The 57,671-nt window shown below is 51.6% G+C and carries 44 protein-coding genes, 1 pseudogene and 1 riboswitch (1 of these 46 running past the window's edge); of the genes and pseudogenes, 27 read left to right on the plus strand and 18 right to left on the minus strand.

What is annotated here, in order from left to right:
• The first annotated feature begins 381 nt into the window (after window positions 1–381).
• The gene (locus AC5JPW_RS17965; RefSeq protein ID WP_494242491.1) at window positions 382–3,711 is read left to right on the plus strand and encodes a diguanylate cyclase; all 3,330 of its coding nucleotides are present in this window, start codon (window positions 382–384) and stop codon (window positions 3,709–3,711) included.
• Here AC5JPW_RS17965 and alkA read toward each other — a convergent pair.
• On the minus strand, window positions 3,704–4,549 hold the full coding sequence (gene alkA, locus AC5JPW_RS17970; RefSeq protein WP_494242492.1) for a DNA-3-methyladenine glycosylase 2: 846 nt from the start codon (window positions 4,547–4,549) through the stop codon (window positions 3,704–3,706). The two genes, AC5JPW_RS17965 and alkA, sit on opposite strands and share 8 nt — an antisense overlap.
• A gap of 133 nt (window positions 4,550–4,682) precedes the next feature.
• Here alkA and yegD point away from each other — a divergent pair, with 133 nt between their 5' ends.
• The 12 genes from yegD to yegS all read left to right on the plus strand — a co-directional run bounded on the left by yegD (window position 4,683) and on the right by yegS (window position 22,400).
• Window positions 4,683–6,035 carry a molecular chaperone gene (gene yegD, locus AC5JPW_RS17975; RefSeq protein ID WP_494242493.1) on the plus strand — a complete coding sequence of 451 codons (1,353 nt, stop codon included), beginning with the start codon at window positions 4,683–4,685 and terminating at the stop codon, window positions 6,033–6,035.
• 300 nt (window positions 6,036–6,335) lie between these two features.
• The gene (locus AC5JPW_RS17980) at window positions 6,336–7,586 is read left to right on the plus strand and encodes an MdtA/MuxA family multidrug efflux RND transporter periplasmic adaptor subunit (protein WP_494242494.1); all 1,251 of its coding nucleotides are present in this window, start codon (window positions 6,336–6,338) and stop codon (window positions 7,584–7,586) included.
• Window positions 7,586–10,708 (plus strand): MdtB/MuxB family multidrug efflux RND transporter permease subunit, encoded by a 3,123-nt coding sequence (locus AC5JPW_RS17985; RefSeq protein ID WP_494242495.1) that lies wholly within the window; start codon window positions 7,586–7,588, stop codon window positions 10,706–10,708. Before AC5JPW_RS17980 ends, AC5JPW_RS17985 begins: the two co-directional genes overlap by 1 nt.
• Entirely contained in the window at window positions 10,709–13,786 is a 3,078-nt protein-coding gene (gene mdtC, locus AC5JPW_RS17990; RefSeq protein ID WP_494242496.1) for a multidrug efflux RND transporter permease subunit MdtC, read from the plus strand.
• The gene (locus tag AC5JPW_RS17995; protein WP_494242497.1) at window positions 13,783–15,198 is read left to right on the plus strand and encodes an MFS transporter; all 1,416 of its coding nucleotides are present in this window, start codon (window positions 13,783–13,785) and stop codon (window positions 15,196–15,198) included. The genes mdtC and AC5JPW_RS17995 overlap by 4 nt, the downstream gene beginning before the upstream one ends.
• Window positions 15,195–16,649, plus strand: coding sequence for an envelope stress sensor histidine kinase BaeS (gene baeS, locus AC5JPW_RS18000; protein ID WP_494242498.1), 1,455 nt, complete (start codon window positions 15,195–15,197; stop codon window positions 16,647–16,649). Before AC5JPW_RS17995 ends, baeS begins: the two co-directional genes overlap by 4 nt.
• Window positions 16,646–17,368 carry an envelope stress response regulator BaeR gene (gene baeR, locus AC5JPW_RS18005; protein WP_494242499.1) on the plus strand — a complete coding sequence of 241 codons (723 nt, stop codon included), beginning with the start codon at window positions 16,646–16,648 and terminating at the stop codon, window positions 17,366–17,368. The genes baeS and baeR overlap by 4 nt, the downstream gene beginning before the upstream one ends.
• 122 nt (window positions 17,369–17,490) lie before the next feature.
• Window positions 17,491–18,831 carry a HEAT repeat domain-containing protein gene (locus AC5JPW_RS18010; protein ID WP_494242500.1) on the plus strand — a complete coding sequence of 447 codons (1,341 nt, stop codon included), beginning with the start codon at window positions 17,491–17,493 and terminating at the stop codon, window positions 18,829–18,831.
• Between the two features lie 122 nt (window positions 18,832–18,953).
• Window positions 18,954–19,220, plus strand: coding sequence for a type II toxin-antitoxin system TacA family antitoxin (locus AC5JPW_RS18015; protein WP_485889098.1), 267 nt, complete (start codon window positions 18,954–18,956; stop codon window positions 19,218–19,220).
• Window positions 19,208–19,699: a GNAT family N-acetyltransferase gene (locus AC5JPW_RS18020; protein ID WP_494242501.1), complete on the plus strand. Its 492-nt coding sequence runs from the start codon at window positions 19,208–19,210 to the stop codon at window positions 19,697–19,699. The genes AC5JPW_RS18015 and AC5JPW_RS18020 overlap by 13 nt, the downstream gene beginning before the upstream one ends.
• Before the next feature lie 185 nt (window positions 19,700–19,884).
• Entirely contained in the window at window positions 19,885–21,246 is a 1,362-nt protein-coding gene (gene trhP, locus AC5JPW_RS18025) for a prephenate-dependent tRNA uridine(34) hydroxylase TrhP (protein ID WP_494242502.1), read from the plus strand.
• A gap of 254 nt (window positions 21,247–21,500) precedes the next feature.
• Window positions 21,501–22,400, plus strand: coding sequence for a lipid kinase YegS (yegS, locus tag AC5JPW_RS18030; protein ID WP_494242503.1), 900 nt, complete (start codon window positions 21,501–21,503; stop codon window positions 22,398–22,400).
• Here yegS and AC5JPW_RS18035 read toward each other — a convergent pair.
• The 8 genes from AC5JPW_RS18035 to fbaB form a co-directional block, all read right to left on the minus strand.
• Window positions 22,397–22,759, minus strand: a complete 363-nt coding sequence (locus AC5JPW_RS18035) for a hypothetical protein (protein WP_494242504.1) — start codon at window positions 22,757–22,759, stop codon at window positions 22,397–22,399. The two genes, yegS and AC5JPW_RS18035, sit on opposite strands and share 4 nt — an antisense overlap.
• Before the next feature lie 97 nt (window positions 22,760–22,856).
• On the minus strand, window positions 22,857–23,609 hold the full coding sequence (locus AC5JPW_RS18040; protein WP_494242505.1) for a winged helix-turn-helix domain-containing protein: 753 nt from the start codon (window positions 23,607–23,609) through the stop codon (window positions 22,857–22,859).
• 58 nt (window positions 23,610–23,667) lie between these two features.
• Window positions 23,668–24,297: a fimbrial biogenesis chaperone gene (locus tag AC5JPW_RS18045; protein WP_494242506.1), complete on the minus strand. Its 630-nt coding sequence runs from the start codon at window positions 24,295–24,297 to the stop codon at window positions 23,668–23,670.
• Between the two features lie 34 nt (window positions 24,298–24,331).
• Window positions 24,332–25,675 carry a fimbrial protein gene (locus tag AC5JPW_RS18050; RefSeq protein ID WP_494242507.1) on the minus strand — a complete coding sequence of 448 codons (1,344 nt, stop codon included), beginning with the start codon at window positions 25,673–25,675 and terminating at the stop codon, window positions 24,332–24,334.
• A 4-nt stretch (window positions 25,676–25,679) separates the two neighbouring features.
• Complete coding sequence (locus AC5JPW_RS18055) at window positions 25,680–28,157, minus strand: fimbria/pilus outer membrane usher protein (RefSeq protein ID WP_494242508.1); 2,478 nt, start codon at window positions 28,155–28,157, stop codon at window positions 25,680–25,682.
• 5 nt (window positions 28,158–28,162) lie between these two features.
• The gene (locus AC5JPW_RS18060; RefSeq protein ID WP_494242509.1) at window positions 28,163–28,855 is read right to left on the minus strand and encodes a fimbrial biogenesis chaperone; all 693 of its coding nucleotides are present in this window, start codon (window positions 28,853–28,855) and stop codon (window positions 28,163–28,165) included.
• A gap of 14 nt (window positions 28,856–28,869) precedes the next feature.
• Window positions 28,870–29,421, minus strand: a complete 552-nt coding sequence (locus AC5JPW_RS18065) for a fimbrial protein (RefSeq protein WP_494242510.1) — start codon at window positions 29,419–29,421, stop codon at window positions 28,870–28,872.
• A 344-nt stretch (window positions 29,422–29,765) separates the two neighbouring features.
• On the minus strand, window positions 29,766–30,818 hold the full coding sequence (gene fbaB, locus AC5JPW_RS18070; RefSeq protein WP_494242511.1) for a class I fructose-bisphosphate aldolase: 1,053 nt from the start codon (window positions 30,816–30,818) through the stop codon (window positions 29,766–29,768).
• A gap of 581 nt (window positions 30,819–31,399) precedes the next feature.
• Here fbaB and AC5JPW_RS18075 point away from each other — a divergent pair.
• From AC5JPW_RS18075 to AC5JPW_RS18085, 3 genes are all read left to right on the plus strand, one after another.
• Window positions 31,400–31,960 (plus strand): fasciclin domain-containing protein, encoded by a 561-nt coding sequence (locus tag AC5JPW_RS18075; RefSeq protein ID WP_494242512.1) that lies wholly within the window; start codon window positions 31,400–31,402, stop codon window positions 31,958–31,960.
• A 61-nt stretch (window positions 31,961–32,021) separates the two neighbouring features.
• Entirely contained in the window at window positions 32,022–32,570 is a 549-nt protein-coding gene (locus tag AC5JPW_RS18080) for a sigma-70 family RNA polymerase sigma factor (protein WP_494242513.1), read from the plus strand.
• Window positions 32,567–33,244, plus strand: a complete 678-nt coding sequence (locus AC5JPW_RS18085; protein ID WP_494242514.1) for an anti-sigma factor — start codon at window positions 32,567–32,569, stop codon at window positions 33,242–33,244. Before AC5JPW_RS18080 ends, AC5JPW_RS18085 begins: the two co-directional genes overlap by 4 nt.
• Here the strand turns inward: AC5JPW_RS18085 and AC5JPW_RS18090 are convergent.
• Window positions 33,232–33,393 (minus strand): annotated as a pseudogene (locus AC5JPW_RS18090) (IS30 family transposase); the annotation flags it as partial. The gene AC5JPW_RS18085 and the pseudogene AC5JPW_RS18090 sit on opposite strands and share 13 nt — an antisense overlap.
• Before the next feature lie 203 nt (window positions 33,394–33,596).
• On the opposite strand from AC5JPW_RS18090, the gene AC5JPW_RS18095 reads away from it, so the two are divergent.
• The 4 genes from AC5JPW_RS18095 (at window position 33,597) to AC5JPW_RS18110 (ending at window position 38,873) form a co-directional block, all read left to right on the plus strand.
• Window positions 33,597–34,523 (plus strand): hypothetical protein, encoded by a 927-nt coding sequence (locus tag AC5JPW_RS18095; protein ID WP_494242515.1) that lies wholly within the window; start codon window positions 33,597–33,599, stop codon window positions 34,521–34,523.
• 173 nt (window positions 34,524–34,696) lie between these two features.
• Complete coding sequence (locus AC5JPW_RS18100) at window positions 34,697–35,392, plus strand: alpha/beta hydrolase family protein (protein ID WP_494242516.1); 696 nt, start codon at window positions 34,697–34,699, stop codon at window positions 35,390–35,392.
• A gap of 798 nt (window positions 35,393–36,190) precedes the next feature.
• Window positions 36,191–37,552 (plus strand): YncE family protein, encoded by a 1,362-nt coding sequence (locus AC5JPW_RS18105; protein WP_494242517.1) that lies wholly within the window; start codon window positions 36,191–36,193, stop codon window positions 37,550–37,552.
• Between the two features lie 574 nt (window positions 37,553–38,126).
• Window positions 38,127–38,873 carry an SDR family oxidoreductase gene (locus AC5JPW_RS18110; RefSeq protein WP_494242518.1) on the plus strand — a complete coding sequence of 249 codons (747 nt, stop codon included), beginning with the start codon at window positions 38,127–38,129 and terminating at the stop codon, window positions 38,871–38,873.
• A gap of 174 nt (window positions 38,874–39,047) precedes the next feature.
• Here the strand turns inward: AC5JPW_RS18110 and AC5JPW_RS18115 are convergent, their stop codons facing one another.
• The 3 genes from AC5JPW_RS18115 to AC5JPW_RS18125 all read right to left on the minus strand — a co-directional run bounded on the left by AC5JPW_RS18115 (window position 39,048) and on the right by AC5JPW_RS18125 (window position 42,233).
• On the minus strand, window positions 39,048–39,941 hold the full coding sequence (locus AC5JPW_RS18115) for a LysR family transcriptional regulator (protein ID WP_494242519.1): 894 nt from the start codon (window positions 39,939–39,941) through the stop codon (window positions 39,048–39,050).
• 241 nt (window positions 39,942–40,182) lie between these two features.
• Window positions 40,183–41,556: a sensor histidine kinase gene (locus AC5JPW_RS18120; protein ID WP_494242520.1), complete on the minus strand. Its 1,374-nt coding sequence runs from the start codon at window positions 41,554–41,556 to the stop codon at window positions 40,183–40,185.
• Window positions 41,556–42,233, minus strand: coding sequence for a response regulator (locus AC5JPW_RS18125; protein ID WP_494242521.1), 678 nt, complete (start codon window positions 42,231–42,233; stop codon window positions 41,556–41,558). Before AC5JPW_RS18125 ends, AC5JPW_RS18120 begins: the two co-directional genes overlap by 1 nt.
• A gap of 204 nt (window positions 42,234–42,437) precedes the next feature.
• Between AC5JPW_RS18125 and AC5JPW_RS18130 the strand changes: the two genes are divergently transcribed.
• The 4 genes from AC5JPW_RS18130 to AC5JPW_RS18145 all read left to right on the plus strand — a co-directional run bounded on the left by AC5JPW_RS18130 (window position 42,438) and on the right by AC5JPW_RS18145 (window position 46,259).
• Window positions 42,438–43,274: a MipA/OmpV family protein gene (locus tag AC5JPW_RS18130; protein ID WP_494242522.1), complete on the plus strand. Its 837-nt coding sequence runs from the start codon at window positions 42,438–42,440 to the stop codon at window positions 43,272–43,274.
• Window positions 43,275–43,760: 486 nt separating this feature from the next.
• Window positions 43,761–44,204 carry an acetyltransferase gene (locus AC5JPW_RS18135; protein ID WP_494242523.1) on the plus strand — a complete coding sequence of 148 codons (444 nt, stop codon included), beginning with the start codon at window positions 43,761–43,763 and terminating at the stop codon, window positions 44,202–44,204.
• Between the two features lie 284 nt (window positions 44,205–44,488).
• Entirely contained in the window at window positions 44,489–45,217 is a 729-nt protein-coding gene (locus AC5JPW_RS18140; protein ID WP_494242524.1) for a fimbrial biogenesis chaperone, read from the plus strand.
• 34 nt (window positions 45,218–45,251) lie between these two features.
• A complete protein-coding gene (locus AC5JPW_RS18145; RefSeq protein ID WP_494242525.1) occupies window positions 45,252–46,259 on the plus strand; it encodes a fimbrial protein in 1,008 nt (335 codons plus the stop codon).
• 323 nt (window positions 46,260–46,582) lie between these two features.
• Here the strand turns inward: AC5JPW_RS18145 and AC5JPW_RS18150 are convergent, their stop codons facing one another.
• From AC5JPW_RS18150 to thiM, 4 genes are all read right to left on the minus strand, one after another.
• Window positions 46,583–48,238, minus strand: coding sequence for a methyl-accepting chemotaxis protein (locus tag AC5JPW_RS18150; protein ID WP_494242526.1), 1,656 nt, complete (start codon window positions 48,236–48,238; stop codon window positions 46,583–46,585).
• Window positions 48,239–49,388: 1,150 nt separating this feature from the next.
• Window positions 49,389–51,917, minus strand: coding sequence for an autotransporter outer membrane beta-barrel domain-containing protein (locus AC5JPW_RS18155; RefSeq protein WP_494242527.1), 2,529 nt, complete (start codon window positions 51,915–51,917; stop codon window positions 49,389–49,391).
• 567 nt (window positions 51,918–52,484) lie between these two features.
• Window positions 52,485–53,285: a bifunctional hydroxymethylpyrimidine kinase/phosphomethylpyrimidine kinase gene (thiD, locus tag AC5JPW_RS18160; protein ID WP_494242528.1), complete on the minus strand. Its 801-nt coding sequence runs from the start codon at window positions 53,283–53,285 to the stop codon at window positions 52,485–52,487.
• Window positions 53,282–54,070 carry a hydroxyethylthiazole kinase gene (thiM, locus tag AC5JPW_RS18165; protein WP_494242529.1) on the minus strand — a complete coding sequence of 263 codons (789 nt, stop codon included), beginning with the start codon at window positions 54,068–54,070 and terminating at the stop codon, window positions 53,282–53,284. Before thiM ends, thiD begins: the two co-directional genes overlap by 4 nt.
• 33 nt (window positions 54,071–54,103) lie before the next feature.
• A riboswitch (TPP riboswitch) is annotated at window positions 54,104–54,200 on the minus strand.
• A 744-nt stretch (window positions 54,201–54,944) separates the two neighbouring features.
• Here thiM and AC5JPW_RS18170 point away from each other — a divergent pair.
• The 3 genes from AC5JPW_RS18170 to AC5JPW_RS18180 all read left to right on the plus strand — a co-directional run bounded on the left by AC5JPW_RS18170 (window position 54,945) and on the right by AC5JPW_RS18180 (window position 57,502).
• Window positions 54,945–55,382 (plus strand): hypothetical protein, encoded by a 438-nt coding sequence (locus AC5JPW_RS18170; RefSeq protein WP_494242530.1) that lies wholly within the window; start codon window positions 54,945–54,947, stop codon window positions 55,380–55,382.
• A 241-nt stretch (window positions 55,383–55,623) separates the two neighbouring features.
• Window positions 55,624–56,871 (plus strand): hypothetical protein, encoded by a 1,248-nt coding sequence (locus AC5JPW_RS18175; RefSeq protein WP_494242531.1) that lies wholly within the window; start codon window positions 55,624–55,626, stop codon window positions 56,869–56,871.
• Window positions 56,872–57,070: 199 nt separating this feature from the next.
• Window positions 57,071–57,502, plus strand: a complete 432-nt coding sequence (locus tag AC5JPW_RS18180) for a hypothetical protein (protein ID WP_494242532.1) — start codon at window positions 57,071–57,073, stop codon at window positions 57,500–57,502.
• Window positions 57,503–57,593: 91 nt separating this feature from the next.
• On the opposite strand, the gene manA is transcribed toward AC5JPW_RS18180, so the two are convergent.
• Window positions 57,594–57,671, minus strand: the final stretch of a protein-coding gene (gene manA, locus AC5JPW_RS18185; RefSeq protein ID WP_494242533.1) for a mannose-6-phosphate isomerase. The gene runs 1,143 nt beyond the window's last position; only the last 78 of its 1,221 coding nucleotides appear in the window; the start codon falls outside the window, past its right edge — the gene reads right to left on this strand; it ends in the stop codon at window positions 57,594–57,596.

The following is a 57,671-nucleotide window of genomic DNA, read 5'->3' on the forward strand; positions in this document are numbered from 1 at the left end:
GACGCACTGATGTGACTTATCAGTCATAAATTTAGCGACCTGATTAACCTGGATGTAAAGGAAGGAGACGCCGGAGCGTCAAACGCGGCAATTATAGGGATTTCACGGCCATGATACCAGTCGAATAGGATCAGGATGCCGCATAAGCTGAAAGTTGAACGCTTTCGGTACAGGTTGTGACTTTTCGCAAATTTAAGCGATTAAAATAACAGCGCCCGGGCGCTTTTTTTCGCAGACTAAGTAATTAATATCCTTATGATGTCAAATTCTGAGCAGACAGCATAGGAATTGTAAATTGTTTGTACTAGCATAACCCGAATTCATCTTTCACTCGTCCGGACACCGTTCCCGACGGATCAGGGGTCGGCGGATTAAGCGGTAATGAAGAAACAAGATCAGCGAGTTTTGATTACCACCCCATACCCTCTACTGCGTCTTATCAGTTTGGGGCTGCTGTCATTCATCTTTACATTGTTCTCGCTGGAATTAACCCGCTTCGGCACCGCCCTTGCACCGCTCTGGTTCCCCACTGCACTGATGATGGTGGCATTTTATCGCCATGCCGGCCGCATGTGGCCAGGTATTGCCGTGGCTTGTTCACTAGGCAGCCTTGTCGCAACAGGTTTTTTATTCAACGTCGCCAGTATTAATATCTGGTATACCGTCATTAACCTCATTGAGGCGGTGACGGGAGCCATTCTGCTGCGCAAATTATTGCCCTGGTATAACCCGCTACAAAACCTGAGCGACTGGGTGAAACTGGCGATTGGCAGCGCATTCATTCCCCCGCTGATCGGCGGGGTACTGGTCTGCCTGTTGGTCGGTTCTGATAATCTTCTGCGCACTTTCCTGGTGTGGGTGTTATCTGAATCGATTGGTGCACTGGCGCTGGTGCCGATTGGACTGTTATTTAAACCGCATTATCTTTTACGCCATCGTAAGCCGCAGCTACTGTTTGAAACGCTGGTAACCCTTGCCGTGACATTAGCGTTGAGCTGGCTGGCGCTGATTTTTCTGCCGTGGCCCTTTACCGCCGTGATTGTGCTGTTAATGTGGAGTGCCATTCGCCTTCCGCGTATGGAAGCTTTCCTGATCTTCCTGATCACGGTCATGATGGTGTCTCTGTATATGGCCACCAATCCACTCGTCGTTGTGACGCCGAAAACCGGCGCCATGCTTAACGCCCCCTGGCTCCCGTTTCTGTTGATTTTGCTGCCTGCAAACATCATGACCATGGTGATGTATGCCTTCAGAGCGGAGCGTAAACACATTAGTGAGAGCGAAGAGCGTTTCAGGAACGCGATGGAGTACTCCACCATCGGAATGGCGCTGGTCGGTACTCAGGGCCAGTGGCTTCAGGCCAACAAAGCACTATGTAATTTCCTCGGTTACAGTCAGGACGAACTGCGGTTAATGAACTTCCAGCAGCTCACCTGGCCGGAAGATTTAAACAAAGATCTGGATCAACTGGAACAGTTGGTTCGTGGCGAAATTAACAGTTACTCCATGGAGAAGCGCTATTACACCCGTAATGGCGACCTGGTGTGGGCTCTGCTCGCGGTCTCCGTTGTTCGTCATGCAGACGGTACTCCACTCTATTTTATTGCTCAGGTCGAAGATATTAACGATCTCAAGCAAACCGAATGGGTCAATAAGCGCCTGATGGAACGTATCACTCTGGCAAACGAAGCCGGGGGGATCGGTATCTGGGAGTGGGAGCTTGAACCCGATATCATCAGTTGGGACAAACGCATGTTCGAACTGTATGAAATCCCTTCACACATCAAGCCCACCTGGCAACTGTGGTATGAGCGCATTCTGCCGGAGGATCGTGAAGAGACCGAACGTATCATTCGTGATTCTCTGGTTTCACGTATCGCCTTCAAGCTCGAATTTCGCATCAACGTTAAAGAGGGCGTTCGTCACATCCGCACCCTGGCAAACCGCGTGCTGAACCGCAATGGCGAAGTTGAGCGTCTGCTGGGCGTCAATATGGATATGACCGAGGTTAAGCAACTGAACGAAGCGCTATTCCAGGAAAAAGAGCGCTTGCACATTACCCTCGACTCCATCGGCGAAGCGGTGCTCTGTACCGACGTGAACATGAACGTCAGCTTTATGAACCCGGTCGCGGAGAAGCTGAGCGGCTGGTCGCAGGATCAAGCAATAGGGCAGCCACTGCTGACTGTGCTTCGCATTACCTTTGGCGATCATGGTCCGGCAATGGAAAACATCCACAGCGGTGATATGTCGCGCTCAGCTATTGAACAGGACGTAGTTCTTCACTGTCGCACGGGTGGCAGCTATGACATCAATTACAGTGTGACACCACTGAGCACCCTTGACGGGCAAAACATTGGTTCAGTGCTGGTTATTCAGGACGTCACAGAATCACGCAAAATGTTGCGTCAACTCAGCTACAGCGCTTCTCACGATGCGTTGACCCACCTGGCAAACCGGGTGAATTTCGAAACTCATCTCAAACGTTTGCTGCACACTGTGCAGGAGCTGCATCAGCGTCACGCACTGGTCTTTATCGATCTTGACCGCTTTAAAGCAGTGAACGATACCGCCGGGCACGCCGCCGGCGATGCGTTACTCAGAGAGATCTCCTCCCTGATGCTGAGTATGCTGCGTTCTACGGATATTCTTGCCCGTCTTGGCGGCGACGAATTCGGCCTGTTGCTCCCGGATTGCAACATTGAAAGCGCGCGTTATATTGCCGGACGCATCGTTCAGGCGATTAATGACTACCACTTTATGTGGGAAGGTCGCATGCATCGTATCGGTGCCAGTGCAGGTATTACCATCATTGATGAGACCAATCATCAGGGTTCTGAGGTGATGTCTCAGGCCGATATAGCTTGTTATTCCTCGAAAAATAACGGACGCGGTATTGTCACGGTGTACGAACCACAGCAGGGTACTATGCATCACGGTCGCAGCATGATGTCGCTGGAAGAACAGTGGCTCATGATCAAAGACAATCACCTGCTGATGATCGCCCGTGGCGTAGCCTCCCCTCGCGTTCCGGAAGCCTGTAATTTCTGGATACTGACCTTGCGTCTGTGGACCAGCGAAGGTGAAGTGATGGAAGAAAATGCCTTCCGCGCCAGCCTGAATGAACCTGAACTGATTCGTGCGCTCGACCGCCGTGTTTTCAACGAATTCTTCCGTAATCATGCCGCAGCAGTGGCAGGCAAAGGACTGGGCGTTGCACTGCCGCTTTCCTCTGCCGGGTTATCCAGCACCCAACTGGTCGATGAAATCCTGAGTTTACTGGAGAATGGTCCGTTACCGGGACGTCTGCTGCATGTGATGATTCAGGCAGATGTGCTACTGCGCGAAGGTAAAGCCATCAGCGATAACATGAAGAAGTTGCGTCATGCGGGGTGTCGCATCATCCTGAGCCATATTGGTCATGACCTTGAAATCTTTAACCATCTTACGCCACACACGGCAGATTACATCTTGCTGGAGCAGGCTCTGGTGAACAATGTCCATGGCAACCTGATGGACGAAATGATGGTGACGATTATTCAGGGGCATGCTCAGCGCCTGGGGCTTAAGAGCATTGCCGGGCCGACCAATCAACCGCTGATGATGGATACATTATCGGGCATCGGTATCGATCTGATTTTCGGCGACACGATTTCGCAGCCGCAACCTCTGGATATGATGCTGAGCACCAGCTACTTCGCGATCAATTAACGCCTTCAGGCTGCCAGCCATCCGTATACCAGATGTGTAATAATGCATAGGAACGCCAGGGGTGCCAGCGTTCAGCGTAGCGGCGGGTTTGTGCGGGCGTCATACCGGCAAAGCGCTGCTTGATAAGATAATCGTCCGCGAGGAACACGTCTTTTGCCTGCCAGCCCCGTAATGCATAGTAATTTGCCGTCCAGCGCCCAATACCCGGAAAAGTAATCAACGTTTTCACGCCCTGCTCAACGTCATCAGGCGACGTGAGGGGAAAGGTGCCATCAAGAGCGGATTGTGCGAGGAAAATAAGCGACTCCGCACGTTTAACCGGCATACCCAGCGCTTTAAGTGCCATCGGGTCCACCTTCGCCAGCTGTGCCGGCGTTGGGAACAAAACAAAGTCGTCATCCAGTCGATCACCGCACAATTGCGCGACACGCGACGTTAATTTTGCCGCCATCGCCACACTCACCAGTTGACCTAAAATGGCACGAACGGCTTGTTCAAAGGGGTCCATGCAGCCAGGCAGGCGCAGCCCTGGCCGAACAGCGCCCAACTTCCCCAGCGCAGCAGTCACCTCATGCGGGTTACAGGTCAGATCAAACAGGTTACTCAGAAGTCGCAAACAATCATCCGCGACCGCTTGCAGCCCGTCGCTCAATGTCACCTTTAACACGCCGTTGACTTCATCAGGTTCAGCACAGATTGTGCCCCGATGCTCACCCAGGGCGAACGCGCGCATATAACGCGTCTCGCTGATGATTTCGACCCCCATCACCGCACGAGCACGCAAAAAGCCTAACATCCATGACCAGTCGTAAGGCGGTTGCCAGTGCAGTATGTACATATTGACTCCTGTTATGTCGACCCAAGAGCATATAACGGTTTGTGAATTTCTGCTTTGCTTTGATATTCCGGTTGTTCTGCTTTACGCATTCCGTTAAAGTCGCCCCCCTTCTTCACCGGCATGGGGATTAAACGTGTTTGTAGGCTTTGATTACGGTACCGCTAACTGTTCAATTGCGGTGATGCAGGACGGTAAACCGTCGCTGCTGAAAATGGAAAATAACAGCACTTTGCTGCCGTCGATGCTTTGCGCTCCGACGCGTGAAGCAGTCAGCGAATGGCTCTATCGTCACCATGAAGTGCCGGCTACGGGCGCGGAAACTCAAGCGCTATTACGTCGTGCCGTGAGCTTTAACCGCGAAGAAGACATTGATGTACAGGCCGCCAGCGTTCAGTTTGGTTTGAGCTCCTTACGTCAGTACGTTGACGATCCGGAAGAAGTTTATTTCGTTAAATCGCCAAAATCCTTCCTTGGTGCCAACGGGTTAAAACCGCAGCAGATTGCCCTGTTTGAAGACCTGGTGTGTGCCATGATGCTACACATCCGCAAGCAGTCAGAAACACAGTTGCCCGAAGCCATCGACCAGGCTGTCATCGGACGACCGATTAACTTCCAGGGACTCGGCGGCACCGATGCCAACGCCCAGGCGCAGGGGATCCTTGAACGTGCGGCTAAACGTGCCGGTTTTCGTGACGTGGTATTCCAGTACGAACCTGTTGCAGCAGGTCTGGACTTTGAGGCCACATTGCAGGAAGAAAAGCGGGTTCTGGTCGTCGACATCGGCGGTGGAACCACCGACTGCTCTTTACTGCTGATGGGGCCTAAATGGCACGATCGCCTGGATCGCGAAAACAGCCTGTTAGGTCACAGTGGCTGCCGCGTAGGCGGTAACGATCTGGATATCGCGTTGGCGTTTAAAAACCTGATGCCGCTTCTGGGCATGGGCGGACAAACGGAAAAAGGCATCGCCCTACCGGTTCTGCCGTGGTGGAATGCTATCGCCATTAACGACGTTCCAGCGCAGACCGACTTCTACAGTACCGCGAATGGTCGTCAGCTTAACGATATGCTGCGCGATGCACGCGACACTGACAAAGTGGCCCTGCTACTGAAAGTATGGAAGCAGCGTCTGGGTTACCGCCTGGTACGCAGCGCTGAAGAGAGCAAAATAGCCCTGTCCGAGCAGGTGCAAACACAGGCGCAACTGCCGTTCATCAGCGAAGCACTCACCACTGCCATCGACCAGATGGGCCTGGAAGCCGCCCTGGATCAACCGCTGCGTCGTATTCTGGAACAGGTACAACTGGCTCTGGACAGCAGCGATACCACGCCAGAGGTCATCTACCTCACTGGCGGTAGCGCGCGCTCACCGATCATCAAGAAAGCGCTGGCGCAGGCATTGCCGGGCATTCCGATTGCCGGTGGCGATGACTTTGGTTCCGTAACCGCCGGTTTGGCCCGTTGGGCACAGGTGGTATTTCGTTAACAGAGAGCATGACCAGCGAATGACGAAGTGAGCACCCTGCTTCATCGTCACCCGTTCCTTCTCTAAAGCCCCATTTTCAGGTGGGGCTTATTCTTTTTATCCCTCTCCCAAATCTCCCGACTGCGGCATTTTTACTGTTTTGCTGACTTTCTGTTCAATAAAGTACGGACCGCTGCGTGAAACGATTCACGTCCCAGACGTTTCCAGACAGTACTTCATATTCTCTCCATTTTTCTGACGGCTACGCTCACTAAACTAGTATTATTCAGGCATATGTTTCAGGACGAGATACGAATAGCGATGAAAGGCAGAAAGACTTCCCGCCTGGTGATAGCGGTAGCTGTAGTAGTGATTGCGGGTATCGCCGCCATTTGGTACGGGTTCGGCCATAAAACGGATACCTCAACGTCCACAGCCGCCAATGGACAAAATCAACGCCCTGGCCCTGGTGGCCCTCGTGGTGGTCGTCATGGTATGCGCGGCGCATTACCCCCCGTGCAGGCTGCCACCGCCACAAAAGAGTCGGTTCCTCGCTATCTTTCCGGCCTGGGTACCGTCACTGCTGCAAATACGGTTACTGTTCGCAGCCGCGTCGACGGGCAACTACTGGCGATTCATTTCCAGGAAGGCCAGCAGGTGAAGGCCGGCGATCTGCTGGCAGAAATCGACCCCAGCCAGTTTAAGGTCACCCTCGCCCAGGCTCAGGGCCAACTGGCGAAGGACAAAGCCACGCTGGCGAATGCCCGTCGCGATCTGACCCGTTATCAGCAACTGGTGAAAACCAATCTGGTTTCCCGCCAGGAGATGGACACTCAACAGGCGCTGGTCAGTGAAACCGAAGGTACTGTTAAAGCCGACGAAGCCTCCGTCGCCAGTGCGCAATTGCAGCTCAACTGGAGTCGCATCACGGCCCCCATTGATGGACGCGTGGGGTTAAAACAGGTGGATATTGGTAACCAAATCTCCAGTGGAGACACTACCGGGATTGTGGTGCTGACGCAAACACACCCTATTGACCTCGTCTTCACACTGCCAGAAAACGAGATCGCCACCGTGGTACAGGCGCAAAAAGCCGGGCAACCGTTAAACGTTGAAGCCTGGGATCGCACCAACAAACAGAAACTGAGTACCGGGGCGTTGTTAAGTCTCGATAACCAGATTGATGCCACCACTGGCACCATCAAACTCAAGGCGCGTTTTGATAATCAGGATGATGCCCTCTTCCCGAACCAGTTTGTGAATGCACGGATGTTAGTTTCCACGCAGCAGGATGCGGTGGTGATTCCAGCAGCGGCACTGCAAATGGGCAACGAAGGTAACTTCGTCTGGGTCCTCAACGACAAAGGTCAGGTCAGCAAACACACGGTGACAACCGGCATTCAGGACAGCCAGAAAGTGGTGATTGCCGCTGGGTTATCCGCAGGCGACCGCGTGGTCACTGACGGTATCGATCGTCTGACCGAAGGGGCCAAAGTAGAAGTTGTGGACGCAAAAAGCGCAGACCAGATGCCTGCCAAACGTGAGCACCCGGCAAAAGGAGCGCAATCCTGATGCAGTTGCTACCGCCAGGCAGAACAGGTGGGCCCTCACGCCTGTTTATCATGCGTCCGGTCGCCACCACCCTTTTGATGGTGGCGATTTTACTTGCCGGTATCATTGGTTATCGCTTTTTACCCGTCTCCGCACTGCCCGAGGTGGACTACCCGACAATTCAGGTCATCACCCTTTATCCGGGGGCCAGCCCGGATGTTGTGACCTCCGCCATTACCGCCCCGCTCGAACGTCAGTTTGGCCAGATGTCGGGCCTGAAACAGATGTCATCGCAGAGTTCCGGCGGGGCATCCGTGGTCACATTGCAATTCCAGTTGCCCCTGCCGCTGGATGTCGCCGAACAGGAAGTACAAGCCGCTATCAACGCAGCCAATAGCCTGCTGCCGTCTGATTTACCCAACCCGCCGGTCTACAGCAAAGTAAACCCCGCCGATCCACCGATCATGACGCTCGCCGTAACCTCCACCGCCATGCCGATGACGCAGGTGGAAGATATGGTTGAAACCCGTGTTGCGCAGAAAATCTCGCAGGTGTCCGGGGTCGGGCTGGTAACGCTTGCCGGTGGTCAGCGCCCTGCCGTGCGCGTAAAACTGAATGCGCAGGCCATTGCAGCCCTGGGGTTAACCAGCGAAACCATCCGCACCGCCATCAGTAACGCCAACGTTAACTCCGCGAAAGGGAGTCTTGATGGCCCGACCCGCGCCGTCACCCTTTCGGCAAACGATCAGATGCAGTCGGTTGATGAATATCGCAAACTGATTGTGGCTTACCAGAACGGTGCGCCGGTGCGACTGGGTGATGTCGCCACCATTGAACAAGGCGCTGAAAATAGCTGGCTGGGGGCATGGGCAAACCAGCAGCAAGCCATCGTAATGAACGTACAACGTCAGCCTGGCGCGAACATCATTGATACCGCCGACAGCATTCGCACGATGCTGCCTACACTCACCGAAAGCCTGCCAAAATCGGTTGAGGTGAAAGTGCTCTCGGACCGCACGACAAACATTCGCGCCTCGGTCACTGACACCCAGTTTGAGCTGATGCTGGCGATCGCGTTGGTCGTGATGATCATCTACCTGTTCCTGCGCAATATTCCGGCGACTATCATTCCGGGCGTTGCAGTACCGCTCTCACTGGTAGGTACCTTCGCGGTGATGGTGTTCCTCGACTTTTCGGTTAACAACCTGACCCTGATGGCCCTGACCATCGCCACCGGCTTTGTGGTGGATGATGCGATTGTGGTTATCGAGAACATCTCGCGCTACATCGAGAAAGGGGAAAAACCGTTAGCAGCCGCGCTGAAAGGGGCGGGTGAAATCGGCTTTACCATCATCTCCCTGACCTTCTCGCTGATTGCGGTACTGATCCCACTGCTGTTTATGGGCGATATCGTTGGTCGCTTGTTCCGCGAGTTTGCTGTCACTCTGGCGGTCGCGATATTAATCTCTGCGGTGGTCTCCCTGACGCTGACGCCGATGATGTGCGCCCGTATGCTGAGTGCGGAATCATTGCGTAAACAGAACCGCTTCTCCCGCGCATCTGAAAAGTTCATTGAGCGCGTTATTGCCGCTTACGGGCGGCTGCTCGCAAAAGTCTTGAACCACCCGTGGCTGACGCTCAGCGTTGCGATTGGCACCTTGCTGCTCTCAGTAATGCTGTGGGTCCTGATTCCCAAAGGCTTTTTCCCCGTTCAGGACAACGGCATCATTCAGGGCACCTTGCAGGCACCGCAGTCCGCATCCTTTGCCAGCATGGCCCAGCGTCAACAACAAATTGCCGGAATCATCATGAAAGACCCGGCGGTGCAGAGCCTGACGACCTTTGTCGGCGTGGACGGCACTAACCCGGCGCTGAACAGTGCACGGCTGCAAATCAACCTCAAATCGCTTTCCGATCGCGACGATCGCGTGCTGACGGTCATCGAGCGACTCCAGCAGGCCGCCGCAAGAGTCCCTGGCGCTGCACTTTACCTGCAACCGACCCAGGATCTGACTATCGATACGACGGTCAGCCGAACGCAGTACCAGTTCACGCTCCAGGCAACATCACTTGATGCGCTCAGCACCTGGGTTCCGCAGCTGGTTGAGAAATTACAAGCACTGCCGCAGCTTGCCGACGTCAGCAGCGACTGGCAGGACAAAGGGCTCACGGCTTACGTCAATGTGGACAGAGACAGCGCCAGCCGTCTTGGGATAAGCATGTCTGATGTCGACAACGCCCTGTATAACGCCTTTGGTCAGCGCCTGATTTCCACCATCTATACCCAGGCGAACCAGTATCGCGTGGTGCTCGAACATGACACCTCGCATACCTCCGGACTGGATGCACTCGACACCATCCGTTTGACCAGCACTGACGGTGGCATAGTGCCATTGAGCGCCATCGCGAAAGTTGAGCAGCGTTTCTCGCCGCTGTCGATTAACCACCTGGATCAGTTCCCCGCCACCACCATCTCCTTTAATGTGGCAAGCGGCTACTCGCTCGGCGAGGCGGTGCAGTCGATTCTCGACAGTGAAAAAGCGCTCAGTTTGCCCACTGACATCACCACCCAGTTCCAGGGCAGCACTCTGGCATTCCAGGCCGCGCTGGGCAGTACCGTTTGGCTGATTGTCGCCGCCGTGGTGGCGATGTACATCGTGCTCGGCGTGCTTTATGAGAGCTTTATTCACCCCATCACCATCCTCTCTACCCTGCCCACTGCGGGCGTTGGCGCGCTGATGGCGCTGCTGCTGGCGGGCAGTGAGCTGGATGTGATTGCCATCATCGGCATCATTTTGCTGATCGGTATTGTGAAGAAGAACGCCATCATGATGATCGACTTTGCCCTGGCCGCCGAGCGCGAACAGGGCATGTCGCCACGGGATGCCATTTACCAGGCGTGCCTGCTGCGTTTTCGCCCAATACTGATGACCACGCTGGCAGCACTACTCGGTGCGCTGCCGCTGATGCTCAGTACCGGAGTGGGTGCAGAACTGCGCCGCCCGCTGGGTATTGGTATGGTTGGCGGATTGATGGTCAGTCAGGTGCTGACTCTGTTTACCACGCCGGTTATCTACCTGCTCTTTGACCGCCTCGGCATCGCCATTCGTCGCCGTTTTCCGAAGCGTGAAGAGGAGGCGTAAGTGAAGTTTTTCGCCCTCTTCATTTACCGCCCGGTGGCGACGATCCTGATTTCGATCGCCATTACGCTTTGCGGCGTGCTCGGCTTTCGCCTGCTACCGGTCGCTCCGCTGCCGCAGGTGGATTTCCCGGTGATTATGATCAGCGCCTCGTTGCCGGGCGCATCGCCGGAAACCATGGCATCGTCCGTTGCCACGCCGCTTGAGCGTTCACTGGGGCGCATTGCCGGGGTCAGCGAAATGACCTCGTCCAGCTCGCTGGGCAGCACACGCATCATTCTGGAGTTCAATTTTAACCGTAATATCAACGGTGCCGCACGTGATGTGCAGGCAGCACTCAACGCGGCGCAAAGTTTGCTACCCAGTGGTATGCCGAGCCGCCCGACCTATCGTAAAGCGAACCCGTCAGATTCACCGATCATGATCCTGACGCTCACCTCGGACACCTACTCCCAGGGGCAACTTTATGATTTCGCCTCGACACAACTGGCCCAGACCATTGCCCAGATAGATGGCGTTGGCGATGTTGACGTCGGCGGCAGTTCACTGCCTGCCGTGCGTGTTGGGCTTAACCCACAGGCGTTGTTTAATCAGGGCGTCTCGCTCGATGCCGTTCGCACGGCCATCAGCGAAGCCAACGTACGCAAGCCACAAGGTGCCATTGAAGATGACGCGCATCGCTGGCAGGTACAAACCAACGACGCCCTGAAAACCGCCGCGGAATACCAACCGTTAATCATTCACTATAAGAACGGTTCTGCCGTACGCTTAAGCGATGTCGCCAGCGTGACGGACTCGGTGCAGGACATCCGCAACGCCGGGATGACCAACGCCAAACCGGCCATCTTGCTGATGATCCGTAAGCTGCCGGAAGCCAACATTATCCAGACAGTCGACAGCATTCGTGCAAGGCTGCCGGAATTACAGAAGACCATCCCTTCTGCCATTGATTTGCAGATTGCCCAGGATCGCTCCCCCACTATCCGCGCCTCGCTGGAAGAGGTGGAACAGACGCTGGTGATTTCGGTCGCTCTGGTGATTCTGGTGGTGTTCCTGTTTTTACGTTCCGGGCGCGCCACACTTATTCCCGCAGTCGCTGTACCGGTCTCGCTGATCGGCACCTTCGCAGCCATGTATCTGTGCGGGTTCAGTCTGAACAACCTTTCACTGATGGCACTCACCATCGCCACAGGCTTTGTGGTGGATGATGCCATCGTGGTGCTGGAGAACATCTCCCGCCATCTGGAAGCGGGAATGAAACCGCTACAGGCGGCGCTGCAAGGTACGCGAGAAGTCGGTTTCACCGTGCTATCGATGAGCATTTCACTGGTGGCGGTGTTCCTGCCGCTTCTGCTGATGGCCGGGCTGCCGGGGCGTCTGCTGCGTGAATTTGCCGTCACCCTCTCGGTGGCGATTGGCATTTCTCTGGTTATTTCGCTCACGCTCACGCCGATGATGTGTGGCTGGATGCTGAAGCGGCAAAAACCCCATGAGCCAACACGCAACAGAGGTATTGGTCGTCTGTTGGTGACAATGCAGCAAGCCTATGCCCGGTCACTAAAATGGGTCCTCAACCATGCCCGCATTGTGGGACTGGTGCTGGTGGGTACCATTGCGCTTAACGTCTGGATGTACATCACCATCCCAAAAACCTTCTTCCCGGAACAGGATACGGGTGTATTGATGGGCGGCATTCAGGCCGATCAAAGCATCTCCTTCCAGGCCATGCGCATTAAGTTGCAGGATTTCATGAAGATCATCCGCGACGATCCGGCGGTGGATAACGTGACCGGTTTTACCGGTGGCTCGCGGGTCAACAGCGGCATGATGTTTATCACCCTGAAATCCCGCGACGTACGCAACGAAACGGCACAACAGGTGATCGATCGCCTGCGCATTAAGCTTTCGAAAGAGCCGGGAGCCAGCCTCTTTTTAATGGCGGTACAGGACATCCGCGTCGGCGGACGTCAGGCCAATGCCAGCTACCAGTTTGCGCTGTTATCTGACGATCTGAGTGCCCTGCGGGAATGGGAACCTAAAATCCGTAAAGCGCTGGCTTCACTGCCAGAGCTGGCGGATGTGAACTCCGATCAGCAGGATAACGGTGCAGAAATGAACCTGGTTTATGACCGCGAAAGTATGTCGCGTCTTGGGATCAGCGTTCAGGAAGCCAACAGCCTGCTCAATAACGCTTTCGGACAGCGGCAGATTTCCACCATTTACCAACCGCTGAACCAGTACAAAGTAGTAATGGAAGTGGACAGGCGTTACACCCAGGACATCAGCGCGCTGGATAAAATGTTCGTCATTAACAGCGATAACAAACCGATTCCGCTGTCGTATTTTGCCCACTGGCTTCCTGCCAATGCACCACTCTCGGTGAATCACCAGGGGCTGTCTGCGGCATCGACCATCGCCTTCAACCTGCCGACCGGGGTGTCGCTCTCCGAAGCGAGCGATGCCATCAACCGCACCATGACGCAACTGGGTGTACCTTCAACGGTGCGCGGGAGTTTTGCCGGTACGGCGCAGGTCTTCCAGGAGACCATGAACTCACAGGTCATTCTGATTCTGGCGGCTATCGCCACGGTCTATATTGTGCTGGGGATCTTGTACGAGAGCTATGTCCACCCGCTGACCATTCTCTCCACCCTCCCCTCTGCAGGCGTCGGGGCGCTGCTGGCGCTGGAGCTTTTTGGCGCACCTTTCAGTCTGATCGCGCTAATTGGCATTATGCTATTGATAGGTATCGTGAAGAAAAACGCCATCATGATGGTGGATTTCGCTATTGAGGCTCAACGCAAAGGCAGTTTGAGTGCCGAAGAGGCCATTTTCCAGGCCTGCCTGTTGCGCTTCAGGCCCATCATGATGACCACTCTGGCCGCGCTCTTTGGCGCATTACCGCTGGTGATTTCCGGTGGGGATGGTTCAGAACTGCGCCAGCCGCTGGGGATTACCATCGTTGGCGGTCTGGTGATGAGTCAGTTGCTCACGCTCTACACCACGCCAGTCGTCTATTTGTTCTTTGATCGTCTGCGCGTTAAATTCGTGCGCCATCGCAGGGAGCCTTTAAGCGAGTGACAGAACTCCCCAACAACGTACGCTGGCAATTATGGATCGTCGCCTTCGGCTTCTTTATGCAGTCGTTGGACACCACCATCGTCAACACCGCCCTTCCCTCGATGGCACGAAGCCTCGGGGAAAGTCCGTTGCATATGCACATGGTGGTGGTCTCCTACGTGCTGACCGTCGCCGTGATGCTGCCCGCAAGTGGCTGGCTGGCGGATAGGGTCGGCGTGCGCAATATCTTCTTTACTGCCATCGTGCTTTTTACGCTGGGGTCGCTGTTCTGCGCCCGGGCCAACACCCTCGACGAACTGGTGATGGCACGTGTGTTACAGGGGATAGGCGGAGCGATGATGGTGCCGGTCGGCAGGCTCACGGTGATGAAAATCGTCCCTCGCACGCAGTATATGGCGGCGATGACCTTTGTCACCCTGCCCGGCCAGGTCGGGCCACTGCTGGGTCCGGCGCTGGGGGGAATCCTGGTAGAGTACGCCTCCTGGCACTGGATTTTCCTGATCAATCTGCCAGTTGGGATTGTTGGGGCGATGGCCACCCTCTGGTTGATGCCCAATTACAAGCTGCAAACGGGCCGTTTTGACATCCTTGGATTTGTGCTGCTGGCCTGCGGCATGGCGACATTGACCCTCGCACTGGATGGGCAAAAAGGGTTGGGGATCTCGCCGTTGATGTTGGGTGCGCTGGTGGCAGTCGGCGCCGTGGCGATTGTCTGTTATCTCCTGCACGCCAGAGGCAACAACGGCGCGCTGTTTAACCTGCGTCTTTTCCGCACCCCTACTTTCTCCCTTGGCCTGCTCGGCAGCTTTGCCGGGCGCGTCGGCAGCGGCATGTTGCCCTTTATGACCCCGGTATTTTTGCAAATTGGCATGGGCTTCTCCCCGTTCCATGCCGGGCTGATGATGATTCCGATGGTGCTTGGCAGCATGGGTATGAAGCGCATCGTGGTGCAGGTCGTTAACCGTTTTGGCTATCGCCGGGCACTGGTGTGTTCTACTCTGGGTCTGGCGCTGGTGTGCCTGCTGTTTATGGCGACGGCCCTCATGGGATGGTACTACCTGCTGCCACTGGTGCTTTTCTGCCAGGGCATGATCAACTCCATGCGCTTCTCTTCCATGAACACACTGACGTTGAAAGATTTACCTGATGAACTGGCCAGTGGCGGTAACAGCCTGCTGTCGATGGTGATGCAACTGTCGATGAGTATTGGCGTCACCGTCGCCGGTCTGCTGTTGGGAATGTTCGGCCAGGCACACCTGTCAGCCGACAGCGGCGTCGCTCATCATGTGTTTATTTATGCTTACTTGTGCATGGCAGTCATTATCGCACTGCCTGCGCTTATCTTTGCCCGAGTCCCGAATGATGTCAGTGAGAACGTAGTCATTTCCCGGCGCAACAGGAGTCACTCATGAAACTATGGCGTCCCGGAATCACCGCCAAACTCTTTCTGGCCATCTTCGCCACATGCATTGTGTTATTGGTAACCATGCACTGGGCAGTACGTATCAGCTTTGAACGTGGGTTTATCGACTACATCAAGCACGGTAACGAACAGCGTTTGCAACTGCTGAGCGATGCGCTGGGTGAGCAATATGCCCAACAAGGGAGCTGGCGCTTTTTACGTAATAACGACCGTTTTATTTTCCAGATCCTACGTTCGTTTGATCGTGAGAATGAACACAACGAAGACGGTTCCAGACATGAACCCCCACCCGGTCCGCCGGGTCCACCGCCTGAGCCGGGTAATGGCATGCCGCCGCACGGCTGGCGCACCCAGTTTTGGGTAACCGATACCAACGGCGATGTGTTGGTGGGACCGCGCAGCCCGGTGCCGCCGGACGGTACACGGCGCGCCGTCGCCGTCAATGGCGCGACGGTGGGCTGGGTGATTGCCTCACCAATAGAGCGATTGACGCGAAATACTGATATCAACTTCGATCGCCAGCAACGGCGCACCAGTTGGCTGATTGTCGGACTCGCCACTCTGCTTGCGGCGCTAGCGACATTGCCGCTGGCCCGCGGCCTGCTGGCCCCGGTTAAACGGTTGGTAGAAGGGACGCATAAACTGGCGGCCGGGGATTTTACTACCCGCGTTAGCACAGGCAGCGAAGATGAACTGGGCCGACTGGCGCAAGATTTTAACCAGCTCGCCAGTACGCTTGAACGCAACCAGCAAATGCGACGTGATTTTATGGCTGATATCTCCCACGAACTGCGTACGCCGCTGGCGGTGCTACGTGGCGAACTGGAAGCCATTCAGGACGGCGTCCGACAGTTTACACCGGAATCCGTCGCCTCGTTGCAGGCAGAAGTCGGCACGCTGACCAAGCTGGTCAACGATTTGCATCAGTTGTCGATGTCTGATGAAGGCGCTCTGGCGTACCAAAAGTATCCGGTAGATGTGGTCTCTCTGCTCGAAGTGGCAGCGGGAGCGTTTCGCGAGCGGTTTGCTGCGCGTCAATTGACGATAAATGTGGCCTTGCCTGAACGTGCAACCGTCTTTGGCGACCCGGACAGGCTGATGCAGCTTTTTAATAATCTGATGGAAAACAGCCTGCGCTACACCGACAGCGGTGGCGGTTTACATATCAGTGGACGCATTGAGTCCGACATGCTGGCGCTGGACTTTGCCGACAGCGCGCCGGGCGTGACCGAGCTCCAGCTTACCCGACTCTTTGAGCGTTTTTATCGCACCGAAGGGTCTCGTAACCGCGCCAGCGGAGGGTCCGGACTGGGTCTGGCAATTTGTATGAACATAGTGAGCGCCCACGGCGGAAACGTCAGTGCGGCACATTCGCCATTTGGTGGGGTTAGCATTACCGTAAAACTGCCGCTGGAACGAGAGATAGCGAGAAGCGTATGAACGAATTACCGATTGATGAAAACACTCCACGCATTCTGATCGTGGAAGATGAGCCGAAGCTCGGCCAGCTGTTAATAGATTACCTGCGCGCAGCAAGCTATGCGCCGACCCTGATAAATCACGGCGATCAGGTGCTCTCCTACGTGCGCCAGACGCCGCCGGATATGATTCTGCTGGATCTGATGCTGCCCGGCACCGACGGTTTAACGCTGTGCCGCGAAATCCGCCGTTTCTCCAACCTGCCCATTATTATGGTGACGGCAAAAATCGAAGAGATTGACCGTCTTCTGGGCCTGGAAATTGGCGCTGACGATTACATCTGTAAGCCTTATAGCCCGCGTGAAGTAGTCGCACGAGTGAAAACCATTTTGCGTCGCTGCAAGCCACAGCGCGAACTGCAGGCGATGGACGCCGAAAGCCCATTGATTGTCGACGAGAGCCGTTTCCAGGCCACATGGCGCAATCAGCCGCTGGATTTGACGCCTGCTGAATTCCGCCTGCTGAAAACCCTCTCCTGCGAGCCAGGCAAAGTGTTTTCCCGCGAACAGTTGCTGAACAACCTGTATGACGATTATCGCGTGGTGACCGACCGTACCATCGACAGCCACATCAAGAACCTGCGCCGCAAGCTGGAAACCCTGGATGAAGAACAGTCCTTCATCCGCGCCGTTTACGGTGTCGGCTACCGTTGGGAAGCGGACGCCTGTCGCCTGGGATGATCCTGATATCGAGCCTTGGGATCCTGGTAAGCAGGGTGAGACTCCTCGCCCTGCTTGCTGTTGCAAGAAGCAGACTACTTTCTATGATCCAAAAAAACTTTCTGACACGGTGGTTTACAAGGATGACTCAGCCCCTGCCCGATAGCGAAACCCAGCTGCATCTGGATATTAAAGCACTGCTGGATAAGCCCTGGAATGCCTATGTGCAGACAGAAGCGGATGGCAAATTCAGCACCGTGACGCTGCGCCAGTTGACGCGCCACCATAGCGGATATGTGCGCGAAAAAGCGGTGGCTGCGCTGACCGTCAAGCATGATATCAGCGCGCTGGGTGAGTTGATTACTTCGGTCAACGACTGGGTCAAGCCCATTCACCTTGCCGCCACCGACGCCGTGGCTGAATTGTTAACGTCAGAAAACACCCCGCACTTTATCGTACATCTGCCAGAGATTCGTTTTCTCACCACCTGTCGGCGTTACGATCACCGGGCGTTTGTCGATGCGATTGGCCGTTTCTTAGTGTCAAAAAATCTGCCTGCGCTCTATCAGGCGCTGTACTCACCCGAACGCGACATACGGGATGCGGTGCTCTATACCCTCATCGAGCAAGACCAGTTCTGGGAAGAAACAGCGCTGCTGAGCATACTGGATAATCAGGACAGCCATCTGCGTGCCATTGCCGTCGAACACTGGCTGCAACGCAATCGCCCGCTTTCAGCCGAACTCACACTGCGCCTGCTTCAGGACCCCTGGGCGCGCATTCGCCGTAGCGTGCTTTTCTATCTTGATGAGCACCGCCAGCTACCGCCCGAGGCGCTCTATCGCCGCCTGTTGCTGGACAAAAACGCACTGATTCAGCAGCGCACCCGTCGGATGCTCGAAGGCAAAACAGACGCGACAGCACTCTGGCTGGAGGTACTGCACGACAATAATGCCAGTATCACCCAACGACGCGCAGCTTTGTATGGGTTAAAAGAGAGTCATTACCCTGATCTGTGGGCCCAGGCTGAATGGGCCTATGCTAAGAGTGAACCCGGACTGCGCAAAGTTTCACTGCAGATTCTGGTCGGGCTTGAAGGGGATGACGCCAAACCGCGGATACTGGAAACCCTGTCCTCACCCAATCCGACGCTGGTATTCGCCGCATGGCATGTGCTTACGCGTGCATCCCTCTCATTAACGCAGGATGACGTTCAGCCGTTGCTGGAAAACCCGCCGACTCCCTCCCACCGCCTTGTCTATCTGCGTTTGCTGACGCTGTTAAACAAATGGGACTGGCTGATTCTGCTGCTGCGCTACCACACAATCCTGACAGTGGATGAACGTGAGGCCCAGCGCCATGCGTGGATAGCCAGATTCAACCAGTCTGGCATCTCCCCGAACACCCGGCAGCGCGAAACCCTGACCGCACTGTTGCCCCAGGTACCTGAAATTCACAACGCCGTTACCGGGTATCTGCCCTGATGGGCAGTAGCAGACTCAGCGCCCCACAAAGAATGCTCTGCTGTTAATGGATCGCGTATAGCATTTGCTATACGCAAGGCCTATACTCTTCGTATACCGATTGCTATACACGAGGAGTAGCGATGAAATCTGATGTTCAACTCAATATTCGGGCAAAAGAAGCGCAACGGGCGTTAATCGATACCGCTGCGGAAATCCTGCATAAAACGCGTACTGACTTCATTCTGGAAATGGCCTGTCAGGCCGCGGAAAATGTGATTCTTGACCAGCGCATGTTCAATCTCAACGATGAACAATACGCTGAGTTTATCGATATGCTGGATGCTCCGGTCACGCCGAACCCTGCACTTGAGAAACTGCTGGCGAGAAAACCGCAGTGGGAAAAATAGCCGCCCCGACGCCACTCACTCCCACACACACACTTTCTGAATTCCATTGTGGCGAACCCGTCCTTGACGAATGGATACGCAGTCGCGGGTTAAAAAACCAGGCATCGGGTGCCGCCCGAACCTTTGTGGTCTGCAAAGAGAATTCCTCGCAGGTTGTAGGCTTCTATTCCCTTGCAACTGGCAGTGTCAGCCATGCGGTAAGTCCGGGTGGAATACGACGCAACATGCCGGATCCATTGCCGGTAATAATTATCGCTCGACTGGCAGTTGATGGATGTTGTCATGGTCGCGGTCTGGGTGCCGACTTACTTCATGATGCAATCCTGCGCATCTGTCGGGTAGCCGAAAACATCGGCGTCAGGGCGATTATGGTCCATGCCCTCTCAGAAAAAGCGAAGCAGTTTTATCTGCACCACGGTTTCAGCGTCTCTTTAACACAAGACAGAACGCTATTTCTTCGCGTCCCCGACCTCAGTTAAACGCCTTTCCCGGGTAACGTTTTGGCGGATAATCACACATCAAATCAGGTACGTTTTCGCTTGTGCTAATCGGTGGTTTACTCACTCTGCCCGCAGCGCTACAATTCCCGCCCTAAATTTAAGGGATCTCCCCTACTGCCTCACCTGGTGAGGCGGATCTGACCTGTCATCAGAAAGAGAACATCATGTTTAAACCGGAACTCCTCTCCCCGGCGGGAACGCTGAAAAATATGCGTTACGCTTTCGCTTATGGCGCGGACGCTGTTTACGCGGGCCAGCCACGTTATTCACTGCGCGTTCGCAACAATGAATTCAACCACGAGAATTTGCAGTTGGGCATCAATGAAGCCCATGCGCTCGGTAAAAAATTCTACGTGGTGGTCAACATTGCACCGCACAACGCCAAGCTGAAAACGTTTATTCGCGATTTAAAACCCGTTGTGGATATGGGACCGGATGCGTTGATCATGTCTGACCCGGGCCTGATTATGCTGGTGCGCGAAAACTTCCCGGAGATGGATATTCACCTGTCCGTGCAGGCTAACGCCGTTAACTGGGCGACAGTGAAATTCTGGAAACAGATGGGGCTGACACGCGTGATCCTCTCTCGTGAACTGTCACTGGATGAGATCGCGGAAATCCGCACTCAGGTGCCGGAGATGGAACTCGAGATTTTCGTTCACGGTGCGCTGTGCATGGCCTATTCCGGCCGCTGCCTGCTGTCAGGCTACATCAACAAACGTGACCCGAACCAGGGCACCTGCACCAACGCCTGTCGTTGGGAATACAAAGTGCAGGAAGGCAAAGAGGACGATGTCGGTAACATCGTTCACGTCCATGAACCAATCCCGGTGCAGAACGTTGAACCGACCCTCGGTATCGGCGAGCCGACCAGCAAAGTATTTATGCTGGAAGAGGCCCAGCGTCCGGGCGAGTACATGACCGCGTTTGAAGACGAGCACGGCACGTACATTATGAACTCCAAAGATCTGCGCGCCATTGCCCACGTTGAGCGACTGACTCAGATGGGCGTGCACTCACTGAAAATTGAAGGCCGCACCAAATCCTTCTACTACTGCGCCCGTACCGCGCAGGTTTACCGTAAAGCGATTGACGATGCCTCCGCAGGTAAACCGTTTGATCCAGCGCTGCTCGACACTTTGGAAGGTCTGGCCCACCGCGGTTACACCGAAGGTTTCCTGCGTCGCCACACGCATGACGATTACCAGAACTACGAATACGGCTACTCCATCTCTGAACGCCAGCAATTTGTCGGCGAATTCACCGGTGAGCGCAAAGGCCCCCTGGCTGCCGTTGCCGTTAAAAACAAATTCACCATGGGCGACAGCCTGGAGCTGATGACCCCGCAGGGCAATATCAACTTCACGCTGGAGCATATGGAAAATGGCAAAGGCGAAGCGGTAGGTGTCGCACCTGGCGACGGTCATACCGTCTGGCTGCCGGTTCCGGATGATTTACAGCTGGAATATGCGTTATTAATGCGCAACTTTACTGGACAGACCACGCGCAATCCGCACGCTAAGTAATTAACTGCCGTTATTTTTTACCAGCAGAAGAATCTTAGAATCGGATCACATACCGCTGCGTTCAATATGGGTATTATCCTTTTCGCTGAAAAACATAACCCATAAATGCTAGCTGTACCAGGAACCACCTCCTTAGCCTGCGTAATCTCCCTTACGCAGGCTGATTTTTTTACCCCTCTCTTTTTTCATCCGCAGGCACACTTCTCTCTCCTGAGATACACTTTCCCCAACAGTGTTCTGATAAGGCAGAAAGGATGAGCAATTTTCCGAGCAGTTTATTGATCCTCAACGGGAAAAGCGCAGGCGATGACCTGCTTCGTCAGGCCATTACGCTGCTACGCAGTGAAGGGATGGACATTCAGGTTCGAGTGACCTGGGAAAAGGGTGACGCAGAACGCTATGTCGCGGAAGCCGTGGGATTGGGGGTGGAAACCGTGATTGCCGGTGGCGGCGATGGCACCATCAATGAAGTCGCGACCGCACTGGTGCGCACTCAGGGTGAAAACGCCCCGGCAATGGGTATCCTGCCGCTGGGAACCGCCAACGATTTCGCCACCAGTGCCGGCATCCCCGAATCACTCGACAAAGCCCTGCAGCTGGCCATCGTCGGCAAAGCCGTGCCGGTGGATATTGCAGAGGTGAACGGTCAAACCTGCTTTATCAACATGGCGACGGGCGGTTTTGGCACACGTATCACCACGGAAACGCCGGAAAAACTCAAAGCGGCGCTCGGCGGTGTTTCGTATATTTTACACGGCCTGATGCGCATGGATACCGTGAAACCGGACCGCTGCGAAATCAAAGGCGAGAATTTCCACTGGCAGGGAGATGCGCTGGTCATCGGGATTGGCAACGGGCGTCAGGCTGGCGGCGGTCAACAACTCTGCCCGCAGGCGCTGATTAACGACGGTCAACTTGAGCTGCGGATTTTTACCGGCGACGAAATCCTTCCGGCCCTGTTCACCACGCTGACCCAACCGGACGACAACCCGCATATTGTGGACGGAAAATCCGCCTGGTTTGAAATCAGCGCGCCTCACGACATCACCTTCAACCTGGACGGCGAGCCGCTAAAAGGGCAGAACTTCAGTATTCAGATTCTGCCCGATGCACTGAAATGTCGCCTTCCCCCGGACTGCCCGCTGTTGCGTTAAGCCTTGCAGTAGATAGACGGTGAACGGCTGGTGAAAAACAGCCAGTGGTTACCGTCCGTTCGGGAGATATTCAGGTAGAACGGCACGCCTTCCCGCAGATAGAAATCCGGCAGCGTACGCGATAAGAGCGCGCTCGTTGTCGGCTCGCCGGTGCTGGCCGAGACTCTTTCCGATTGCAGGAAATAATCCTGCCCTTTTCGGTTAAATGAGAACCAAACGTTGTGGTTAACAGGGATAGATCCCACTCCTTTCTGGGTTATTTCACCGCGTAATATTGCTACCCCATTAGTGCCGTTAAATATATAACGGATAGAGATATCTCCTTCAACAGAAGGGAATTCAACCGCTAAGTCACCCATACAATCAAAATGTCCACGCTGCCATGTCTGGATACTACAGACAGTTAAAAAAGTGAGCAAAATAGCAACAGCAGTGATCAATAACAAAAGCATTCCATTACGCCGCAACATGACGATCCTCCACAAATATATAGCGCGTTACACAATTATTATCACGCCATTGACTATATTGCTTACGGCACATCAGAACTGACACCCGCGAAAAATTCGGATAGAGGGTAATATAAGCCCATGGGTAATTCTGGCAATCCAGTGGTGTATTCTGGATAAGGCGCTGATGTTTATCATGATTAAACACATCGGCATTACCATAATAGTAACAGTTATTTTTATTACCCAGAGAAACATAGCCGACAAACCGGGAATCAAAATCACTGCGCCAGGTCATAACTGCTGTAATAATACAGGCAAGTATTATCATACTCACGGCAATAAGCTTTCCCGACAGTGGCCTTGCAGCGCGCACAGGCTGAACAGGTTCCACCTCGCTGCACTCAACGTCGGCTTTCTGTTGCACCTCAATGTGCAGCAGCGTCTCCAGTTTTACGCCCACTTTGGGTACCGTCACAATCCATTCTTCATTAAGGCCAAATTCTTTAAATGCCCGGCGCAGCAAAGAAATGTTTTGGTAGAACGCATTATTTGTCACCTGCGCGCCATTACTTTCCCAGACATGCTGATAAAAGTAATCGCGCTCAACGACGTGCCCGTGCTGTTGAATTAATATAAGCAAACAGCGTGTAGCCGGGTTACTTAGCGACAACCGGCGTGTTTCATCCTCAATGGATATAAGTAGATTTTTATCCGGCAAGAAAGTGACAATATTGTCGAGTAAATAAATATTTGTCATTACAATCCCTAATTCATTATTAAAAGTAAAAAAACGTAATGGACAGTAAATCTCTGCATTATTTTATCAATGCAGATAACCCCCATTTATTTCCGTCATCATTAATGACCGCGAAGTCTATCTTATTATTTATGGCAACAGGAGCACTAATTGTGAAAATAGCTCTCTCCTCATCAGGTCCAATCACAAATCCATTAGATGAATAGTTTTCCATAACTAAATCCGAAAGAGTGATATTCCATTTTGTTTTGTTAATGACATAAACATTATCTAACTTTCTAATAAAAAACAGCATATTCATGTGGTCAATATTTAAATCAGAAATCCCCTCAGGACGCCACAGTACTTTCAACTGGGTTCTTAGGGCCAAACGCACTTTTTCTGCGTTTGATGCGGCACTCACCTCGGGTGGAATCTGATAGATATTGAGCCAGAACAGCGACTCACGGTCCGTTGCCAGTCCCGCCCCCGTTCCCAGCAAACGGATCTCCCGCTGCTCGCCTGGCAAAAGCTTTAGCATCGGCGGCAATACCACAAACGCAGGATGCGCGTTATCCGGCGTGGAGTATGGGTTGCCGTCATCAATCCAGCTTTGAACCAGCATTGGCGTGTCACCGTCATTCACCAGTTTTACAGACTTTTGCTGGACGCCATTTTCAAAGATAACCCGCGTGGTGTTAACATTCACGGCGGCCTGCACCGGGTGAATGAGCAATAACAGGCTACTGAATACGCAGCAAAATTTGCGCACGTGCCTGATAGCGCCCGGCAGACACCGGCTCGGAGCCAAAACGCGCCAGTCTGGCTTCAAATGTCTCATCATAGTAATTAATACCGTCCCGTGTTTCCGTCAGTTGCTGGCTTCCCGCCAGCACCGGTGTCCAGCCGCCCGCCGTGCCAGTGCCCGCGATGCTTGAGGACAGAAAGTTCATCGCCTGGCCTGCGCGAAAGATCCTCACGCCTACCCCTTTTGCATGGCCTGCCGCGCCATAGTTTTCATCCAGAAGCCAGGTCACAGCACTGCCGCTGGTCAGCCCAAATCCTTGCGCCGCCGCCACGCTGCTGTCACTGGCCAAAAAGCCCAGTGCCACCTGTCCTTTGTTGGCCGTTACGCCTGAGACCACCGTTGACTCGCAGGCAAACGCCAACTGGAACGGTGAAGAGACAGATTCCCCACGGGTCAGCGCGGCGGCCGTCACCGGTGGAAACACCACAACGGGCGTGAACTGGGTGACCTGGCACATGGCCAATCGCTTAACCGCAATGTTGTTGCCATACAGGCTGATGACCGACGGCCAGTCGTTGGCCCAACCCGCCCAGTTCCCGTTGCGATGTGCCTGCCCGATGTTAATGCCCCAGGAGGTCGTCCCCGGCCCTCGGAACACCACGTAGGCATTCGGGTTGACGAACACGTTGTAGTTATAAGGGGCGTCCACGGCGTAATAGCGCGTATCTGCAGTCTTAATAAGCTCTGCGCTGATTGCCGAGAAATTCTTGGCCTTAATCAGAAAATTACCGTTGCTGTCGGTATCCAGATTTTCCAGCGGGCGCTGCTGCCAGACGTCAGTGAAGTAAGTGCCGCTGGCTTCATGCGTGAGTCGCAATGCCACGTTTTTAATCTTGGTCAGATATGCGCCAGGCACGTCGGTACTCTCCATCCAGCCTGCGTGCAGGTCATCGCCATTGGTCGACCAGGCTTCGAACAACTGCCCGGCAGTGTCCGACGTGCAGCGAAAGAACACCTGCTCCGGATCGTAACCGCCGCCTTTGTGGGCGTAAGTGGTAAAGGGAATGCCTCCTGCCGAGGTCAGTACGGTGCCTGCGGGCTGAAAGCTGTTGTTGCTGGTCAAGTCCACCGACTTGCTTAAGCCGGGTAACAAACCGTTCCACGCATCGTTACCGCCACCGCTACGCCAGTCATTACCGATGCCATCCTTCTCCCCACTCAGACGGTGAGTGCCTTGCGCACCGCTCGTCCCGGATTTCCAGGGGTAAATAATGTATTCACAGGCCGCGAACGCCTGACCGCTGCACAGGCAGAGCGCAATAATTAAATATTTTTTCATGACGTTATCGTCCTTGCATGCAGTTCAGTGTGAGGGGGATGAGCGGCGCTTTAAGCTGTGCATCGGTCAGTGACCAGCGCAGCGCACAGCGATCCCCGACATGGAGCGTTCCGTCCCGATCGGCCACGCGCGCGTAGATCTGACTCCCCTGCCCGACCATCCCAATCACCTTACCCTGCGCATCCTTTACCTGTTCACCGGGGATCAATGTCGCTTTCCCGGTAACGGTAATCAGCAACGCATAGCCACGCAGAGTGGCAAAGGTCAGTTTTACCGCCGCCCCGGCTAAGGGGGCGACGCGCCGCTGGCTCTCCAGCAGTTCGGTCTGGTTATCCATGCCGGTGCCATCAAGTGAAATCGTGTTATAGCGATACGGGGTAAGCGAGGGTACCAACGCGAAACCTCCGCTGTTCACTTTGTTTCCCTGACTGCCGCTCACGTTGGCACCTGTCGCACCGGGCGCATTGACGAGCGCAAAGGTTTCTCCCAGCCACGGCCCAGCCACCACACCGTCACGGTGAATGACCAGTGCCCCACGCGCCCCCGCCGTCCACTGTTGATAATCCCGCGCATGGGCATAGCTCATATTGAGGTTGCCGAACGCATTCATCTGCTGGAGAGAGCCACTCCAGTCCGTCTGCGTCCCTCCCCCATCCCGGCTACGCTGCCAGCCGCTGGAGACGGCGTAATTAAGGGTTTCTTTCTCATTCAGTGCCCCGGCGAGCGACAGTTGCGAACTCGTACCGCTTCGTTTTGCCTGACTGGCGGAAAACGATGCGTAGTGCTCACGCTGGCCAAAACTGAGCGGCACCGACAGTGTCAGGGTGGCGATATTCTCCTTTTGCCCCTGCTTTTTCATACCGTTGTCGATACCGCTGCGCTGGCGGGACCAGCTCTCCTGCCTGCTCAGCGCAAAATTGATGCTCACCCTGCCCAACGTGGTGCCATAACCCATCTGTAGCTGGGTGTTACGCCCCCGGTTGTCGTAATAGTCCATTACTGACCCGGAGACCCAGAGGTTGCCGTAGTCGCCAAGCGTCTGGTTGACGGTCAACGTGAACTGGTTTCGCTGGTTCAGAGAGTCAGAGCGCCAGACGTTTCCCCGTTTCAGCGCGCTGCGCTGACCGAGCACATCGCCAAAATCACGATACCCTTGTGTCGAGTAGCGGTAGCCCGCCAGCGCGACATGCGTTTGGGTCGGCAAAAAGGTCTTGCTCCACTGGCTCTGTAACCGCCAGCCACGCAGTTGTTCATCGCCAATCCGGCTTTGCGAAAAGGTGGTATCCAGACCAAACGCCCCCAGATCGGTCGACAGCACCCCACCTGCGACCAGCGCCTGATAATCCTCACCAAAGCGCGCACCACCGTTTGCCGTCAGGGCGTTTGCGATACCGCGTTCCAGCGTGACGTCAGCAAACGCGTTATTAACAGCAGCATAATCTCTGGCCCGTCCAAGGGTCGCACTGTAGCGCCAGACGCCAGGGCGCAGCGCCAGCGGGACACTGGCCCAGGGGACGCTAAATCCGCTGACCTGACCGTCGGCCCCGGTGACCTCGACCTGCAGATCGCCGTTCCACGAGGAGTCAGGCAGGTCGTCAATCACAAACGGTCCTTCCGGCACGCTGGTTTCATACAACGTGCGACCATTCTGCTTGATAACCACCCGTGACGGTGTGCGGGCCGTGCCGCGCACTTCTGGCGCGTAGCCTCGTCGCGACTGCGGCCACATTCGTTGATCCGTTGCCAGCCGGGCACCGGTAAACGCCACGCTGCCGAGCAGATTGCCACCGGTGTAACTCTCCCCGACAGTCAGCATACTTTCCAGCCGGGCAATCGGGCGCTGCACCCAGCTTTGCAGGTTATCCCACTGCTGACGGCTTTCACCGTTGTAGCGACGCCAGCTTGCCGACGACTGCTGTCGTACCTGCCAGGCCCCAATGTTGATGCCCGAAGTCAGCCCCAGCCAGGCATAATCACTGTTTCGCCCGCCGTTATCATTGCGGTAGTAGTGCGTGTTGTAATTGGTAAACAGCAGGCTTTCACCACTGTCCCATCGCTCTGGTGCCACATAGTCCCGTGGGGTGCGCTTTAATAGCGCCTGCGGCACGCTGATGTCCAGGCGCAATGTCGCCTGGTCAAAATGCCAGTCGCCGCCAGACACGCGCGCTGCCGGGCTAAAACAGTCTGCCTGCGTCTTCAGCTCAACCGTCACCCCTTGCTCCTGCCAAAACGTTTCCGGCAGACAGGGCTGTACCTCACCCTCCGTGCGTTGCGAAAACAGGACATCACGCTGCCCGATAAATTTGCCGTTCAGCCAAACATCAGCACTGTATTGCCCGGGCAGAACGTTGTTTGTCTCATTCAGGCGCGCAATGCCGTCGCCATAACCGCTACCCAGCAGTAATGTCTCGTCGAAGATGTAATCGGCTGCCTGAGCAGGCAGTACACAGAGCCCACCCAGCACTGCGCTTACTACCTTCAACCGCTTCATTCTTGTACTGGCGTACCGTTCAGGGAGGCCCCCTGATCGTTAAGCCAGCTCATCGTGGCAGTGTTTACAACACTGAGCGTTGCAGGCCAGGAGACCGTTGACCAGGGCGCGATGGTTTCCCCCATCACAACCTGCTGTTTGCCGCCGCCACTGACCGCCAGTCGCGACATCGACAGGTAGTAACCGCTGTCGTTACGCAACCACAGTCGTCCTTTACTGAGCCCTACATAGGTGGTTTTTGCCATCTCCTGCGGCGAGCCCACCAGCCCTGACGGACGATAGAGAACCTTCACCCGGTTTCGCATCATCACCAGCAGTTGGTTAGCCTGTTTTTCACGATCAGAAACGGGAGGGATCTGCATAAAATTGAGCCACCACAGTGATTCCCTGTCCGTCGGCGCAGTTTGCCCGGTGTAACGCAGGCGAACTGTCTGACCCGTCTTAGCGGCCAGACGAAAGAGCGGTGGTGTGGCAAAAAACGGAGCCGTTGCCGTCTGCGGCGTCGCGTTGATATCACCATCGTCGAGCCATACCTGCACCGCGGCAGGCCAGCTGTCATTGTTGGTCAACTGGACGCTGACCTCTTTCGCGCTTGCCGGGTACACCACCCGGCTGCCTGTCATCACGACACTGGACTGTGCAGCCGTGCACAGCAGCATCCCTGCTATCCCAGCAAGCATCCTGTTCATTGCCGTGCCGCCTGTCAGAGATACGTGATGGCGTACTGCACGGAACCCAGCACCGTACCGGCGGTAGCGCTGCCCGTCGGGCTGAAATACTGCACCGCAAAGTCGTGTTCACCGGAGGTCTGGCCTGCCGGAACCGTCACCCCGGCAATTGCAGTGGAAGTGCGCAGATCAACAGGCGTGGTTCCCGCCGCATCGGTCAACAGTTGCAATTCGACATTGGTGGCCGAACCGGTATTTTGCAGATTGCCCGTAGCACTGACGTTGTTGCCCACAAAAAGCGTTTTTACATCCAGCGCACCGGAGGTGACTGCACACCCGGTCACGCCCAGCGTGAAAGTGGTTAATCCTGCAGAAGAGCTGGCGCTGGCAAGCTGGGTTTTAGAAACAGTGGGCAACAGAACAACAGGACGCGCCGTCACACCGTTAATAGTGACCTCGCAGGTCTGTTCACTCACTTCACCTTTAAACGTAATGGTATTTGTAGAGTCTGCTAATGCACTCTGACTCAGAATGCATGCAGCGATGCCGGTAAAACAGGCTATTTTATGACGAGGGATGAAAGACATTTTTATATTTCCTTTATTTGTACGTTCCTGAAGCCTGAAGATAAATCATCGAAATTACCTGACGATTTCCGGCAGTTTAGGAATTATCCGCACGAATAAAAGGTTTATTTTCTGAGCATAGATCTTGTGTATCTTAAATAAGATTTAAGATCTTATTTTCGTGCATTAACCTATTGATATAGAGCAAATTAAGACAAACAACCTCACTATAAGGCGATGAAAATTATTTCTCTTAATCGCAGCAATAAAGAGTGGGAGGTGTAAAAAGAAGTGAGAAAAGAAATAATGAGCTTATTAATGATTAAGAACATTCCCTCCCCCACCCAGGAGAGGGAATCACGCTTTTAGGCGATGGTTACTTTATTATTCAGATAAACATCCTGAACTGCATTAATTAATTTCACACCATCGGACATGGATTTTTTAAACGCTTTGCGTCCCAGAATTAATCCCATGCCACCTGCGCGCTTATTGATAACCGCGGTACGTACCGCATCGCTCAGATCGTTTTCTCCACCCGCAGCACCTCCGGAGTTAATTAAGCCCGCACGCCCCATGTAGCAGTTCGCCAGCTGATAGCGCACCAGGTCAATCGGGTTGTCGCTGGTCAGCTTGCTGTAGACTCTTTCATCGGTATAACCGAAGTTTACCGCTTTGTAGCCACCGTTATTTTCCGCCATTTTCTGCTTCACGATGTCCGCGCCGATAGTGGCGGCAATGTGGTTAGCCTGGCCGGTCAGATCCGCTGATACGTGATAATCGACGCCATCTTTCTTGAAAGCCGGGTTACGCAGATAAGCCCAGAGTACGGTCACCAGGCCCAACTCATGCGCACGCTCGAAGGCCGCTGAGATCTCTTCAATCTGCCGACGCGACTCTTCGGAACCAAAATAGATGGTTGCACCGACCGCAACCGCCCCCATATTGAACGCCTGCTCAACGCTGGCGTACAGCGTCTGATCGTATTCAGTGGGGTAACTCAGGGTTTCGTTGTGGTTCAGTTTGATGAGGAACGGAATGCGGTGCGCATAGCGGCGTGAGACTGACGCCAGTACGCCATAGGTCGAGGCCACACAGTTGCAGCCCGCTTCAATGGCCAGCTCAACAATGTTCTTCGGATCAAAATAGAGTGGATTGGCAGCAAACGACGCCCCGGCTGAGTGTTCAATACCCTGGTCCACCGGCAGAATCGACAGGTAACCCGTTTTCGCGAGCCGTCCGGTGTTGTACAGCGTCTGCATATTACGTAACACCGCTGGCGGGCGGTTGTTATCCATCATGACACGAGTGACGTAATCCTCTCCCGGCAGGTAAAGCTGGTCCGCCGCGATGGTGGTGCAACGATGTTGTAAAAGGGTGTCGGCATCTTTGCCAAGCAACTGCGCAATATCAGTCATCTTTTAGCTCCCGTAAGCTTCGCACACCGGCGAAGATGGTTGTCCTGACCCGATAAATGGGCAGACTAAGCCTGGTACTCACGGTCAAATTTTGCCACCATCACACCTTTTTTAAGCATTTTCTGCTGGCACGTTTCGGGTTTCCGTCACTGCGTTTTATCTCGCCTAAAGAGCGATCAGAGGAGTTGGACTTCACCTGTACTCACTTTTCCAGGCACCCTGCGAGAAGTCGGCATGCTCGAGTTGTTCAAACCTCTGTAAAACGGCATCTTCATCCCCGTCATTGACGCTTTGCAACGAAATTGAAATGCCCAAAAGCGCTTTTGCAACCAGGGAAACCCCACATTCTGATGCCAGCTATCCCAGACCTTTGCCAACCTGTTTTGCTGCCGCACTGATGTGAGAAAATTAAGAATTCGGCATGACTCTTTTATGTCCGGGAGCCAAAGGTTAATTATTTATCATTAATATTAATAGGTTATGTAAAATATCAATTTTTTTGCATCCGTTTTCCTTACTCATTCGTATTAACAGATGAGGGCACATCAGCCCTGTCTGAAACGTAAATGAGGGAAGTGAAAATGAAACAACTCCTGCCAACTCTGTTTATTTCTGCTCTTGTTTTCAATGGTGCCGCTCAGGCGGCAATGATGGACAGCAACACCGTGATGGTCGGCGGCGCAGCAATGTATCCATCTAAAAATATCGTACAAAACGCTGTGAATTCTAAAGATCACACTACCCTGGTCGCAGCAGTCAAAGCCGCCGGACTTGTTCCTACGCTTGAAGGAAACGGACCCTTTACTGTTTTTGCTCCCACAAATACCGCATTCGAAAAACTCCCTCCAGGCACGGTGGATTCTCTGCTTAAACCTGAAAATAAACAAAAACTCACCAGCGTGCTGACCTACCACGTGGTTTCCGGCAAGCTGGATATGAAAACGCTGGAGAAAAAAATAAAAGCGGGCGGCGGAAAAGCTGAGTTAAAAACCGTCAATGGTGAAGCTTTGTGGGTGATGGCAAACGGCCCTCACAATATTCAACTCAAAGATGCTCGCGGCAATATCGCCAATATCACCACCTATGATGTGAACCAGAGTAACGGCGTTATTGATGTCATTGATACTGTGCTGATGCCGTAGAGGGCTGCCTATACTGTGTGTAGCCACTGATTGTGTGGCTACACTTTTTACAGGGAATCAGATGACAACTAATGCCCCGCATATTCATGCCGGACTAATGAATCAAATAGCCGGTGGTGATAAAGATGCCCTCGCACAGCTCTATCGCGTGCTCTCTCCAAGACTTTTTGGCATTATTTTACGCATGGTAAGACGCCGGGACTGGGCTGAGGAGATCCTTCACGATACCTTCATTCAAATCTGGCAATCGGCTATGTATTACGACGAGCAACGTAGCGAGCCACACATCTGGCTCAGCCATATCGCCAGAAATCGCGCCATTGATTATCTGCGAAAACACGAGAATCGTTGTTGCTCCGTGGAGGAGATCAGTGAGGCTGAAGCGGGTTTTCAGGCTCATCTTCCCACTGATGATATTCATCAGGAAGCTCGTCGTCTTCAGCACTGTATGGCGCATTTGCCTTCCGAACAACGGCAAAGCATCGCGCTAGCCTATTATCGCGGCCTGTCACAAACCGAGATTGCGCTCTCTATGAGCCAACCGGAAGGCACCGTAAAAAGCTGGATCCGCCGCGCATTGATACATCTCAGAGAGTGTATTGGCTTATGAGTACTCAGGAAAAAGATACGCTGTCTGCGGTGGAATATGTGCTCGGACTTATCGACAATCAGACCCGTCAGCAATTGGATAAACGCCTTAACGAAGACGCAGAATTTGCGGCCGAGGTTCTGCACTGGCAAAAAGCGTTTAGTGGCATTGATGTGGCAACCCACGATGTCACGCCCTCATCCGAACTTTGGCAACAAATTGAGCATGATCTCAGACCGAATACTTCAGTCTCTGAGATCTCATCGGTCCGTCGGCACCCAATACTCTGGCTTGGCTGGGTACTGGCAGCAGCAATGGCCAGTGTTGTTATTTTCACGCATGTGATAAAACCCGATTTTTCTGATGAGCTACAGCCAATTGCCATCCTCAGCGGTACCCAAACGAATACGCAATTTGTGGTGAGTCTGGATAAATCAGCATCAATAATTAAGGTTTCCGGGCTGAACGTCACACTGCCGGAGAATAAAAACTTGCAGCTCTGGATGATTAAAGGCAGTGCCTCGCCGCATTCACTGGGACTTATCATTCATCGCGATAGCAATACCTTTCAGCTACCTTCTGGAGCACTGGATAATCAGACTTTACTGGCAATAAGCCTGGAGCCTGTTGGCGGCTCTCAACAAACTGGACCGTCCGGACCCGTAATTTTCCAGGGTAAAGTTAGTTCACTCTGATATTTCCTAAGTAAACACCGTCCGCTTCTGAGGCATTGCTGCAGTTCTTTTTTTAATACTTTCTGGGTTTGTATAAAAAGCATTTTATAAATCTTTTCGTGTGACAGATGCGTTTCCTGATTATCCGGATAATAGCGTTGCATCGACCCATTGAACTCACAGCACGAAGCAGTCGGTTTCGCCTTCCAGACTAGAGATTTAATTATTTAAGAACCTGCTCAACTTTTTTAGACTCATGCCCTACAATCGCTTTCTCATCTTTCAACTTGTCGGGCCGAAAGATTAGCAACGTTCAGGTTTAGAAAAGCGTAAAACAAGCAAAATACATAATGCATGAAGACAAGAGACAGGCATGACTGCATATTCAAACTCTGATGCGGCAAGGGACTTACGCCCGGTCTTAGACAAGGCGCCCACTGGCGCTGTGAACGGTGAATGGTTCTTTATTACGGAACAAGCGGGTTTCTCCTCGCAAACAGGAGGATACATGTATGCTGACGGGAGTCACGTTGCTACGGGTGACCATGCTTTTCAAAGTGTCCGCAACGTTGTCGATAAACTCGAAGCATCACGGATCCCCCCCTTTAATAAAGTCATTGTTCGCTGGACAAAGTCTAAAATACCGTTAATGCGTGGGCGAGTTTTGGTTGACACAGTATTCGATGAGACACTTGTGCCTCGCGGTCCTCAGAGTGCTATGTATGAGGCTGCCGCAGTCGCAAGGCGAGCATTCTGGAAAAGGTATGGCGACGTGTCAGATAGCTTTATTATTGAACGAGATGACGCAAACGTACACAATCAGACGAAATGGTTCGGGCCCCATCGCCGGATACTCAGCACCAAAAGCAGCACCAAATTAACACTGGCCACCGATGGTCTCTCGACGCCCTGGGCCGGCGTTACAGCCCCGGAAAACGGCGTAGAATGCGAACTTTTCATGGATATAAATGCTTCGGAGAATACCAGCCATCAGATTGATGACTGGGCTCATCTGTTAATTAGCCTGGGAGATCTCGTTGCCGACGGTTATCAGGTCGCTGCCGACGTTGAAAAATGTGGAGCCCTCCTGTTTTGCTCTCTTACGGACGACTATAAACCAATGACCCACATCATTCTCAGCCGTGATGGTCGTCAGATTGAGGGGCTGCCTTTCGGTTCAGTTCCGCTGATCCGTGTAACGCCTATAGCAGAGACAGAGATTGAACATCATGACCAATCCGATGAATGGGCATCAAATGCAGCAAGGCATGCACTCGCGGAACGGCAGAAAAAAACGTAGATAATTATCACATCGTTATTCACGCCCCCTGGAGGGCAGAGTGATCCGGTCACCTTTCTTAAGGAAGGGATGCGACCACTAACCACAATGTGCTGATTGCGCACCTGTATTGCAAGTGACCTATAATGTTTGATAAAAACGAATAATTGATTTCTTTAACAAAGAAAACGTCCATGATTTCAAGCCAATCTTTCACAGTTCCTTTCCAGGATAATACTATTTGTGCTGAAAGGACTTTTGGGCCTAATGGGCATGTCTTGATGCTTCATGGAGGTGGTAAAGATAGAAAGATATTTTATAAATATCGCGTACTTATGGATAAGCTGGGCTTTGGAACGACGCTATTCGACTTTTTAGGTCATGGTGAAACTGGCGGCGATATGCATGTGTCCTCACTTTATAGTCGAACTATTCAAGCCAGGGCGGTTATTGCTCTTCAGGATCAACCTCTGACAGCGTGTATGGGCGTTAGTATGGGAGCCTATAATGCTCTTCAGCTGAGTCAGGTGATTGACCTGAAATCCCTAATCCTCATGGTTCCAGGCGTATATTCAGCTTCAGGCTATAAGGTTAAATTTGGGCCTGATTTTTCTGAAATTATACGTAAATCCCGAAGCTGGGAAGAAACAGATGCCTGGTCGATGATCGCAGAATTCAGCGGGAATTTGCTCGTTATTGCCGCAGGAGATGACGCAATCATTCCCTCAGAAATACCGGAAAAGCTCGTTTCTTCTGCATGCTGCGCTTCTAACAAGGAACTTATAACTATTTCCGGGGCTGGCCATAATAACATTTGGGAAAACTTAATGCGTTCACCAGCATTATATGAAAAAGTGCTTTCTGCACTTGATCGATGTTTGTCACATTAAATAAACTTTCCCTTACTTGATTCACATAACTTGATTTAGCCTCACACGTCCTGATGATTTTTCCTTCATTCCTGTAAGCATATTCTTTCCTTTTTGTTTGCTCACTGCCCGCATGAAAAAGCCCACTCCCGGGTGGGCCTGGAACAGATTATTTTCGTACAGACAGTGGATTGTGTCATACACTTAATCGAACATACCAGAGGGACAGAACTTGCCTTCCCATCCAACTCTCTTAGCGTTTGAATCCAGATCTTTTACCGATACGCTATCTCCGGAAAATTTCGCGCCAGTAACGATGATATCGTAATCATGATTCGGTTGAGAAATAAATCTCTCGGAGGTAGACCGTTCTGTATTTTGATAGTACCCAGCCTGAGTCCAATAATGAACTACCGTCACCAACTGCCCGGTTTGATAGTAAATGCATTTATGAAAATGCCCTTATTATTAGATGATTCGGGCATTCCAATTTTTTTATTTCCTATTCCGTTGTCGCACAGATGAACTGCTGTAATTCCGGGGAAACCCGTTCACTCAGTGCATTTGATGGTACAAGTGGAAATGCCACATACGTCGAGCCCTCTGCACCAAACATAGTGCCCGGGCCGCTCTGGTTTCCCTGTCTCCCGTATGTAAGATACTACTCAAAACAGTAATGATAACTATTTGCATTAATGTGGTATGTTGAATGCGCAAATAACAAGACCTACTTCTCATGGCGGAAGGTAAGACTCATCGCGTGGGGACTAATCTGTGGCTGCGTTGAGATGCAGCATCAATACAATTTATGGAGATATGATGAGAAGAATTTCAGTCCGTTCAGTGCTGTTGGCCTCCACTATTGCGATGTCAACTGCCACAACGGCATACGCTGATAGCCAATGGGTAGCGGCTACCACTACCTTTCCTGGCAGTATCCGTGCCGGGTCACGGGACGTTCCTGTTCAGCCTGGAGATAAAACGGTTATAACGATTAAGAGCCTACAGGCGGGCGCGACCGTCACCATGCTGAATGGTGCGGAAGTCCTGACACCTAAGCCACTGATCGCCGACGAGAAGGGTAACCTCACCATTCCGCTGACCGTTCCGGCCGATGCCGCTACAGGCCTTCATCCACTCACTGTTATCACGCAAAATCCCGCGAGTGTTTCGCAGGTCATACTGAAATTGTCCCAGGTAGTTCCCCCAAAAAACACGGAAGCTTTCAGGCTGCAAACAACTCCCGTCGGTGAGCGGGCTTACCAGTCGGCAATTTCGGCAGACGGGAAGCTGTTCGTCACTTCTGCTCGCGGTCCGAAGGATGGTAGCCGCCTGATAAGGCTAAACGCCGGAACCCTGGCTGTCGAAGCGGAGGCTACGTTACCTAAAGACAAAAAGGGTGAGCAAATTGGTGTCTTCGGCGTCGGTATCGATAATGTCCATCATCATGTCTGGACGACGAACACCCTTGCCGAGACGGTGACCGTCTATGACGCCAAAACCCTTTCCGCAGTGAAAGTCTTTCCGGAAGGATCGGTCACTCATCCACGCGATGTGGTGATTGATGAAGCCCACAATCGGGCCTATGTCAGTGCCGCGTTAACCGGTTTTATCGAGGTCTATGACACCAAAACGCTGGAACATATCGGTCAGATGGAGTTCGTTGCAGATCGTGGGCGCGAGCCGTTTAACAGTACAGATCTTGCCCTCGACAGTGCGGGTGGGAAACTCTACGGCGTCAGCCGCGATACCCCTTGGCTGGGCTGGATTGATCTCAAGACAGGCAAGAGTACAACGGTAAAAATACCTCAGGCGCAAGGCGCAACCGACATCACTCGCGATCCGAAGACCGGTCGTCTTTACGTCGCTTCCCAGGAGACGAACAATGTCGTGGTTCTTGATGCGGACGGCAAAGTTCTCGCGGATACTTACATTGGTGCCGGGGGCGTATCTGTCGTCTGGGATCCAGTGACGTCGCAGGTTTTCGCCGCCACGCGTGCAGGCGGAACCGTTGCTGTTCTGGACAAGGACGGTAAACTGGCCGCTAATATCCCAATGGATGATACGCCGAACCACCTGACCGCCGGGCCTGATGGCGCCGTATATCTGGTGTCTATGTATGGTACGACCGGGGATAAAGCGCAAACAGGCTCAGTGACGAAAATCACCCCGAAAAAATAACGGCTTTAATCTGCTACGTTATTCACGGGCAGATCAGCCTGGTATTATGACTACCCCCCCAACCGCTTATGGGTTGGGGGGGTGTTCCCGTCATACCTGACCGATATTCATACCTTCTTACCCGAGGCAGGCTGACGTCTATCTCGACCCATAAACTCAAATTTTCAACACACACTCCGCGTTGCAATGTCTGCTGCACGAAGCTGCCCGATCGCAAGTCTCTAAGAGGCTGCTATGAGAGAGGAGCGTGCATTCATGTCGTGGAAAGCGCTTTCGTTTTCTCCCTCGGGACTTACTATCCTTTAGTGCCTTGTGTGGGCTATTGATCGAAATTACCTCCTATTTTCGTCAATTGGCAGAATCTCGGGCACTGCGTCAAATTTGCTACTGGTAACAATACTGAAGGGTATTAATTAGATGGGCTTATAATAGCTATCTTTTTATAGCAATTATCGAATGAATTGTTACTTGCTACGATTATTCACAATTACAGAAACGATGAACCAGAGAAGAGACGTGAACGGAGCCTGGCTGGTTATCCTTGCCCCAAATCCAAAGCAAAATGGAGAGCACTATGACAGATAATATTAAAGATAAAGTAATTGTGATAACCGGCGCATCAAGCGGAATGGGTGAAGCGGCGGCGCGATATCTTGCGAAGAAAGGGGCTCGTATCGTTCTTGCCGCTCGTCGTGCAGATCGCATTAACATGCTGGCTAAAAGCATCATCGATGATGGCGGTAACGCGATTGCCGTCGAGACAGACGTTACGCGTGCGGATGAGGTAAAGAAACTTGTAGATGCCGCTGTCAGCAAATGGGGAAGAATTGATGTCCTGATAAATAACGCGGGTGTTATGCCTCTTTCAGCGTTGGATCAGGCTAAAGTCAGCGAATGGGATATGATGATTGACGTCAATCTGCGCGGTGTACTGCACGGTATCGCAGCAGCTTTGCCACTGATGAAAGCACAAAAATCTGGCCATATCATCAACACCGCCTCCGTTGCAGGGCACTTGGTATTTCCAACATCAGCGGTCTACTCAGCAACTAAATTCGCGGTAAGAGCAGTGACAGAAGGTCTGCGTAAGGAAGCCAGCGCCTACAATGTACGGGCTACCATCATTTCTCCGGGGGCGGTTTCAACTGAACTGCTAGATCACATCAGTGATAAAGATGTTCAGGCTGCGAATCAGGATTACGTGGGAAAAGTAGGTATCCCTCCGGAATCTTACGCTCGAATGGTGGCATTTGCCATCAGCGAGCCTGAAGACGTTGGTGTCAACGAGATTATTTTCCGCCCAACCGCACAAGATCTCTGATCGTCCAGCGAAGCCCATCATCATGAGCAAAAGTGCACCCTGCCATAAGAGTACGTATCTGCACAACTCATTGAATCTATAACTAAAGTTTCGGGCCTGCTCATCGACTGGATACAGAAGAACGTCAAAAAATAGCCCGCCACAACTGCGTGGAGCGGGGCGAAATCTTTCCGCTCAGCTCCGCCAGTACTCCTTCAACGCTTTAAGTACTAGTGAAAAAGCAGGGGTTGGGTGCTTACGGTGTGGGTAGTAGAGGTGATATCCCGGAAGCACTGGGCACCAGTCCTGGAGTACCTGAATAAGCTTCCCCTGCCGGATGTCATCAACGACGCAGTCTTCCGGCAAACAGGTAATACCGCTTCCTGCACGCACCGCGTTCAACCTCAGTTCGAGATTATTGAAGGTAAGCTGTCCTTCGACTCTTACCCGCAATGATTCTCCATTTTGTTCAAACTCCCAGGGAAACAGACCACCATAGGTAGGCAATCGAAGGTTAATACAGTTGTGTTCCGTCAGATCATGAGGAGTTACGGGAACCGGATAACGGATAAAGTAGTCCGGAGAGGCAACGACAACCATTCTGATATCAGGGCTTATACGCAGCGCTATCATGTCCTTAGCGACCTGTTCACCCAACCTGACACCGGCGTCAAACCCGTCTGCTACAATATCACCCAGCGCGTCATCAACAGAAATTTCCACATTTACATCAGCATTATCCCGCAGCATCTGGCGCAGGGCTGGCTCAATGACAGCGGCTGCAGGATGAGAGGCTGCGGTGATCCGGACTGTACCGGTTGGCTTTTCCCTCATCCCCCGCAGAGAATTAAGTACCTCTGTGATCTCATTAAGTCTCGGTGCCAGATTACTGAGGAGATACTCGCCAGCATCCGTTGGCGATACGCTACGTGTGGTCCGACTCAACAGCCTTAGACCCAGCCGTGCTTCCAGATTACGGATGGTCTGACTCAGAGCTGACTGGGACACTCCCATTTGGGCAGCCGCCCGCGTAAAACTTTTCTCTTGGGCCACAAGAGCAAAAGCGGCCAGTTCGTTGAAATTTTCCATAATTAAGAAGTCTAGCTAATAGGCGTATGCAGATAATCACATCTAAATAATCAATTTGAAAGGCTTAAAATGTGACCTCGCTTAAGGCGTACCTGCCTTGATAACGGAAAATATCCTACGATAAGCCGTTTGTTTAATCAGGCATAACAGGCCACTATAAGCGAAGAGCGGAAGTTCGCATTTGTCATAACCGCAGGGAGGTAGGACTAACATTGGCGTGTAATAATCAACCGGGAGCAGGTCATGGGAAGTCAACAGTCACCATAAGCCCACCTTCTGCAGACGTATTGAGGCTTACGCTGCTGTTGTGTTGCTGCGCAACCGCTTTGACGATTGCAAGGCCCAGGCCACTCCCGCTTTGCATCTGACTGGGATCGCGAAAAAATCGATCAAACACGCGCTCCCTCAGTTCAACGGGAATACCGGGGCCGGCATCAGAGACACGTAGCTGCGCGGATTCATCTCTTAATCGGACTTCTACCTCAACCCGCCCCCCCTCAGGGCTGTACTTCACGGCATTTTCAATTAAGTTATCGATAAGTGACATCAGGCGCTCACTAACACCTGTCATCCAGATTTCACCATCAGAGTAAAACTCAAGCTCAATCCTGCGCTCAGCGGCGAGCGGTGCTAACGTAGCCATACGCTCTTGTATGAGCGTCGTCAGCGGCACGCGCTCCATAACCACGTCAATGCGCGCTTCGCTGTGCATCAGCAGCAGCAATTGATTGACCAGACGAGCCGCACGGCTATTGCTGCGAATAATCCCTGCCAACAACGCATGTTGCCTTTCGCTGCTGACATAGGACTGCAACGCTTCAACATTGATACGCATCGCAGCCAGGGGAGTACGCAGCTCGTGAGCAGCATCGGCAATAAAAACCCGTTCCCTTTCCGTGCTTTCTCGCACCCTGGCAAGAAAGACATTGATTGCATCTACCATCTGGCGAAGTTCCCTGTGCGTTGGCACTTCTTTTAATGGAGAAAGATCTTCTAACGTTCGTAAGGAAACTTCATTGACCACTTTGTTCCAGGGACGCATTGCAATGCGGATTGATAACCACGCAGGAAACAGAAGAAAAGGAATGCATACCAGCAGCGGTAAGATGTAGTAGCCGCGCGAGTTCAGGTAAAAAAAGAAATTCCACCCTGCGGCAGGGGTGACAAGAGTGACCTCCACGTCGGGGTTTTCTGACTTCAGTGTACGACTGGTCCAGGTGCGCCCTTCACGCTGAATACGCTGAATTTCCCCAAACCGGGTATTTATGACCCCTATCGGAGCACCAGCAGATGAATAAATGAGCGCTTTATTCTTGCGAACAATCAGGCTGATTGCCAGTTCGGGATCTTCACCTCCGCCATAACCTTCCCGCAACGCCTTGCTGAACGCGTCCAGAACGGCGGTTCGCTCCTGCGGACGCTTGTCCATACTCTGAACCAGGGTAAAAACGGCGTCGTAAGTCTTACTGCCCGTGAGTATTGAAGGGCTACGTAAGTCCTCCCACAAAACGAAGGTCAGAAAAAGACACCAAAGCAGTGTAAGCAGTAGCATCTGGGCGACCATAATCCGCCGGACGAGCGTTGGGATCGTCAGTTGTCGCCACAAATCACGCATCAACCTTCCCCTTTCTGGATCGGGACGGTATCAATGACATATCCTACCCCCCTCACCGTTCGCACATAGCCTTCGCCAATTTTGCGACGCACATTCCCCATATGAACATCGAGAGCGTTGCTCATATTTTCTTTTGAGCCGAATACCCTTTCTTCAAGAAACCTCCGTGTCAGCACGCGATCGGTGCGCAACATTAAAATTTCAAGCAGTGCGTATTCACTTGCCGTCAATTCAACATGACGTTCACTCACTGTCACGCGGCGGGTCGGCACATGAAGCGTTAACCCCCTAATTTCTATCACTTCATTTTCAAAACCGTAACTGCGACGGGCTAGTGCTCTCACCCTGGCCAACAACTCAGCAAGAGCAAATGGTTTGACGAGATAGTCGTCCGCACCGGCATCCAGCCCGCACAGGCGATCCTGCAGAGTGCCTCGCGCAGTCAGAATGATGACGGGGATCCCTCTGAGCTGCCGACGCATGTACGCCATCAGGCCCATGCCGTCACCGTCAGGCAGTCCGAGGTCAAGCAGCACAAATTCTGGCTCGCAGGCATCGATTTGATGCAGCGCATCCTCTTTGCGGCGAACCCATATGACATCAAATCCTTGATCTGCAAGGGCAATACGTACACCGTTGCCGAGATCCAGGTCATCTTCGATTAGGAGAATTTTCACAATAGTTACTGTATCAACAGTGAATGAAGATCGTCTGAAGAAAAGCGGTATCAGGGAATCTATCAGGTTTGCAGCATCGGTACTTACTTCAGCGTTTCTTCATTTTTGGCTCATGAGAACTTTAGGGTAAGCATTCAAACTGAGCATTCTGGCATGTAACAAGCGCATGTCTCGTAATCAGTTGAATCCACAAGGACTTCTTTAATGAGAAACATAAACCTGCACCATAAGTCCCCCTGTTCACTCTCGGGCCGCAGCCTGAAAACAATGTTGCCGGGCTTTTTCCTGGCGTTGCTGGTCACCCCGGTACTGGCGGCGGAGCAGAAACAGAGCAACGAATTGACCCTGGGAGGAGGCGTGGATGTTGCACCACGCTATTCTGGTTCCGGTAACAGTCGCATCACCACTGCTCTGGTACTGGATTACGCTATGACAAATGGTTTCTTCCTCAGCTCTACGCGCGGTCTCGGTTACGGCAACGACATCGGCAAGCTTAATTACAGCACTGCGCTGAGCTACCGCGCAGGTCGTAAGGACCGTGATGTGGACAGTGACTCGATAAGCGGCGGCAGCGACGACTTGCACGGTATGGGCGATGTCAAAGGCTCGGCTATCGGTGTGCCGGCCCTGGGGTACGCATTCACCGACTGGCTTAATGTACAATTGCAGGCTGAGGTGCCTATCTCTGAGCGTGACAATGGTACAGCCTTGCATTTCGGCATAGTCAGCCCGCTCTATAAATCAACGAATAATTCCGTGACGATGGCGTTAACCGGCAGTTGGGGGACGAGCAGGTATATGCAGACTTACTATGGGGTAAGTGCATCACAGTCGGCCGCGACAGGGTTTACGCAATATGATGCAGGCTCCGGGATTTATGCCTGGTCAACGAATATTGACTGGACGTACAAAATGAATCAGGACTGGAGTGTGATTGCCGAAGCCGGCTTTACGCAGTTGAGGGGGGATGCACGTAATAGCCCTATTGTTCAGCGAAAAACATCGCCCACTGGAAGCCTGAAGGTGGCATATAGCTTCTGATTGTTGTTCGGCGTGTGCTTCCCGGCAGCGTCTCGCTATTTACAGTCAATAAATACGCATTCTTTCCGCCCCGATTCTGATGACGGGCATGACTCAACTCGCCAACTGGCCCCGACGATGATCCTGTTACTTAAAGTATCAGCCCCTTCTCAGGGTCCCCATAACAATACGATTAACTGAATAAACTCTGATTAGCTCCCGGTTGATTAACTCAGGCCGATGTCAGTAATAGGCTCCGAAGCGGACAGTCTGGACATTTATCAGTTCGATAATGAGTAAAAAGCGAAAGTTCGATCTGAAAGAGGACAGAATCGTTGTTGTAGATGGTGAAGGGGGTCAAAGCAACAAGAGGGAACACTCCTTCTGAAGAATGTCAGGGCATTACAGTGAAGTCACTATTGTGAATTTAATTACACTATAGTGAAATTGCGTACATTCACTTTGTATGTAGATACACTTGGTAATGACCACGTTAAGGTAGAAAAAATGTTAAAAATCAGAAAGTCTTATCCCTCCGAAGCATCAGAAATTATACAAATCTGGAAAAATTCTGTGGATGCTACTCACGATTTTCTGACAACACATGACCGCCAAGAAATCGAAAAGGAAGTGGTCGGTTTTTTTTCAGAAACCCCTGTATGGGTTGCAACTCATCAGGAAGATCGCCCACTGGGATTTATGTTTTTACATGATGGACATCTGGAAGCGCTTTTCGTCGATGCGTCTGCTCGCGGACTTGGGGTTGGAAAACAATTGATATCACATGCGCTGGCTCTTCACCCTGATTTAAGCGTCGATGTAAATGAACAAAACCGGCAGGCTGTAGGGTTCTATCAACATATGGGCTTTAAAGTTACAGGACGTTCCGAGCTGGATAATCAGGGAAGACCGTACCCCCTATTACACCTAAGCAAAGCGAATGGAATCTAGTCGTGATAACCTTCCCGGCCCAGCCACTTTAATGCTTGTGCTACGCAAGACCATGTCCACTTAAATGAATCTCTCTGGCAAAAGGGCACTGGACATAAACAATACGCTTCCCCCACCTTTTGATTCACATTTCCCTACAAAAAAGTTAAATCCAGGAATCCAGCCCTGTTGCAGAGCGTATGGGCGATCCGCTATTTTGACCCGAAATAATATCCACCGGAGCCGTAGCTTTGCCCTTATTTTGCTGACTCTGCGAAATAAAGGTGTTCCACACGGAGGTGGAGATGAAAGTGGTTATGGCGCACGTTCTGAGTACCCTCTTAATTTTGTGTTCATGGCCTTTACAGGCCGGTATTCAGCTTGACAGCACACGGATTATCTACCCGGCAGGCAAGCGTGAAGTCACCCTCGGCCTGACCAACCACTCTCCTACACCCCGCCTTATTCAGGCCTGGGTTGATGCAGACGAGGATAACCCCGCAGCCGTTCCTTTTATCGTTATGCCCCCCATCTTTCGACTTGATGCCCATAAAGGTCAGTCACTGCGCATCATCTATTCTGGCGACGCACTCGCACAGGATCGTGAATCCGTCTTCTGGATTAATGTGCTGGAAGTACGACCTAAACGTGCGAATGCGAGTAACGAAGCTAATGCGGTTAAAGTATCTATTCGTTCACGCTTGAAACTTTTTTACCGGCCAGAGGGGTTACCTGGTTCGCCGGAGAAAGCCGTCAGCCTCCTGCACTGGCGTATTGTGCTAGATGGCAGTGGTTACGCTATTGAGTGTAAAAACCCAGGCGCTTATAACGTCTCGTTTAATGATGTTGGGCTGAAAGGTGTATCAGAGAAGGAAAATAAAAAACAGAACGGGATGTGCCCGGCGATGGGAAATCATAGGTTCAGGATTACAGGTAATACGAAAAGTACGGATGGTCAGCTTATGTTGACTGTGATTGATGATTTTGGCGGCTATCACTACAGCGAAGCTAATTATCAACACTGGCATAAGTAATCTTTATCAGAAAATTTATCAGGATGATATGGACATGGAATTCAAAAGAAATTATTCATTCGCTTTCATATTAGCTTTAGTGCTTGTCAGTTTACAGAGTCAAGCCACAGATTGCACCGCAACAACGCAGACATTTAGTAAATCCTTCTCTCCATCCAGTATTTCTGTTGGGCGAAACACTACCGTAGGTACAGTCATCAGTAGCCTTACCAATGTTACTGGAGGTAATGCAGAGATAAATTGCACACCAGGCAAAAAATGGATGATGCTACGTTACGGAAATGCAATGACCATGGACAGTGGAGCTGGTATAGCAGCAGGAACATATAAAACGAACATTAATGGCATAGGTATAGTAGTTAAAGAAACGATGGCAGGAACAAATAACTTCATACTCAGCAGTGAATTACAACAATGGTATTCACTCCCAGGCATAAGTGGGGCGCATTATATAACCGGATTGGATATATCCCTTGTTGTTACCGACCAGGTTAGCCCCGGAACGATAGTATTCCCTGACAATTTCATTGAATCCTGGGCTGGTCTCTCGACAACTAATATAAACGATGCCGCCAGATATAATGTTATTAACCTAAATAACATCGTAATTAAAGTTAAAGCTTGCGAAACCCCAAACATTAAAGTCGATCTTGAAAAACACAATACTGCCGAATTCTTGGGCATTAATTCTACCAGCGCTGCAAAACAGTTCAATTTTGAAATAAAAAATTGCGACCCTGAGCTTAATTCGGTGAGTTATACCTTTAAACCCGCAGCCGGTATCACACTTGAAAATAATGGAACGGTTAATCAGTACCTCACCCTGAGCAGTGACTCTGATGCAACTGGTGTGGGTGTTCAGGTACTTTATGACGACGGTACTATCGTGCCCTTTAACAGCAAAATAAAATATACCGGATACCAATCTGCAGTGGGTGGCAACTACATGATTCCCATGAAAGCGCGCTATATCAAAACTGCCAGCACCATGACCGGCGGCATGGCGAATTCTGCGGTCGAATTCACCATGACGTATGAGTAGCATTTAGTGCGGTACCTCCCCCGTCCCTCTCCCCCCTGGGAGAGGATGAAATCGCTTCACCACCCTTGATGAAAATGATGCACCGGGACAATGCCGTATGACCTCCAGACTGTCCACATTTAACGAATAGCGCCTCGCAGCCCAGTGCCAATAATGCTCCACCTTGTTCGTGCATCTTGCGTTCGTTGCTCAATTTATATTGGGGCCCCGGAGCGAACCTACACAAATAATTGTGAGAGATTTTTTAGTGTCTATATCATGTAACGAGCACATTACGAAAGGATAATGCTTCGCCCCTGCAACGTGAACAGGGACGTGCATAATCAGAAGGTTTCCCAATTATTTCCATTACTAACCGCAGGTTGATGCTGAGGTACTTTGGGGGATTTAGTCATTGGCTGCTGTACCGGCTTTGACGATTTATATACCTGACCTCCAAGGTCAAAAACAGCAATAATTTTCGATAAATGCTGAGCTTCCGTCTCGAGAGCTTCCGCACTGGTGGATGCTTCCTGGACCAGTACGGCATTCTGTTGTGTTACTCCATCCATTTCATTCATGGCTAAACCAATCTGCGCTATTCCGCGGCTTTGCTCGTCAGAGGCTATAGATATTTCCCCCATCAATTCATTCACATGTGTTACTGAGCTGATAATTGTATCCATGGCTTTTCCTGCGTCAGTTACAAGCTCTGAGCCTGCCTGTACGCGTGCAACAGATTCACTGATCAAAGCTTCTATCTCTTTTGCAGCCTGCGCACTGCGCTGTGCCAGAGAACGGACTTCACTGGCGACCACGGCAAATCCTCGTCCCTGCTCACCTGCACGGGCCGCTTCAACAGCCGCATTGAGTGCCAGAATGTTTGTCTGAAATGAGATACTGTTAATCACACCTGTAATATCGGCAATTTTCCGCGAACTCTCAGAAATACTTTCCATGGTATTCACGACATTACCGGTCAGCTCTCCGCCTTTTCTCGCCATCTTCTGGGTTTCATCAGAGAGAATTCTGGCCTGCTGGACATTGTCTGCGTTATTTTTTACCGTCGAGGTCAGTTCCTCCATACTGGCGGATGTTTCCTGCAACGCTGCTGCTTGCTGGTCGGTCCGTGCAGACAGTTGTTCATTACCCTCACGGATACGTCCGGTATTACTATACAGACTGGTCGATGTCTCCTGGATAGCAGATACAGTCTCGCAAAGGCTGTTCTGCATGCTCCTGATATAGGGAATTAACTGACCTGCGCAATTGCGTCCGAAATCCTTTATCTCAACATTCAGTTTGCCATCAGTTAATGTTTCCAGGTGTTTTTTAATGTAGTTGAGTGGTGTCGTGAGAAAAATGACTAAGTAACGGTCGGTAAAGATGAGTGTAAAAATACCCGCCACTAATGCGCTGAGTAAAATAATTCTGTTTTTGCTGATAGCCTGGCTGGTGTTATCCAACATTGCATTAGACTGAATTGCAGTAGTATATTTCTCGGCTGTTTCACCAAACTTTACGCTCAATTTAGGATAAACATTACGAAATAGATTTCGAAACTCCGTCACATCATTGTTTCTGGCTGCTCTTAGCATAGGGGTAATGGTTGCGAGTAATTCCTGCCAGTCGTTAATCATCGTTTCATTCAGTTGTGGACTCACATCAATATGTTGCGCATTGCGAAATTGTTCAAGCATATCCTGACTGATTTTCAGTGCTTTTTCTGAATTTGCAAATGTTTTGGCCGCATCATCGACTTTCCCATCCTGCTGGTAATCCATGGCACGTAACATACGTGTCACGGCGCGAAAATACTGGTCATTACCTTTAACAAGCAGGGCATAGGTGGCTTTCTGCTGTGTACTGTTATCAAGCAGGACCTGCATCTCTGAGAAGTTTTTAAGAGTCAAACCGGTGGCAACACCCCATATTAAGGTAAAAATAGTAAGGATGATCAATAACATTTTTCTTATAGAAATATTTCTCAAAATCTTCATGACTGGCTCCTGGCTCAAAATGATAATAAATATTCTTTCTATAAATTTCTAAATATAATATTACCGATGTATGAACTGTAAAAATGAACGTATTAGTGACAGTGGTGTATGCGTTAACCACATTTCTACATTGCAATAAATGGTCCTATGCGAAAAAGACCAAGGTGAAAGAATTCGCTCTACTCACTAAATATCGGCATACGATGAAGTAACCTTAGTCAGGTAACTCCACATTATGATGCTGGTCACAATAGTAGTTTATAGGTTCATCAATAAAACATCATATGTGTGATCAAATCAGCATCCGGGTTAAACCTTATCTATAAAAAAATGACGACACGATGTATGAGAAATGATCATTCATTTCATCTCTGAAAATCAGTTCATGCGCAACCGTCCTTATCATTTACGTCTGCGATCAAGTGATATCCTGGATATCATACTTTACACTCGCAATGTGCGTTTAGATGACAGTGATGATCCAAGGTATAAACCTTAAAAAAAACCGGGAGATTCGACATCACAATCCCCGGCCAAGGTAAATACATTCTGATGTACTGCTTTTGTTACCACTAAATAATGCTCATAATTTTTATTTTCATCAAGATGGATTTTTATTTTATGTCTAACATTTGATGCGCATCATATGCAACATTAATATTTCTTAAGGTTAGAGGAACCGGTTGATATAAAAGTATGCGTTTTTAAATTCTTTGTTAATAGTTAACTTGCTAAGTTATTTGAGGATTACCGCTTAAGATATTGCTAACCATTTTATGATTATGACAATACGCATCTTGCAAAGCAAAACGCTATGAGACGTATTCGCATACATACTTAGTTTCATGACAAGACAAGTGTAAAAATAATGGATGTATTATCAGCACAATCCATTACTCATTTTACACTTAGATTTCGTTGGTGATTTTATTTCTGTAATTGAAGATACTAAATAAAACATGACCACATAATATCCAGAGGAAACCATGTCGTTTGAAAATGAATATATTTTTACGTTACAGCCAGTGTCCTGTAATGAATATTTCAAATAAAGACTGTTTCCTACATTACAGGGACGTATATTCTGGGATTTGTGATGTATAGATCCAGCCCCTGTGACCTTTTCAGGAACTGGATCTACCTTGATGGATCAGAACCGCTTACGAACCTGCAGGCTCACGGTCTGGCCCTGGTACTGTTCACCGAGCTGCACGTTGTAACGTGCGGTCACACTGAGCGTGTCCGAATTCAGCACCGTCGCCCCCAGAGAAAGATCGGCGGTGTCTTCAACAGGCGAAGCACCATAGGTTGTGAAGCTGGTTTCACCAACCGTATCCGCAGTGTAGCTTGCAGAAGTGGAACTGCGCTGCGGATTATACTGATGGGTCCACATGGCCTGCACGTAAGGAACGACATCACCCATACCGGTCTGGAATGATTTCTCCAGTTTCGCGCCCAGGCCACTACGCAGCGCATTATTGTGGCTGCTCTCCACTGAAAGCGCTGAACCGTTGCCGCTACTTTCTTTGTAACTATCAAGCGTCTGATAGCTGTAGCTCAGGTTGGCCAGCGGCGTCAGCGTGGTGGTGTCTGCCACGGCCAGCGGATAGCCGAACTCCGCTTTAGTGACATACTGCTGACCGTTAAACTTGCCCCGGGCTGAATCGGAGTATCCGGTCATATCCACCTTACGCGTCGTGTCGTAACGTTGCTGAGTGACGCTTGCGGAAAGGTTTACGTACCACGGCTCACCGGTGTAACTGGCATAACCAATCAGACCGTAGGAATCGACCCCCGTCTTGTTACCGGAAAGATTATCTTCGCCATGGATCGAGGTGTAACTGTACGTCAGTGCAGCACCGGCCTGCCAGGCGTCGCTGAGAGCCCGATCAACACCGAGCACCAGTCCGCTGTAATTCGCTTTATAACCACTGACATCATCGACCATGCCCTGGTTAGCATGTCCGCCAAACACCTGCCCCCATGCTGCCCAGTCGGTAGGATCATCACCGGTTGCCACTCCGCTCGTGCCCTGTCTCTGCGCCAGACGCACTGCATCCACGCGCTGACCAACCACACCGACAGCGTCAAAGGTCGCCACTGAGGCCACATTGCTGGCGCTGCTGTTCTGTACCGGGGAGAGCTGTTCACCCGCTTTGTTTGCTTCACGGGTGGAGTCAATGGCCAGTGAGGCGTTGTAGAGATCGAGCAGCCCCGGGGCAATGCCGGAGTACTGTTTCAACCCGTTCAGCGACGATATCGCATTGCCCGTCGTCGCAAAGCCCGGGGTGACCGGGGTGTCTCCCCCTCCAGGCGTACCCGGATCTGACGCCTTGTTAGCCAGCGAAACCACCAGACTGCTTGTGTTGCCACTGTTAACTACGGAGCCACTGGTCACGCCATCATAGGCGGATGTCAGGTAATTTAACGTGCTGGCATTGTAATTCGTGCCATTTTGGGCGGCGGTGATGACCACATAGCGCTGGCCCGCGGCAAAACGGTAGGTATTGAGCGACCTGAGCGCAACCGTTGAACCGCTGTCGATGGTCGCGGCACCACTGACAATCAAACGTCCATAGCCGGTATCGGTCGAGATGCCATTGCTCACTGCGGCATCGCCCACACCCACTACCAGTGCTCCAGATGCGCCCTGGGCGTATTTACCCGTGATGCTGAGGATGTTATTGACCTGTAACGTCGCGCCTGAGTTGTTCGCGGTATAGTTACCGGTGTAGATATTGTCGTTGAGCAGCAGATTGCCGGAAGCGAAATACACATCGGCACTGGTGCTGTAGATATTTCCGATATCGGCGCTGCCGGTGCCACCGCTGACGCCAGTCAGGGTACCGAAGGTCGCATCGCTGCTGCCGTTGATGACAAAGCTCCTGACTGAACCATTGTAGACTGTGCCGGCTATCAGGCCGCTATTGGTAATGGCCCCGATGGTTCCGGTGCCTGCATTATAAAGCGCATAACCGCTGCTGGAGAGAGTACCGCTGTTGACCAGAGAGCTGATGGTGCCGGCATTGCCCACACCCCCCTGAGCGCCGCTGATGGTCCCGGAGTTATTAAGGCTACCGATAGTCCCGTTGGTACTGGTACCCACCGCGACGCCCGTCGTCCCCACAATCAGGCCAGCATTGGTCAGCGTGTTGACGGTGATCGTACCAGAGGGGGTCAGATTGCCTATCAGCACCCCATCCCCGCCTGTAATAACGCCTGTGCTGGTATTTTGCAGAGAGAGGAGCTGGCTGCCATTATCAGAGTGGATGCCATACGTCGAGCCAGAAATAGAGCCGCTGTTGGATAAGTTGGTGATAGCACCCGAGTTGTAAATGCCCTTTGTGGTTCCGGCAATAGAACCCGCATTGACCAGAGTGCCCACACTTCCAGCATTACTGATACCCACGCCGCCGGAGATAATATTGTTATTATTGAGTGACGTGATAACGCTATTGTTCTGAATCCCCGCAATTGAACCGGAAATCGTTCCTCCGACATTATTGCTCAGCGATACAAGGGTTCCGTTATTACTGAGCCCGATGGTATCACTGATGATCCTGGCGTTATTCTGGACAATAAGAGCGTTAGCCGTGTTATCGACACCCGCGGCAGATGTCCCACTAATCAACCCATTATTAACTAGTGTTCCCGCTGCAGATGCCGCCGTTAAGGGCACGACACCTGTTGAAGTGAGTGTTCCGGCATTAGTCAGTGTAAGATTCCCACCCGACCAGGTAACACAATCTGTAACAGAGCCAACCACTGTTGAATTAGTACTTAGAGCGATACATGCAGAATAAGCTTCGGCGGATGATAACAAAGCAAGTGCAGACCCTATTGAAAGGCCGAGCACTTTGCGCCTGTCTATCGCAGTGGGATTTGTAATATTTTTTGACATTTCTCAACCCGCATTAACATTATTTATAAGAATTAACTTATAGCATTATATAAACAGCGCTGTTAGCGGTTTGTTGTGCCAAATCGAAAAATATTAACATAGTGTAACCAGCCTTAATCTTTACTTATCGGCAGTAAAAATCTCTTCTTCAGCAGAAGGTTCAGTAAATCGAACGCTTCAGGTATTAATGAAAACAATTCCATAATACTTTCAAATAGATAGCGGTATTTTGCAATATCCCTGTCCACTCACCTGGCGCAGGCCACCGAAAAGTCGCATTCAGGGGGACCGGGCCAGGCACGCCAGAGTGCGACACTTGTTGTTAGCCTGGGCAGCACGACCGGACTACCACCACTGATGAAAATGGTGCACCGGGCCAATGCCGTGTCCGACTTCCAGACTGTTCGCCTGCACGAGCGCGGCACTCAACCAGGTTTTGGCGGCATCCACCGTTGCATTCCAGTTTTGATGCCGTGGTCGCAGTGCCGCCAGCGCCGCCGACAGGGTACAGCCCGTGCCGTGGGTATTTTTGGTCAGCACGCGAGGGGCGGTGAAACGGGTCGCACCGTCGCCAGTAAACAGCCAGTCCGGGCTTTCGGCGTCGTCCAGATGCCCACCTTTAATGAGGACCGCCTCGCACCCCAGTGCCAGTAATGCTCTACCCTGTTCGTGCATCTCGCGTTCGTTGCTCGCATGAGACGTTTCCAGCAATGCAGCGGCCTCAGGCAGATTTGGGGTAATTAGCGAAACCTGCGGCAACAGGAGGTCACGCAGCGCCACCACAGCAGAGCGGGATAAAAGCGGATCGCCACTTTTTGCCAGCATCACCGTGTCCAGTACCACGTTTAGTACCTGATAACGCCGCAGGCGCTCCGCGACCACTTCAACAATATCAGTCTCCGCCAGCATACCGATTTTGGTGGTGTCGATGCGCACATCACTGAACACGGAATCAAGTTGGGCCGCAACAAAGTCAGGCTCAATACGATAAACAGACTGCACGCCGCGCGTGTTTTGTGCCACCAGCGCAGTGATCACCGAACAGCCGTAGGCTTCGAGTGCTGAGAAAGTTTTAAGATCTGCCTGAATCCCGGCCCCGCCGCTGGGATCGGTGCCAGCAATGGTCAAAGCATTAATCCGTTTCATATGAGCCCCTCCCCACTCAGGGTATAGAGCGCATCAAGAAACGCCGTCACAAAGCTGCCCGGTCCACTACAGTGGTTCATAGCCAGACTCCCAGCCTGTGCCACAAAGGCACAGCCCGCCGCCACGTTATAAAGCCGATCTCCCGGCAGCGCGCAACAAGCTGCAACCACCGCAGACAACGCGCACCCGGTACCCACTACACGGGTCATTAGCGGGTCACCGCCGATCACCATCAGGGTGCGCAGGCCATCGGTGATGTAATCTACTTCACCCGTTACGGCTACAATCGCACCGGACTGGCGAGCCAGAGCTTCGGCAGCGGGTAAGGCTGCGCTGGCGGTGTCTGTTGTATCTACCCCGCGCCCACCGGTACTCATGCCTGCCAGCGCAAGAATTTCCGAGGCATTACCTCGGATCGCAGCAGGCTGAAGTGCCAGTACATCACGGCAAAATTGGGTTCGAAACGTCAACGCGCCCACTGCAACGGGATCCAGCGTCCAGGGCGTGCTGGCTTCGCGCGCGCTATGAATGGCGGCCTGCATTGCCTGCGCCCGTTCACGGGTCAACGTACCGACGTTTATCAGTAAGGCATCGGCAATGGTGGAAAACTGCTGCGCTTCTTCCCGCTCAATCACCATTGCCGGAGACGCGCCCAGCGCCAGTAGCACGTTAGCGGTAAAGGTCTGCACAACGTCGTTCGTCATACAGTGAACGAGGGGTGAGCGGGTTCGAAACTGGTGAAGGATTTGCGCGACGTGAGCGCGGTGTAGCAGGTCAGGTTGCATGGTTTGCTCCTGCCAGGCTGAAAGAAGGGATGCCTGGCGGGCATCTGACTTCCCTACGCTGGCATTATCCAGATCAGGTGGTACGGGTATTTCTCAGCCTTCACAAAGAAGGGCACCCCGAGTCAAATTACTGAAGCTTCAGTAAGACAGGCAGCGTAGAGGAAGCGCCAGGCTAAAGCAAGCATCCTGGCGCCTCCCCTACCGTTTCCAGAGAATAGTGGAACGACTTAGCCGTTGTCAGAAAAAGCCTTTAATAAAGTCATCAATAAGTCTAAATATTGCAATCCTGGAAAACTAAAATGTTTCTTAGCATGCAAATTATTAACACTTATCTTCATCATCAAAACTCATACGAGTGTCTTTTATACTATTTTTTATTGAAAATAAAATTTAATAGAACCAAAAAATATATTTATGTTTAATCTGAAACGATCCAAAAAAATCATCTAAAATTAGAGTAAAATCATGCTTTACAGATTGTTACCATCAAAAACATTGTTCCCAACACCCCTTCCCCTTAAAGACTTTTTAATCACTTATTTAAGATATTAAAATCATTTCCATTTTTTAACAGCCTTTTCATTGTGTGACACAATTCAAAAAGCTTGCCTTAGACTTAAAGCCTGACTATCATCCCCCCCATAGACAAAAAGACTTAACTAAGTCTTTTTATGGGAAATGATAATTTCCTGGAGTAATGGAAGTGATCGATTTGTCTAACATCATCTCACTTTGGTGGGACGTCAGGAGGCCCTTCTTTGGCCCCTCCATTTTGCTTACATCGGCGCGAATAGAAATTATTCATCTCCCCTCATTTTTATGAAGCGGGATGACAACGTAAACAAAAGCAGCACATTATGAATAGGTTTAATAAATGAAAAAGTTCCCCCTATTGTTCGCTTTCCTACTGGCTGGTTGCTACGCCAACCCGAATGAATCTGCTCAATTAAAAGGTCATGAAAAACATATTCCGGTATCAGAACCGTCGTTGTCCAGGCAGGTAAAAAATAACGAAAATGCTGATGATATAAATGCCCGTTTCCAGGGTGAACATTTTCGCCTCGAAGCCATCAAACTCCAGGGTCGCGACGGCAATCCATTCATTGTTTCGGTGGGTAAAGGATATACAAAAGCCTTAGTTAAAGACGAACCAGCAAAAATTGTGAAAAAAAATCCTAACTGGTACGAGATAACTACGAAAGAATACATTATCGGTATCTATCTTGATGATAATGGTTTTATGAGCGCATCGTGGAATCGCCATCATGGCAGAGATCATGGTGATTTCGTGATAATTAAAGATGCGGAATAATTCCTGATGCTTAGCAATTAGCACTCCGGGGCAACTATTAATCCCATAGAGTGATGATTGGGTGGTGATGACATTTACACCCGACAATTATTTTCGTTCTAAGACACGAACTATCTTTTTCTTTCAATCCTGAATCAAGACGGAAACTCATTCATTTTTTAAATTAGACCTTTAATGAACAGAGTGGAAATTTACTATCAATTCCGTTCTTCACTTATTTTTATTAATGAAGAGATTTAAAATGAAGTTTGCAAAATCTATTATCGCCATAGCGATAGCTGTCGCCTCTATGAATACAATGGCAGATCAATTCGATGCTGCTAACGCTGAGTTAAGCAATGCCCTCAGCGATCGTGCTCTTAATTTTAACGATGGCACAAATCAACGTGTTAATAATTCTTATGCACGTGCAAAGGCAGCGGCTAATGAGGCAACCGGACAAGCTAGCGCTTCGGCGGTAAATAGCAATACTTCAGCCTCCGGTAATCAAGTCATAACGCATGCTGACACCCCCACTTCTGGCCTGTCAGCAATAGAGCAACGGTATCACGATGCTGCTTATTCATTGGGAAGCGGTGTTGTCGGCACGATGGCTGAAATGGGGATGAATGTGCAGGGTGCCAGCAATGCGCAAGCCGCTGCCGACGAACGCAGCAGAGCAATGATCGATGCTTATATGAAGTCAGTAGCGTCAAACCAGAAAACGCCTGTTGCTCACTCGACACCGACAACCACGGCGACGCCGACAATGACTCAGCAAGCCACACCCGTCGCGCACCCGACAACAACGGCGACGCCGTCAATGACTCAACAGGCTACGCCGGTTGCGCACCCGACAACAACGGCAACGCCGACAATGACTCAGCAAGCCACACCCGTCGCGCACCCGACAACGATGACGACGCCGACAATGACTCAGCAAGCCACACCCGTCGCGCACCCGACAACAACGGCGACGCCGACAATGACTCAGCAGGCCACACCCGTCGCGCACCCGACAACAACGGCGACGCCGTCAATGACTCAGCAGGCCACACCTGTCGCGCAACCGACAACAGTGATGACCTCGGTGGCTCCTGCTATTACCGGAACATCCTACCGCGCCGCCATCACGACGATGCAGGCCGTATCGCTCAGTGTGACCGCCCCACCAAACCCGACGACCAATAGCACGGTCAACACCAGTGTTGCCACTCTTCCAGGCAATACGCCTGTAAATGCAGTTATCAACGGCGTAAGCATCAATACGACAGCCGCCGAAGTCTCGGCGATTAATCCGTCGGCGCAGGTCGCCGTGCCCTTCTCTTCAGCTTTTGTCACATCAGTGAAGAAGAATAAAGGGGGAATCGATCGTGGCCGCTATAACAACTCAGAACACGGTACGGGAAAAGGTGGAGACAACGCGCATTCACATGCCTTCGGTGGTCACGGATATGGTCATGATAATACCAAATCAGAAGGTTTCGGCGGTGGTGCACATTTCCACTAATTAACGGGTGAGCCTCTTCAGGGAGGCTACATCGTGAAGAGCATTAATAAGTAATGCTCTTTGAGGTGTACGTAAAACACCACCGTATGATGGACCTGATTATTGAACGCATAACCTGGTGTTTTGTTCAAGCCTCTTTCTCGTGACAGAGGTTTTTTAGAAAGCACCTACACATAATTTAAAACACAAAGGTAATTCAATGGAATTCACTGTATTCATCATTGTATTCATCTCCGTCGTATATGGCTACGTTAAGCTGAGTAATTTTAACAGTAAAGCCCTCCTGGTGGAGTTAGAAAAAGCATACGGCATCGATACCGGCAACCTTATAACCTTTAATAATTATCTTTCTGAAAAATGCAGCGACCGTCTGCTGGCCAACTGGATTGCTGATGTGGTCGGTATTCTGGTCATGCTCTCTTTTATCGTGCTTTTAGTTGTGGATGCGTTAACGGTCTATTTTATTAACACAACCACCAACAACGAATTTATTTTTTACGTTGCAGGTGTAGTAAATATACTTTGGTTGATTTTTGTCGCCATGATGGTTAATCCATTATGTAAATTATTATGCAACCAGTATTTTGGGGCATCCAGATTGATTCGCAATACGCTGGAGTCAGCACCATAATATTATTCATAGCCGTTTAGTTTTTCATTATTGATTGATCTCAGATAAAACTACCCTGTGTCACATCAAAGTCCGCCTTAAAGACATCATTTTACGCGCTGATAGTACTGTAATCACTGCAAGCCACAATGTCGCTATTAGACAGCACATACGCCCGGGCCAGCCGCCC

It is taken from the genome of Phytobacter sp. (assembly GCF_059074235.1).

Bases quoted from the DNA above. Each gene is read 5' to 3' on its own strand.
- AC5JPW_RS17965 (WP_494242491.1), top strand. From the start codon at position 382: ATGAAGAAACAAGATCAGCGAGTTTTGATTACCACCCCATACCCTCTA.
- alkA (WP_494242492.1), bottom strand. From the start codon at position 4,549: ATGTACATACTGCACTGGCAACCGCCTTACGACTGGTCATGGATGTTA.
- AC5JPW_RS17980 (WP_494242494.1), top strand. From the start codon at position 6,336: ATGAAAGGCAGAAAGACTTCCCGCCTGGTGATAGCGGTAGCTGTAGTA.
- AC5JPW_RS17985 (WP_494242495.1), top strand. From the start codon at position 7,586: ATGCAGTTGCTACCGCCAGGCAGAACAGGTGGGCCCTCACGCCTGTTT.
- baeS (WP_494242498.1), top strand. From the start codon at position 15,195: ATGAAACTATGGCGTCCCGGAATCACCGCCAAACTCTTTCTGGCCATC.
- baeR (WP_494242499.1), top strand. From the start codon at position 16,646: ATGAACGAATTACCGATTGATGAAAACACTCCACGCATTCTGATCGTG.
- AC5JPW_RS18010 (WP_494242500.1), top strand. From the start codon at position 17,491: ATGACTCAGCCCCTGCCCGATAGCGAAACCCAGCTGCATCTGGATATT.
- AC5JPW_RS18015 (WP_485889098.1), top strand. From the start codon at position 18,954: ATGAAATCTGATGTTCAACTCAATATTCGGGCAAAAGAAGCGCAACGG.
- trhP (WP_494242502.1), top strand. From the start codon at position 19,885: ATGTTTAAACCGGAACTCCTCTCCCCGGCGGGAACGCTGAAAAATATG.
- yegS (WP_494242503.1), top strand. From the start codon at position 21,501: ATGAGCAATTTTCCGAGCAGTTTATTGATCCTCAACGGGAAAAGCGCA.
- AC5JPW_RS18035 (WP_494242504.1), bottom strand. From the start codon at position 22,759: ATGGGTGACTTAGCGGTTGAATTCCCTTCTGTTGAAGGAGATATCTCT.
- AC5JPW_RS18040 (WP_494242505.1), bottom strand. From the start codon at position 23,609: ATGACAAATATTTATTTACTCGACAATATTGTCACTTTCTTGCCGGAT.
- AC5JPW_RS18050 (WP_494242507.1), bottom strand. From the start codon at position 25,675: ATGAAAAAATATTTAATTATTGCGCTCTGCCTGTGCAGCGGTCAGGCG.
- AC5JPW_RS18060 (WP_494242509.1), bottom strand. From the start codon at position 28,855: ATGAACAGGATGCTTGCTGGGATAGCAGGGATGCTGCTGTGCACGGCT.
- AC5JPW_RS18065 (WP_494242510.1), bottom strand. From the start codon at position 29,421: ATGTCTTTCATCCCTCGTCATAAAATAGCCTGTTTTACCGGCATCGCT.
- fbaB (WP_494242511.1), bottom strand. From the start codon at position 30,818: ATGACTGATATTGCGCAGTTGCTTGGCAAAGATGCCGACACCCTTTTA.
- AC5JPW_RS18075 (WP_494242512.1), top strand. From the start codon at position 31,400: ATGAAACAACTCCTGCCAACTCTGTTTATTTCTGCTCTTGTTTTCAAT.
- AC5JPW_RS18080 (WP_494242513.1), top strand. From the start codon at position 32,022: ATGACAACTAATGCCCCGCATATTCATGCCGGACTAATGAATCAAATA.
- AC5JPW_RS18085 (WP_494242514.1), top strand. From the start codon at position 32,567: ATGAGTACTCAGGAAAAAGATACGCTGTCTGCGGTGGAATATGTGCTC.
- AC5JPW_RS18095 (WP_494242515.1), top strand. From the start codon at position 33,597: ATGACTGCATATTCAAACTCTGATGCGGCAAGGGACTTACGCCCGGTC.
- AC5JPW_RS18100 (WP_494242516.1), top strand. From the start codon at position 34,697: ATGATTTCAAGCCAATCTTTCACAGTTCCTTTCCAGGATAATACTATT.
- AC5JPW_RS18105 (WP_494242517.1), top strand. From the start codon at position 36,191: ATGAGAAGAATTTCAGTCCGTTCAGTGCTGTTGGCCTCCACTATTGCG.
- AC5JPW_RS18110 (WP_494242518.1), top strand. From the start codon at position 38,127: ATGACAGATAATATTAAAGATAAAGTAATTGTGATAACCGGCGCATCA.
- AC5JPW_RS18115 (WP_494242519.1), bottom strand. From the start codon at position 39,941: ATGGAAAATTTCAACGAACTGGCCGCTTTTGCTCTTGTGGCCCAAGAG.
- AC5JPW_RS18120 (WP_494242520.1), bottom strand. From the start codon at position 41,556: ATGCGTGATTTGTGGCGACAACTGACGATCCCAACGCTCGTCCGGCGG.
- AC5JPW_RS18130 (WP_494242522.1), top strand. From the start codon at position 42,438: ATGAGAAACATAAACCTGCACCATAAGTCCCCCTGTTCACTCTCGGGC.
- AC5JPW_RS18135 (WP_494242523.1), top strand. From the start codon at position 43,761: ATGTTAAAAATCAGAAAGTCTTATCCCTCCGAAGCATCAGAAATTATA.
- AC5JPW_RS18140 (WP_494242524.1), top strand. From the start codon at position 44,489: ATGAAAGTGGTTATGGCGCACGTTCTGAGTACCCTCTTAATTTTGTGT.
- AC5JPW_RS18145 (WP_494242525.1), top strand. From the start codon at position 45,252: ATGGAATTCAAAAGAAATTATTCATTCGCTTTCATATTAGCTTTAGTG.
- AC5JPW_RS18150 (WP_494242526.1), bottom strand. From the start codon at position 48,238: ATGAAGATTTTGAGAAATATTTCTATAAGAAAAATGTTATTGATCATC.
- thiD (WP_494242528.1), bottom strand. From the start codon at position 53,285: ATGAAACGGATTAATGCTTTGACCATTGCTGGCACCGATCCCAGCGGC.
- thiM (WP_494242529.1), bottom strand. From the start codon at position 54,070: ATGCAACCTGACCTGCTACACCGCGCTCACGTCGCGCAAATCCTTCAC.
- AC5JPW_RS18170 (WP_494242530.1), top strand. From the start codon at position 54,945: ATGAAAAAGTTCCCCCTATTGTTCGCTTTCCTACTGGCTGGTTGCTAC.
- AC5JPW_RS18175 (WP_494242531.1), top strand. From the start codon at position 55,624: ATGAAGTTTGCAAAATCTATTATCGCCATAGCGATAGCTGTCGCCTCT.
- AC5JPW_RS18180 (WP_494242532.1), top strand. From the start codon at position 57,071: ATGGAATTCACTGTATTCATCATTGTATTCATCTCCGTCGTATATGGC.